At 52.2% G+C, this 57671-nt stretch carries 47 protein-coding genes and 2 tRNA genes (2 of these 49 only partly in view); 25 read left to right on the top strand and 24 right to left on the bottom strand.

The features are described from left to right. Positions 1 to 229, bottom strand: partial view of a hypothetical protein gene (locus EG028_RS04795; RefSeq protein ID WP_120515345.1) — the 5' portion only. It extends 110 nt beyond the left edge of the window; 229 of the gene's 339 nt are visible here — the first part of the coding sequence; the start codon lies at positions 227 to 229; its stop codon lies beyond the left edge, outside the window. A 260-nt stretch (positions 230 to 489) separates the two neighbouring features. On the opposite strand from EG028_RS04795, the gene EG028_RS04790 reads away from it, so the two are divergent. Further along, positions 490 to 1863, top strand: a complete 1374-nt coding sequence (locus EG028_RS04790) for a hypothetical protein (protein ID WP_120515346.1) — start codon at positions 490 to 492, stop codon at positions 1861 to 1863. A 114-nt stretch (positions 1864 to 1977) separates the two neighbouring features. On the opposite strand, the gene EG028_RS04785 is transcribed toward EG028_RS04790, so the two are convergent. Further along, positions 1978 to 3543 carry a calcineurin-like phosphoesterase C-terminal domain-containing protein gene (locus EG028_RS04785; RefSeq protein WP_120515347.1) on the bottom strand — a complete coding sequence of 522 codons (1566 nt, stop codon included), beginning with the start codon at positions 3541 to 3543 and terminating at the stop codon, positions 1978 to 1980. Between the two features lie 623 nt (positions 3544 to 4166). On the opposite strand from EG028_RS04785, the gene EG028_RS04780 reads away from it, so the two are divergent. Further along, entirely contained in the window at positions 4167 to 5822 is a 1656-nt protein-coding gene (locus EG028_RS04780; protein WP_123864557.1) for a L,D-transpeptidase family protein, read from the top strand. A gap of 153 nt (positions 5823 to 5975) precedes the next feature. Here EG028_RS04780 and EG028_RS04775 read toward each other — a convergent pair whose 3' ends face one another. The 3 genes from EG028_RS04775 to icd all read right to left on the bottom strand — a co-directional run bounded on the left by EG028_RS04775 (position 5976) and on the right by icd (position 9916). Then, positions 5976 to 7103, bottom strand: a complete 1128-nt coding sequence (locus tag EG028_RS04775) for a TlpA disulfide reductase family protein (protein WP_120515349.1) — start codon at positions 7101 to 7103, stop codon at positions 5976 to 5978. 169 nt (positions 7104 to 7272) lie between these two features. Beyond that, the gene (locus tag EG028_RS04770; RefSeq protein WP_120515350.1) at positions 7273 to 8505 is read right to left on the bottom strand and encodes an NADP-dependent isocitrate dehydrogenase; all 1233 of its coding nucleotides are present in this window, start codon (positions 8503 to 8505) and stop codon (positions 7273 to 7275) included. A gap of 145 nt (positions 8506 to 8650) precedes the next feature. Further along, positions 8651 to 9916: an NADP-dependent isocitrate dehydrogenase gene (gene icd, locus EG028_RS04765; protein ID WP_120515351.1), complete on the bottom strand. Its 1266-nt coding sequence runs from the start codon at positions 9914 to 9916 to the stop codon at positions 8651 to 8653. Positions 9917 to 10043: 127 nt separating this feature from the next. On the opposite strand from icd, the gene EG028_RS04760 reads away from it, so the two are divergent. The 5 genes from EG028_RS04760 (at position 10044) to EG028_RS04740 (ending at position 13782) form a co-directional block, all read left to right on the top strand. Continuing rightward, on the top strand, positions 10044 to 10706 hold the full coding sequence (locus EG028_RS04760) for a ferredoxin reductase domain-containing protein (RefSeq protein ID WP_120515352.1): 663 nt from the start codon (positions 10044 to 10046) through the stop codon (positions 10704 to 10706). Positions 10707 to 10828: 122 nt separating this feature from the next. Continuing rightward, a complete protein-coding gene (locus tag EG028_RS04755) occupies positions 10829 to 11545 on the top strand; it encodes a LiaF transmembrane domain-containing protein (RefSeq protein ID WP_120515353.1) in 717 nt (238 codons plus the stop codon). A gap of 88 nt (positions 11546 to 11633) precedes the next feature. Then, on the top strand, positions 11634 to 11987 hold the full coding sequence (locus EG028_RS04750; RefSeq protein ID WP_120515354.1) for a DUF4288 domain-containing protein: 354 nt from the start codon (positions 11634 to 11636) through the stop codon (positions 11985 to 11987). A 21-nt stretch (positions 11988 to 12008) separates the two neighbouring features. Then, positions 12009 to 13076 carry a sensor histidine kinase gene (locus tag EG028_RS04745; RefSeq protein ID WP_206614388.1) on the top strand — a complete coding sequence of 356 codons (1068 nt, stop codon included), beginning with the start codon at positions 12009 to 12011 and terminating at the stop codon, positions 13074 to 13076. Beyond that, on the top strand, positions 13051 to 13782 hold the full coding sequence (locus EG028_RS04740; protein ID WP_120515355.1) for a LytR/AlgR family response regulator transcription factor: 732 nt from the start codon (positions 13051 to 13053) through the stop codon (positions 13780 to 13782). The genes EG028_RS04745 and EG028_RS04740 overlap by 26 nt, the downstream gene beginning before the upstream one ends. Here EG028_RS04740 and EG028_RS04735 read toward each other — a convergent pair. The 4 genes from EG028_RS04735 to EG028_RS04720 form a co-directional block, all read right to left on the bottom strand. After that, positions 13777 to 14166, bottom strand: a complete 390-nt coding sequence (locus EG028_RS04735; protein WP_120515356.1) for a thioesterase family protein — start codon at positions 14164 to 14166, stop codon at positions 13777 to 13779. The two genes, EG028_RS04740 and EG028_RS04735, sit on opposite strands and share 6 nt — an antisense overlap. A gap of 29 nt (positions 14167 to 14195) precedes the next feature. Beyond that, complete coding sequence (locus tag EG028_RS04730) at positions 14196 to 15581, bottom strand: amidohydrolase family protein (RefSeq protein WP_120515357.1); 1386 nt, start codon at positions 15579 to 15581, stop codon at positions 14196 to 14198. A gap of 146 nt (positions 15582 to 15727) precedes the next feature. After that, a complete protein-coding gene (locus tag EG028_RS04725; protein WP_120515358.1) occupies positions 15728 to 17608 on the bottom strand; it encodes an Nramp family divalent metal transporter in 1881 nt (626 codons plus the stop codon). Between the two features lie 8 nt (positions 17609 to 17616). After that, a complete protein-coding gene (locus tag EG028_RS04720) occupies positions 17617 to 18276 on the bottom strand; it encodes a metal-dependent transcriptional regulator (RefSeq protein WP_120515359.1) in 660 nt (219 codons plus the stop codon). 108 nt (positions 18277 to 18384) lie between these two features. Here EG028_RS04720 and EG028_RS04715 point away from each other — a divergent pair, with 108 nt between their 5' ends. Together EG028_RS04715 and EG028_RS04710 are read left to right on the top strand one after the other, a co-directional pair. Next, positions 18385 to 19299 (top strand): hypothetical protein, encoded by a 915-nt coding sequence (locus tag EG028_RS04715; RefSeq protein ID WP_120515360.1) that lies wholly within the window; start codon positions 18385 to 18387, stop codon positions 19297 to 19299. 7 nt (positions 19300 to 19306) lie between these two features. Beyond that, the gene (locus EG028_RS04710) at positions 19307 to 19696 is read left to right on the top strand and encodes a VOC family protein (RefSeq protein ID WP_120515361.1); all 390 of its coding nucleotides are present in this window, start codon (positions 19307 to 19309) and stop codon (positions 19694 to 19696) included. 17 nt (positions 19697 to 19713) lie between these two features. On the opposite strand, the gene aat is transcribed toward EG028_RS04710, so the two are convergent. Together aat and EG028_RS04700 are read right to left on the bottom strand one after the other, a co-directional pair. Next, complete coding sequence (aat, locus tag EG028_RS04705) at positions 19714 to 20361, bottom strand: leucyl/phenylalanyl-tRNA--protein transferase (protein WP_120515362.1); 648 nt, start codon at positions 20359 to 20361, stop codon at positions 19714 to 19716. Further along, positions 20362 to 20667, bottom strand: a complete 306-nt coding sequence (locus EG028_RS04700; protein WP_120515363.1) for an ATP-dependent Clp protease adaptor ClpS — start codon at positions 20665 to 20667, stop codon at positions 20362 to 20364. A 122-nt stretch (positions 20668 to 20789) separates the two neighbouring features. Here EG028_RS04700 and EG028_RS04695 point away from each other — a divergent pair, with 122 nt between their 5' ends. Then, the gene (locus EG028_RS04695; RefSeq protein ID WP_120515364.1) at positions 20790 to 22955 is read left to right on the top strand and encodes a cation:proton antiporter; all 2166 of its coding nucleotides are present in this window, start codon (positions 20790 to 20792) and stop codon (positions 22953 to 22955) included. A 384-nt stretch (positions 22956 to 23339) separates the two neighbouring features. Here the strand turns inward: EG028_RS04695 and EG028_RS04690 are convergent. Beyond that, positions 23340 to 23414 (bottom strand) — tRNA-Val (locus tag EG028_RS04690). Between the two features lie 70 nt (positions 23415 to 23484). Then, positions 23485 to 25623, bottom strand: a complete 2139-nt coding sequence (locus tag EG028_RS04685) for a TonB-dependent receptor plug domain-containing protein (protein WP_120515365.1) — start codon at positions 25621 to 25623, stop codon at positions 23485 to 23487. A 305-nt stretch (positions 25624 to 25928) separates the two neighbouring features. Here EG028_RS04685 and EG028_RS04680 point away from each other — a divergent pair, with 305 nt between their 5' ends. Further along, positions 25929 to 26786, top strand: a complete 858-nt coding sequence (locus EG028_RS04680) for a helix-turn-helix transcriptional regulator (protein ID WP_120515367.1) — start codon at positions 25929 to 25931, stop codon at positions 26784 to 26786. A 57-nt stretch (positions 26787 to 26843) separates the two neighbouring features. Here the strand turns inward: EG028_RS04680 and EG028_RS04675 are convergent, their stop codons facing one another. Both EG028_RS04675 and EG028_RS04670 read right to left on the bottom strand, forming a co-directional pair. After that, on the bottom strand, positions 26844 to 26966 hold the full coding sequence (locus EG028_RS04675; RefSeq protein WP_120515368.1) for an alanyl-tRNA synthetase: 123 nt from the start codon (positions 26964 to 26966) through the stop codon (positions 26844 to 26846). Continuing rightward, positions 26966 to 27295 (bottom strand): antibiotic biosynthesis monooxygenase family protein, encoded by a 330-nt coding sequence (locus EG028_RS04670; RefSeq protein ID WP_120515369.1) that lies wholly within the window; start codon positions 27293 to 27295, stop codon positions 26966 to 26968. The genes EG028_RS04675 and EG028_RS04670 overlap by 1 nt, the downstream gene beginning before the upstream one ends. A 174-nt stretch (positions 27296 to 27469) precedes the next feature. Here EG028_RS04670 and EG028_RS04665 point away from each other — a divergent pair, with 174 nt between their 5' ends. From EG028_RS04665 to EG028_RS04645, 5 genes are all read left to right on the top strand, one after another. Further along, positions 27470 to 28288: an HmuY family protein gene (locus EG028_RS04665; protein ID WP_120515370.1), complete on the top strand. Its 819-nt coding sequence runs from the start codon at positions 27470 to 27472 to the stop codon at positions 28286 to 28288. A gap of 12 nt (positions 28289 to 28300) precedes the next feature. Then, positions 28301 to 29071 carry an HmuY family protein gene (locus EG028_RS04660; RefSeq protein WP_120515371.1) on the top strand — a complete coding sequence of 257 codons (771 nt, stop codon included), beginning with the start codon at positions 28301 to 28303 and terminating at the stop codon, positions 29069 to 29071. A gap of 14 nt (positions 29072 to 29085) precedes the next feature. Further along, positions 29086 to 29823 (top strand): hypothetical protein, encoded by a 738-nt coding sequence (locus tag EG028_RS04655; RefSeq protein WP_120515372.1) that lies wholly within the window; start codon positions 29086 to 29088, stop codon positions 29821 to 29823. A gap of 1 nt (position 29824) precedes the next feature. Further along, positions 29825 to 30850: a hypothetical protein gene (locus EG028_RS04650; RefSeq protein WP_120515373.1), complete on the top strand. Its 1026-nt coding sequence runs from the start codon at positions 29825 to 29827 to the stop codon at positions 30848 to 30850. 68 nt (positions 30851 to 30918) lie between these two features. Continuing rightward, positions 30919 to 31635: a hypothetical protein gene (locus EG028_RS04645; protein WP_120515374.1), complete on the top strand. Its 717-nt coding sequence runs from the start codon at positions 30919 to 30921 to the stop codon at positions 31633 to 31635. Between the two features lie 60 nt (positions 31636 to 31695). Here EG028_RS04645 and EG028_RS04640 read toward each other — a convergent pair whose 3' ends face one another. The 3 genes from EG028_RS04640 to mtaB all read right to left on the bottom strand — a co-directional run bounded on the left by EG028_RS04640 (position 31696) and on the right by mtaB (position 34931). Beyond that, a complete protein-coding gene (locus tag EG028_RS04640; protein ID WP_120515375.1) occupies positions 31696 to 33093 on the bottom strand; it encodes a hypothetical protein in 1398 nt (465 codons plus the stop codon). A 366-nt stretch (positions 33094 to 33459) separates the two neighbouring features. Further along, positions 33460 to 33534 (bottom strand) — tRNA-Val (locus tag EG028_RS04635). Positions 33535 to 33653: 119 nt separating this feature from the next. Next, the gene (gene mtaB, locus EG028_RS04630) at positions 33654 to 34931 is read right to left on the bottom strand and encodes a tRNA (N(6)-L-threonylcarbamoyladenosine(37)-C(2))-methylthiotransferase MtaB (protein WP_120515376.1); all 1278 of its coding nucleotides are present in this window, start codon (positions 34929 to 34931) and stop codon (positions 33654 to 33656) included. Between the two features lie 114 nt (positions 34932 to 35045). On the opposite strand from mtaB, the gene EG028_RS04625 reads away from it, so the two are divergent. Beyond that, complete coding sequence (locus EG028_RS04625; RefSeq protein ID WP_120515377.1) at positions 35046 to 35810, top strand: lysophospholipid acyltransferase family protein; 765 nt, start codon at positions 35046 to 35048, stop codon at positions 35808 to 35810. Continuing rightward, a complete protein-coding gene (gene priA / locus EG028_RS04620; RefSeq protein ID WP_120515378.1) occupies positions 35807 to 38254 on the top strand; it encodes a replication restart helicase PriA in 2448 nt (815 codons plus the stop codon). Before EG028_RS04625 ends, priA begins: the two co-directional genes overlap by 4 nt. Positions 38255 to 38257: 3 nt before the next feature. Here priA and EG028_RS04615 read toward each other — a convergent pair whose 3' ends face one another. Further along, positions 38258 to 38899, bottom strand: coding sequence for an NAD(P)H-binding protein (locus EG028_RS04615; RefSeq protein ID WP_123864556.1), 642 nt, complete (start codon positions 38897 to 38899; stop codon positions 38258 to 38260). Between the two features lie 57 nt (positions 38900 to 38956). On the opposite strand from EG028_RS04615, the gene murB reads away from it, so the two are divergent. Continuing rightward, the gene (gene murB, locus EG028_RS04610; protein ID WP_120515380.1) at positions 38957 to 39970 is read left to right on the top strand and encodes a UDP-N-acetylmuramate dehydrogenase; all 1014 of its coding nucleotides are present in this window, start codon (positions 38957 to 38959) and stop codon (positions 39968 to 39970) included. Here the strand turns inward: murB and EG028_RS04605 are convergent. Genes EG028_RS04605 through EG028_RS04585 form a run of 5 tightly spaced genes read right to left on the bottom strand, consistent with a single transcriptional unit; the run spans position 39963 to position 44171 of the window. After that, positions 39963 to 40925 carry a YpdA family putative bacillithiol disulfide reductase gene (locus EG028_RS04605; protein ID WP_120515381.1) on the bottom strand — a complete coding sequence of 321 codons (963 nt, stop codon included), beginning with the start codon at positions 40923 to 40925 and terminating at the stop codon, positions 39963 to 39965. The two genes, murB and EG028_RS04605, sit on opposite strands and share 8 nt — an antisense overlap. Before the next feature lie 9 nt (positions 40926 to 40934). After that, positions 40935 to 41606: a type 1 glutamine amidotransferase gene (locus EG028_RS04600; RefSeq protein ID WP_120515382.1), complete on the bottom strand. Its 672-nt coding sequence runs from the start codon at positions 41604 to 41606 to the stop codon at positions 40935 to 40937. A gap of 1 nt (position 41607) precedes the next feature. Continuing rightward, a complete protein-coding gene (locus EG028_RS04595; protein WP_120515383.1) occupies positions 41608 to 42315 on the bottom strand; it encodes a phytanoyl-CoA dioxygenase family protein in 708 nt (235 codons plus the stop codon). A gap of 1 nt (position 42316) precedes the next feature. After that, entirely contained in the window at positions 42317 to 42802 is a 486-nt protein-coding gene (locus EG028_RS04590; protein WP_120515384.1) for a GNAT family N-acetyltransferase, read from the bottom strand. Between the two features lie 7 nt (positions 42803 to 42809). Continuing rightward, the gene (locus tag EG028_RS04585) at positions 42810 to 44171 is read right to left on the bottom strand and encodes a DNA recombination protein RmuC (protein WP_241559064.1); all 1362 of its coding nucleotides are present in this window, start codon (positions 44169 to 44171) and stop codon (positions 42810 to 42812) included. A 345-nt stretch (positions 44172 to 44516) separates the two neighbouring features. Between EG028_RS04585 and EG028_RS04580 the strand changes: the two genes are divergently transcribed. The 6 genes in view from EG028_RS04580 to EG028_RS04555 are tightly spaced (at most 40 nt apart) and all read left to right on the top strand, a layout consistent with a single transcriptional unit that may run on beyond the window. Continuing rightward, a complete protein-coding gene (locus EG028_RS04580) occupies positions 44517 to 46208 on the top strand; it encodes a porin family protein (RefSeq protein WP_120515386.1) in 1692 nt (563 codons plus the stop codon). Positions 46209 to 46222: 14 nt separating this feature from the next. Further along, positions 46223 to 48502, top strand: a complete 2280-nt coding sequence (locus EG028_RS04575) for a fibronectin type III domain-containing protein (RefSeq protein ID WP_123864555.1) — start codon at positions 46223 to 46225, stop codon at positions 48500 to 48502. Further along, entirely contained in the window at positions 48499 to 51147 is a 2649-nt protein-coding gene (locus EG028_RS04570; protein ID WP_123864554.1) for a hypothetical protein, read from the top strand. Before EG028_RS04575 ends, EG028_RS04570 begins: the two co-directional genes overlap by 4 nt. 4 nt (positions 51148 to 51151) lie before the next feature. Continuing rightward, positions 51152 to 51574: a hypothetical protein gene (locus tag EG028_RS04565; RefSeq protein ID WP_120515389.1), complete on the top strand. Its 423-nt coding sequence runs from the start codon at positions 51152 to 51154 to the stop codon at positions 51572 to 51574. 40 nt (positions 51575 to 51614) lie between these two features. Continuing rightward, positions 51615 to 56069: a hypothetical protein gene (locus EG028_RS04560; RefSeq protein ID WP_120515390.1), complete on the top strand. Its 4455-nt coding sequence runs from the start codon at positions 51615 to 51617 to the stop codon at positions 56067 to 56069. Then, positions 56066 to 57671: the 5' portion of a fibronectin type III domain-containing protein gene (locus EG028_RS04555; RefSeq protein ID WP_120515391.1), read on the top strand. It continues 500 nt past the right edge of the window; only the first 1606 of its 2106 coding nucleotides appear in the window; it begins with the start codon at positions 56066 to 56068; the stop codon falls past the right edge of the window. The genes EG028_RS04560 and EG028_RS04555 overlap by 4 nt, the downstream gene beginning before the upstream one ends.

The raw sequence follows: 57671 nt of genomic DNA, 5'->3' as shown, positions 1-57671 counted from the left end.
CGATCTCCGTGACGATCACGGACATCATGGTATACAATGCATAATCCGGCATACCTGGGACTAAAGGAGCCGCCAGCAGCATGTTTTTCATGTACCGCTCGCGGTAAATGTCCGAAGCGCTGTAGATGGTGTAAGCCAGCATGATGATGACGATCAGAAGGCCGATGGCGATGCCCAGCAACAGCATAGCCACGGGGTGGGAAAGCTCGAGGAATTCGTTGGTATTCATGGTGCGGGAATTGTTTCCTGAATCTACTTTACTACCTGTAAAACGGTTATGAGCGGCCTCAGCCGCGCGCCTGACTTTGATCAGCCCGTGTCCTGAATCATATAACGATTCGCCAGAATTGTGTAACAATCAACGGGTAACGCGGTCTTACCTTTGTAACAGATTAACACCCGGTACCATGGTTAAGATCATCAAAAGCATACTCCGGTTCGCCCGGTCATTATTTGTAAAGAAGAACTGCTGTAAATAAACCAGTACACATGCGACATTTAACAGGACTATTACTGCTGCTTGGAACGGCCCTCGGGGCGCAGGCGCAACACGATCATCATATGCCCGCCAAAAAGGACACCGTTCCTGTTGTAAAGGATACATCAGCCCATGCGGGGCACGATATGCAGGAAGGACACGATCAGCACAAAGGGCACGATATGAGCAATATGAGCAGCGCCTATTCCCTGAACCTTCCCATGAACCGGAACGGCTCCGGCACCAGCTGGCTGCCGGACAACAGTCCCATGTACATGTATATGGCACAGAAAGGAAAAACCTCTTTTATGTTTCACGGCAACGTATTCCTGCGCTACACCTCCACGGACTTCACGGCCAAAGGCTCCCGCGGCGCCGCCAAACTGGACGCGCCCAACTGGTTCATGGGAATGATGAACCACCGCGTAGGTAAAAAAGGATTATTAAACGCCACTGTGATGCTGAGTTTCGACAAGCCCGTCATGGGCGGCGAAGGTTACCCGCTGCTGTTCCAGAGCGGAGAAACATGGAAGGGCAAAGCCCTGGTGGACCGTCAGCACCCGCACGATCTTTTTGCCGCGGTGAGCGTGGGTTATACGCACGCCATCAATAAAGACATGGATGTATACGCTTACCTCGGTTACCCCGGGGAGCCCACCATCAGCGCACCCGCGTTTATGCACCGCGTATCCGCCATGAACAATCCCGATGCGCCGCTGGGCCACCACTGGCAGGATGCCACGCATATCACCTTTGGGGTGGGTACGCTCGGCTTCCGGTACAAACAGGTAAAGGCTGAATTTTCCAGCTTCACCGGCCGCGAACCGGATGAGAACCGCTACGACTTTGACAAACCGCTGTTCGACAGCTACGCATACCGCCTCAGTTACAATCCTTCCAGACAATGGGCATTGCAATTTTCCCAGGCCTTCGTACACAGCCCTGAAGCACTGGAGCCCGAAGAGAACGTGACACGCACCACCGCTTCCGCCATCCACACCGCGCTGTTCCGCAAGCCAGGCAGCTTTGTGGCCTCCAGCGCCGTGTGGGGGCTCAACAATAAAAGCGACGGGCATAAGGAGCATTCCTTCCTGGCGGAAAGCAACCTGCAGTTACAGAAAAACGCTATCTACGGCCGGTATGAGTTTGTAGAGAAAAGCACGCATGAGCTACAGCTGGAAGACGAACTGGGCGAAGCCAAATTCAGCGTACATGCCTTTACTTTGGGATATGCACGCACACTGGCCACCGTCTGGAAAACGAACCTGGCAATAGGCGCGCAGGGCACCATCAATGTGGAGGATAAAGCGTTGTATGGTATTTATGGAAAGAATCCGCTCAGCGCGCAGGTATATCTCCGCATAAGCCCGGCCCTTCACCGTTAGGCATTTTATTTCCCCAAAACATAACTGATCCTCTTCACTGCTGATCATTTTCTATAACAAACAGGCCGCCCGTTTTATACCGGGCGGCCTGTTTGTTATAGAAACGTTGCAATATTATTCAGCGATCATATAATCGATGGACTGCGTATACGTTTTGCCGTAACGGTCCGTGGCTTTTACAGTCACGGTGTGTTTGCCGGTATTGAGCCTGAAAGGCGCTTTCACCGTCCAGAGGTGGGTGGAAGGCTGTGCGTTGGAAGGGCGTTTGCCGGGCAGCACTTTTTCCGTATGGTCAAAGAGGTGGAGGATGTCCAGGTAATTGGGATCATAATCTTCCAGGTAATCCATGGCTTTGAAAGCGCCGCCGTCCACGGAGTATTCCACTTTATCGCCTTTGGCGCCCATAAAGAAGTTCGCATAGATAGCGGAAGAACTGTTCTGGTCCTTTTTGATCACTTTAGGGGCAAAGAGGGCCATCTGGTAATTGTCCGGCTGGCCGGCCACTTTATAATCGATGGTGTATTGATTGCCGGAGATGTTCAGGAAAGCGTAGCCTTTAGGTGTGCCGTCGCGCATGGTGGAGGCGGGGATACCCTGGGCGTTCAGCGCGCCGGAATACCAGTCGCCGGAAGTGGTGCCCGCATTGTATTCGTGGTGCGGTTTTTCCTGGAGCCAGCCTTCTTCTTTACCGTAAAAATTCTGGCGTTGCAGGTGGGTGTGAGCGGAGAGGGACAATGTATTCGGATAGTCTTTCAGGATGCTGAACAGGCGGTCGCGGTCCGTGGTGCGGAATGCCTGGCCGTTTTCATTCAGCAGGGGGATGTGAAAAGATAATACGACAAGTTTATCCTTACCCACAAATTTCAGGTCGTTTTCGATGAATTGCAGCTGGTCTTCGCGGAAACCGCCCCAGTAACCTTTGCCATCACGCGGGTCCGGGTACAGGATATCGTCCAGTACAATGAAGTGGGCATTGCCCACATTAAAGGAATAGTTCACCGGGCCGAAGTTCGCTTCGAAGGTTTCGTCGCTGAGGCTGTCTGTTTTGGCGTCATAGTTCATATCGTGGTTGCCCATCACGTTGTACCAGGGCAGGCCTACTTTTTTCACCGCCTGGATGTATGGCTGGTGCAGGCTGAGGTTGTCTCCCACGAGGTCGCCGAGGCTGAGTCCGAACGCAATGTTTTGGATGCCTTCCACTTCAGCTACCACGCCTTTCCTGAAATGTTCGATCTCTTCCAGGGTGTACGGCTGCGGGTCGCCGAATACGAGTACGCGGAAGTCGTTGCCTTCGGCCTGCTGACGGAGCGCAAAGTTCACCTGGGCGGGAGTGGCGCCGGTAGGGGCTGCGCCTTTGTATTTAAAATCCTGCGGAGCGCCCAGCGGTTTGAGGATGTGGTAACTTTTCGTCATGTTGTTCGAATCCAGCAGGAACTGGTATCCGGAAGGTTTGATGGCGAAGATCACCTGGTCCTGCCGCTCGGGCAGTGTATAAAAACCTTTGGCGTCGGTCTGTACCACTTCCAGCCCGTTGCTGACGCAAACGCCGGCCACGCCGGTTTCCTTTTTATCCTTCTTTCCGTTGCTGTTGGCATCGAGATAAACATAGCCTTTCACTTGTGCGAGGCAGCTGCCGGTTGCGAATAAGGCGGCAGCCAGGGTAAGAATAGGTAGTTTCATATTGTTTCTTGTATTTGGAAGGCGCAAATGTTTTAAAAAAATATGAAAGGGTTTAGAAGATGGTTTTATGAGATTGTTAAGGAATTTTAACCACCTGCCGGTTTATCCGGCCGGGGTACTGACATCCTGCTGACATTCCCTACTGATCCGGTGTACTATTAACCTGAGCTAAATCCGCCATGGTGCTGCATTTGACTAGTCGTCCTACTGACATCCTCCTGCCATCCTTCGGTGATCCTTCGGTTGCGTTCGGTCGTGGTACGGGTTTGAGGGTGTTTCACCGAAGGATGACCGAAGGATCACCGAAGGATGACCGAAGGAAAGAGGGAAAAAGCCGGGTTTATTTAGATATATAAATGGAACAAGAAATATTATTAATGCTGATATGTCTGGTAAGCCTGGTTTCAGCTACTTGATTTAAAACGCTGACCCATTCCGGCTGCAATTCAGTTTCAACTGTAGTAAGATCACTACATCAGGGGATGCCTTATGTAGTATTGTAATTACTTCCAATATGTATACCCCGCATACACATGGAGATTTTTGTGAATAACACGTTAATTGCAGCACGGAGTTTGCTTTTTATTCTACATTAGCTCACGTAAAAAACAGTGGAAACAGGGATGAAGTATTTTAAGATCGGCTGGGTATTATTGTTAATCATGGCTGTGGCGGCCTGCGGCAGGAAAAAAGGGAAGCCGAGGCAACAGGAGATTGTGAAGAACATCCGCCAGCTGGACGAGGTGGTGCCGGCGCAGATCAGCGAGCGGCTGGAATACATCGCGGGAAATGAGGGTATGATGGAGGACAGCGTGCCTGCTTTACGCCTGACCGCTTTGCAATTCGCCTATGGCCGGCACCAGGGCGCCGCCCTGTGGTCAAAGAACGGGCGGGCCGGTTCCGGGGTGGACAGCATGATGCAATGGATCAACGCAGCGGGCAATTACGGGCTGAATCCGGCGCATTATCACGCCGGGGCGCTCAATGATGCGCGGGAACGGTTTAAGGCCGGAAAAGAGGCGCAAAAGGACGCAGCCCTCTGGGCTAAAATGGACGTATTGCTCACCGACGCCTTTTTTAAAATGGCCCATCACCTCCACTATGGTGTAGCCCCCCGCGACAGCGTGACCCTCCGTAAAGACTCCCTGCTTTCCGATACCGCGCTTTCCGGCCTCCTGCAAACTGCCCTGCAGAACGGTGGCATTTCCGCGGCCCTGCAGCAGCAGGAGCCATTCCACCCGGGTTATCTCGCCCTCAAAGAAGGCGTTCATCAGTATCAGCAGCAATATGGCGGCATACATTGGGACACCCTGCCACAGCAGTATTACGATACCCTGCAATTTAAGCAGCAGCTGGCCGCCCGCCTGATCAAAACAGGCCAGCTGGACTCCGCCGGTTTTATAGTGACGGATTCGGTAAAACTGAAAAACGCGGTGAAGAAATTCCAGAAAGAATTTAACATCTACCCGGACGGCGTAGCCGGCAAACGCACGATACAGACGCTCAACAAACAGCCGCAGGACTGGCTGCTGCAGGCGGCGCTCAACCTGGACCGCTGGCGCAAACTGCCGGATACCCTGCCCGGCCGTTACCTGCTGGTGAATATCCCCGCTTTCCGGCTGAACGTGATGGAAGACACCGCCAACGTAGTGGAAAGCCGCGTGATAGTGGGCACCCCGCGTACGCGCACACCCATCCTCAATTCCGTGATGACGAACTTTGTGCTGTACCCTTACTGGCGCGTGCCTTACAGCATCGTGTTCAAGGAAATGCTGCCGCAGATCAAAAAGGATGTGAACTATCTCTACGAAAAAAACCTGGAAGTGGTGGATCATCACGGCAACGTGGTAAGCCCCGATTCCATCGAATGGGGCAAGCTGGGGCGTAATCATTTCCCCTACGTGCTGCGCCAGATGGACGGGCTGGACAATTCCCTGGGTATCCTCAAATTTAATTTCTCCAACAAGTTCAGCGTATACCTGCATGATACAAACAACCGCAGTCTTTTCAGCAACAGCAACCGGGCACTGAGCCACGGCTGTGTGCGCGTGCAGCAGTGGGACAGCCTGGCCATGTACATGATCCGGAACGATCCCCGCCCCGAAATGCGGGACAGCGTGCGTACCTGGCTGCACAACGAAGAGCAGCGCGTCTATTCCATGACGAACCGCCTGCCCATCTATATCCGTTATTTCACGGCGGAAATGCGGGAAGGCCGTTTGCAGTTTTATGAAGACGTGTATGGTGAGGACAAGACGCTGGAAAAATATTTCAGATAAGAAGAAACACGATTATCCCTGCATAACCGGAACCTGTGAACAACTTTATCCGCCGCTCCCTGGCGGGCATTGCCCGGGCAGTGTTGTGGTATTACCGGCATAAAAAAGACCGGCCATTACCTGGCCGGCCCCGTTATTCATAAAAATATATTCTTAGTGGATCAGCTCGGACAGTTTTTTGTCCAGCTCTTCACCGCGCAGGTTTTTCGCGATGATCTTGCCTTGCGGGTCCAGCAGGAAGTTCTGCGGGATGGAGCGCACTGCATATTGTTTAGCCACTGCATTGTCCCAGAACGCGAGGTCTGATACCTGCGTCCAGGTGAGGTTGTCGTCGGAGATCGCTTTCAGCCATTTGTCTTTGGCATTCGGCTGGTCCAGGGACACGCCCAGGATGGTGAAGTTTTTGTCTTTGTAGCTGTTGTAGGCTTTTACCACATTCGGGTTTTCAGCGCGGCAGGGGCCGCACCAGCTTGCCCAGAAGTCGATCAGCACATATTTGCCGCGGAAAGACGTGAGGGACACGGGTTTGCCTTCAGGGTCATTCTGTACGAACTCAGGCGCAACCGCGCCTATGGCTACCGCCTTGATGTTGTTCAGGTAAGTGGCGTATGTTTTGCCCGCTTCGCTGTTCTGCACTTCAGGGCTCAGTTTGGTAAACAGGGGATATACCTCTGCATAATCCGGTACGGAGCCTGCGTACTGTTTCACTGCATCCAGTGCAACCACTGTTTTGGTGTGTTTGTCGATGAACTGTTTCTGCAGCACTTTGCGGTCACCTTCGATAGCTTTGGATTCCGCCATGATGCCCGACATAAATACAGAGTCTTTCTGCATTTCGGGAGTAGCCGCGTAATACTTAGCCATCAGCGCGCCGTTGCGTTCGTTCACGGATTTCAGCAGGGTATTGAGCTCTGCGTTGTCCGCATTGTTCGCGCCGCCTTTTACGGTAGCATTGCGCATGCTGTCTTTGCCCTGGATGAGGATGTCGCCTTTTTCAAGGTAGATCTTTACGTTTTCAGCCTGTGCCACGCTGCGGGGAGTGGCGGGCCCGTAATTCAATGCTACGGTAGCGCTGGTGGGGCTTTTTACAGTACCGGAAAAGGTAAATGCGCCGTTGGTGAGCGTGGCGGAGTCTATCACTCTTTTACCGTCCGCCGCATAGATCAGGTATGCTTTGACAGGTTCGTTGTGCGTGCCCACTTTGCCTTTAATGGTGTACGTGTCTTGTGCGTGTACAAGCGCCGGCAGGAGCAGCGCTGATAATAATAATTTATTTCTCATGATTGGTTGGGTTTGAGGATAAATGTAATAAAAACAAACATTATTGACCGCAAAAACCTGCATGAGCGGCGGTTATCACTGATGTGTTACAGCAGTTTCCGCTGATTTTCAGGAGAAAACAAAAGGCGGCCCCTTGTGGAGGCCGCCCGTATATACACTTGCGTGATGTTTATTTTGCGAGTTTGGCTTTCAGGGCTGTGTCCAGCTCTGCGAGGAACTCTTCGGTGTAGAGGTAATGTTTGCCATGCTCTACTTTGTTGCCATGGATACAAACGGCCAGGTCTTTGGTCATTTTACCGCTTTCCACGGTTTCAACGCATACCTGTTCCAGTGCATGGCAGAAGTTTACCAGCTCCTGGTTGCCGTCCAGCTTGCCACGGAACTCCAGGCCGCGCGTCCATGCGAAGATGGAGGCGATGGGGTTGGTGGAAGTGGGTTTGCCGGCCTGGTGGTCGCGGTAGTGACGGGTAACGGTGCCGTGCGCGGCTTCCGCTTCCATGGTCTTACCATCGGGTGTAACCAGGGTGGAGGTCATGAGGCCGAGAGAACCGAAGCCCTGGGCCACGGTATCGGACTGTACGTCTCCGTCATAGTTCTTACAGGCCCACACGAAGTTACCGTTCCATTTCAGGGCGGAAGCCACCATATCGTCTATGAGGCGGTGCTCATAAGTGAGGCCCGCTTTGTCGAATTCGGCTTTGAACTCCTGCTGGTAGATCTCTTCGAAGATATCTTTGAAACGGCCATCGTACTTTTTCAGGATGGTGTTTTTGGTGCTGAGGTACAGCGGCCACTTTTTCATCAGCGCCTGGTTGAAGCAGGAGCGTGCGAAGCCGCGGATAGATTCGTCTGTATTGTACATCGCCAGCGCAACGCCGTCGCCTTTGAAGTTGTATACTTCATGTTCGATCACTTCACCGTTCTCGCCTTCAAATTTGATGGTGAGTTTGCCTTTGCCTTTGGTCACGAAGTCCGTAGCACGGTACTGGTCGCCGAAAGCATGACGGCCGATGCAGATGGGCGCGGTCCAGTTGGGAACCAGGCGGGGAACGTTTTTGGTAACGATGGGCTCACGGAATACGGTGCCGTCCAGGATGTTGCGGATGGTGCCGTTCGGTGATTTCCACATTTGTTTCAGCTTGAACTCTTTTACACGCTCTTCGTCAGGGGTGATGGTAGCGCATTTGATACCCACGCTGTACTGTTTGATCGCATTGGCAGCGTCTACAGTCACCTGGTCGTTGGTGGCATCGCGGTGCTCCATTCCGAGGTCAAAATATTTAATATCCAGGTCCAGGTAAGGAGTGATCAGTTTGTCTTTAATGAACTTCCAGATGATCCGCGTCATTTCGTCGCCATCCAGTTCAACCACAGGGTTTGCAACTTTGATTTTTTGTGACATCAGTTTTTAATTTTTATTACAGCCAATTTCGAATAACGCAACCGGTTGATTGATTACGTTTTTTTATCAAATGATTTGATTACAATTTCGAAAGATAATATTTACCGGCCGAATTTTGCAATCCGTTGCATTAAATTCATTTTGCCTAGAGCTGCTTGATGATCTCGTCCGCAAATTCGCTGCATTTTACCAGGGTGGCATCGTCCATCAGCTTGTAGAAGTCGATGGTCACGCGTTTGCGCATGATGGCCGTGCTGAGGCCGTGTACGATGATTTCCGCCGCTTCTTTCCAGCCCATATATTCCAGCATCATGACGCCGGAAAGGATCACGGAAGAGGGGTTCATAGTGTCTGTATTGGCGAAGCGGGGCGCGGTGCCGTGTGTGGCTTCAAATACGGCATGGCCGGTGGTATAGTTGATATTCCCGCCCGGAGCGATGCCGATGCCGCCTACAGCCGCCGCCAGCGCGTCGGAAATGTAATCGCCGTTCAGGTTCAGGGTGGCTATCACGGAGTATTCCTGCGGGGCGAGGAGGATCTGCTGCAGGAAGTTGTCCGCTATCACGTCATTGATGATGATCTTGTTGTGGGCCATCGCTACTTTCAGCTCGCGGTTGGCTTCGTCTTCACCTTTTTCTTTTTTGGTCTGCTCCCACTGTTCCCAGGTGTATACGTATTCGCCGAATTCGCGTACAGCCAGCTCATAACCCCAGTTTTTGAAGCCGCCTTCGGTGAACTTCATGATATTGCCCTTGTGTACGATGGACACGGTGGGCTTTTTGTGCTCGATGGCGTAGCGGATGGCCGCGCGCACGAGCCTTTCGGTACCTTCTTTGGATACGGGTTTGATGCCGAAGGAAGAGGTTTCGGGGAAACGGATCTGTTTCACGCCCAGCTCTTCGGTGAGGAATTTGAGCAGTTTGTCCGCGCCTTCCGTGCCATACATGTATTCAATACCGGCGTAGATATCCTCCGTATTCTCACGGAAGATCACCATATCCACTTTTTCGGGGTGTTTTACGGGAGAGGGCACCTTGTTGAACCAGCGTACGGGGCGCACGCAGGCGTAAAGGTCGAGTTCCTGGCGCATGGCCACGTTCAGCGAGCGGATGCCGCCGCCTACGGGGGTGGTCAGGGGGCCTTTGATAGATACGAGGTACTCCTTCAGGGAGTCCAGGGTGGACTTGGGAAGCCATTCTCCCGTTTCCTGGTAAGCCTTTTCGCCAGCCAGTACTTCTTTCCACTCAATTTTCCGTTCGCCGCCGTATGCTTTTTCGATAGCTGCGTCAAACACTCTCACACTGGCGCGCCAGATATCCGGGCCAATGCCGTCCCCGATAATGAACGGAATAATAGGATGGGCAGGGACCTTAATCTGCCCGTTGATCATCTGAATTTTTTCTGCCGGCATATATTGCTGTGTTATTGTTTCATTAATGCTTCGCAAAGGTATGACATTTGGACTTGGCCTGTACCCCGGAATTGTGAGAATTAACTTAAATTCGGACAGAATTGTTGCACCCGAAAATCAAGGAGCTATGGCTGAACATATTGTTTCAATATTAGATATAACCCCGGTTACACACAACGTAAAGCGATTTACCCTTCAAAAGCCCGCCGGCTACGCATTTGCGCCCGGCCAGGCTACCGACGTGGCGATCAATCTGCCCGACTGGAAGGACCAGCTGCGGCCCTTTACCTTTACCGCCCTCAATGAATGGGATACCCTGGAATTCACCATCAAGATATACGACGACCATCCCGGGGTGACCCACCAGCTGGGCCTGCTGAAGCCCGGGGACAGCCTCATCCTGCACGACGTCTGGGGCGCCATACAATACCAGGGCGAAGGCGTATTTATCGCCGGGGGCGCCGGGATCACCCCTTTTATCGCCATTTTCCGCCAGCTGCACAAAGAAGGCAAAGTGGGGAACAACAAGCTGATCTTTTCCAACAAGACCCGGGCGGACATTATCCTGGAAACCGAATTCAGGGCCATGCTCGGTAAAAACTTCATCAATACCCTCACGGACGAAGCGTTTCCGGGCTACGACCATCATTATGTGGACGAGGTATATCTCCGCGACAAAGTGAAGAATTACCGCCAGCACTTCTATATCTGCGGCCCCGATGCGATGGTGGCCGGCCTTCAGCCCATTATCCGCAAATTGGGCGGTGAATCCGTCATCGTCGAGCTTTGAACATTTTCACCGGCATTTTCCCCCTTTTCACCGGCAATTGACCCCTCCCTGCCTAAGCGGTATTGTGATGCACACTGCCCTGGAGTAGATTTGTATCATAAATTTTTAAAACAGTACAATTTATGAGCAGGGCTAATCGTCAACTAAATAATAACGGCAGCGGTCTCTGGGCCGGCGTGATCGTTCTCTGTGTAGGCCTTTTTATTTTCCTGAGAAGGATGGGGCTGGAGTTGCCTGACTGGATATTTTCCTGGCCCATGATCCTGATCCTCGTAGGATTTGTGATGGGTGCCAAAAGCAAGTTCCAGGGCATTGCATGGTTCATTGTCACTTTTGTGGGCTGTGTTTTTTTAGTGGGAGAGATTGTTCCGATGGACTGGAATATCGGGCGCTTCCTGTTCCCGGGCATACTTATGGTAATGGGTGTGTATATAATCGGGCGGGCCACCAGTAAAAAGCAGCGGTATGACGAAGTGATGGCGGGAGGCACGGTGCGCAACAGCGATGATTATATCGAAAGCACCACCATCTTCAGCGGCACGAATAAGATGATCCTTTCCAAGAACTTCCAGGGAGGCAGCATCACCACCATATTCGGCGGCACGGAGCTGAACTTCATGCAGGCCGATATCAATGGTGAGGTGGTACTCGATATCACGACCATGTTCGGCGGAGTGGAGATCATTGTGCCCAGCCACTGGGATGTGAAACTGGACGTAAATACGATATTCGGCGGGATTGAAGACAAACGTTCCATGCCGCCTTCCATGCCCTCCAATAAAGTGCTCGTGCTGAAAGGCTCCTGTACTTTCGGAGGGGTAGACCTGAAAAGTTATTAATCTCTCTTTCCGCCATTCTTTTGTCCATTGTTAATTGTTATCCTCCATCCATCATCCATCCTTATTATTACCAGTAAACCGTTAAAACATGTATTGGTTTGTAGCAAAGATCGTGTACCAGATTATCTGCGGTAAAGGGGAGCACCTCCCGCAGTTCGACGAGCAGCTGCGCCTCATCAGTGCGGTGAACAAAAAAGAAGCCTGGAAAAAGGCCGTCGAAATAGGCGAACAGGAGCAGTATGCTTTCCGCAACCAGAAACAGGAGTTGGTGGAATGGCGTTTTATCAACGTACCGGAGCTGAGCGCGCTGGACGAGCTGAAAGACGGCATGGAGCTTTACTCCCGCGTGGAGGAGCCCGAAAATGCCAGCAGCTATGTGGCCCTTCTCCAGATGAAAGCAGCGCAGCTGCAGTCCCAGAAGTACTTTGAGCTGAATGTATAACCTGTAAAAAAACGACCTGTTTTGGCTACACATCTGCTGAAAGAAACACAATTCCGCTGGACGTTCATCACCGGGGTATGCGTATTTGTCCAAATGCATGCCATCATCCTGCACCTGTGGCTGAAACTACCGATGTCCCTCGCCTGGGCGGATAGCGGGTTTCACAACAGCCTGCTGGCAGTGGCGGCCGCCTGCATCGCGCAGATGCTGGCATATTACAGGCCGGTAAAAGGCAAGTATGTGTTCGTAGCCCTGCTCACCTTTACGGTAAGCGTGATCTGGCTGGCCGGTGTGTACTGGTCGCTCCGCAGCATCTTCGGTTCTCTTACTGATTATTTTCTCTGGCTGAATGATACGCTGCCGGTACGTTTTGCGCTGGGTTGGCTCATCATCACCGGCACCGGTTTTATCAGCTTCTTTTTGTATGAAATGGAAGAGCACCGCCAGGCGCTGGCACGCAAGGAAGCCGCGGAAAAGATGGCCAAAGAGGCCGAGCTGTACAAGCTCCGCCAGCAGCTGCAGCCGCATTTCCTGTTCAACAGTCTTAATTCCATCAACGCCCTGGTGACCCTCCGCCCGGAAGAAGCGCGGCAGATGATACAAAAGCTGAGCGACTTCCTGAGAGGCACGCTGAAAAAAGAAGACCAGTTGTGGATACCGCTCAAAGAAGAATTACAATACCTCCAGTTATATCTTGATATTGAAAAGGTGCGCTTCCGCCACAGGCTCAGCACAGAAGTAGCGCAAAGTGAAGAAGCCGCCATGCTGCAGATACCGCCCATGCTTCTCCAGCCCGTAGTGGAGAACGCGATCAAGTTCGGACTGTACGATACTACGGAAGCAATCACCATCGTGATCAAAGCCTGGGAGGAGCGCGGTGTGCTGATGGTATCCGTCTCCAATCCATTCGACCCTTCCCTGCAACAGCAATCCTGGCAGGGAACGGGTTTCGGGCTCAGCTCCATCAGCCGGAGGCTTTACCTGCTCTTTGCCCGGCAGGACCTCCTGGAAACACATATAGACGGGCATATATTCACCACCCTGATCAAAGTACCGCAATTGCATGATAAAGACAATACTGATAGATGACGAACCGCTGGCGCGCGAGCTGGTAAAAGAATACCTGCAGACCTACCCGCAGATAGATGTAGTGGCGGAGTGCAACGATGGGTTTGAAGGACTGAAGGCCATCCAGCAGCACCAGCCGGACCTGATCTTCCTGGATATCCAGATGCCGAAGATCAACGGCTTTGAAATGCTGGAGCTGGTGGACAAAATACCCTGTGTGATATTCACCACCGCTTTTGAAGAATATGCGCTCCGCGCCTTTGAAGTGAATGCGATAGATTATCTCCTGAAACCGTTTTCCAAAGACCGCTTCGACAAGGCATTACAAAAGATGCTGGAACGGAAAACGGAGATCACGGCGGACTTTTTGGACAACGCCGCCCGCGAAGTGCCCATGCAGCACAACCGCGTGGTGGTGAAGATCAACGGGAAGATCAAGATCATACCCGTGCAGGATATACACTACCTGGAAGCAGCGGACGACTATGTGAAGATCATCACCGCGGAAGGCAGCTTCCTGAAAAATAAAACAATGTCTTTTTTTGAAAAGATGCTGGACCCCCAGCAGTTCATCCGTGTGCACCGCTCCTACATCCTGAATGTGAGCCAGATCACACGCATTGACCCTTACGAAAAAGAAACCTACCTGGCTATATTGCGCGATGGCAGCAAGGTGCTGGTGAGCAAAACAGGTTACCCAAAACTGAAGGAGATACTGGGATTATAAAGCGCGGAACAGGGTTTCCAGCTTTTCTTTCTTCAGTATCTTCTGCCCCGTCTCTCCCGAAGCCACGAGGCGCTCCCCGCAGTACGCCACGTACGAGCAGATGATCTCATTGCCCCGGAGGGACTTTACCGTGGCGGTAAACAGCACTACCACGTCTTCCGGCGCGGGGCTCACATGGTTCACGGATATCATGGTGCCGATGCCTTCTTCGTCTTCCTCTTTCATTTCCAGCACAAACAATCTGCAACACCATTCGGCATCGCGGGCCAGCGCAAAAGTGGCATACACGGGGTGTACCGGCCCGCTGTCGAACATGGCGCAGTCCGCTTTGGTCACTACGCGTTCGAATGTTTTGGTGTCTCCCGGTTTGAATTTATCCAGCATACATCTTCCGCTTGAATGGTTTTGTTTTCCTAATTGGCGTTCATCTTCCTGATGGAGGCCAGCAGGTTGTCTATTGCAGTCTTGTCATATACTTTCCCGTGCAGGAATACCATAAAGATATCTTTAGTGTTGACGATATCCGCCAGCGGGTTTGCGTTCAGCAGCAGCAGGTCCGCGTATTTGCCGGCTTCCACGGCGCCATAGTCTTTTTCAATGGCCATGTACACGGCGGGGTTGAGCGTGGCGGTCTGCAATGACTGTAGCGGTGTGAGGCCCGCTTTTACAAACAGGCCCAGCTCATCGTGCAGGCTGAAGCCGGGGAAACAGTAAGGGTTGGGGAAATCCGTACCGGCAATGAACCGGATGCCCGCGTCGTGCATGGGTTTTATGAGGCTCATTTTCAGTTCGTAATCCCGGCGGTATTGTGCGAAGGTTTCAGGGGTGGCTGTTTTGAAACGGAAGTCCTTCGCCGGGTCCCACATGTTGCGGAACATTTTGTGCATGTAAGCCAGCCTCGGGTCTTTAGTGAAAGTACTGTCGTTCATATACGCAATGCCGCGGTTCACCACGAGGGTGGGGCATTGCCAGCTGTCATACTTTGCGAGTTCCGCCAGTCTTTTAGAAAAGGTGGTCATGGAGAAATTGCGGTTGCGGAATGCGTTGCGGTTGTTGCGGTTGTTGAGCAGGGTATCCTTTGCGGCGCCCTGCTGCCATGCCATGTAATAATCCAGGCTGTCCAGCCCCAGTTCGGTGATGCCATACATGTGTTCCATGCTTTTCTGTCCTGCGGCTGCCGCTTCCAGTGCGGTTACGCGGTTGGGCACATGGCCCGCGAAGGGGATGTTCTGTTTTTTGGCCTCTGCGGCAATGGCGAGATAGGAGGCTTTATCCAGCAGGGAATACACTTTGATAAAATCCACTTTCAGCGCAACGAGGGAATCTACCGCCCTGATGCCCTGCTCCGGTGTGGAAACGGCTACAGAGCCCGGCCATACGGGTTTAGGGCCGTCCACGATAGGGCCGCTGGCATGGATCACGGGGCCGGGGTATTTACCGTTCTCCGCTTCTTCGTTCCATTGGCGCAGTGCGGTGATGGAGCCGAACATATCGCGCACGCCGGTAATGCCATTGGCGATCAACAGCGGGTTATTGCCTTCACGGGCGAAGTTGTGAACGTGCATGTCCCAAAGGCCGGGGATAAGGTATTTGCCGGAGCCGTCAATGACGGTGGCACTGTCCGCCTTTACGCTGCGTTTGCCGATGGAGGTTATCCGTTTGTTGTTCAGCACAACGGTCTGGTTGCGGAGTATTTTGCCGTTGCGGACGTCTACGACGTTCACATCGCGGATGATAGTGGTTTGTGACCAGGCAAGGCTAGGGAGGCTGAGGGTAAGCAGCAATAGTAAGGTTCTCATGTACCAAATATATGAAAACTGCCGCACAGGATAATCCTGCTTAATTACTGCACCACCAGCACCGGTATATGCACATAGTGCCTTACATAGTTCACCGTTTCCCCGTAGATCCAGTCAAAACTGCCGCACAGGATAATCCTGCTTAATTACTGCACCACCAGCACCGGTATATGCACATAGTGCCTTACATAGTTCACCGTTTCCCCGTAGATCCAGTCTTTGATGCCCTTGTGCCCATGGCCGCCAAGGACCAGCAGGTCCGCATCGTGGGCTTTCACGATCCGTACGATCTCTTTCGCGCGGTGACGGTAGCCCAGCACGCCTTTGGCGTTGATATTCCTTCCCGCCAGCAGGGCGAGATAAGTATCCAGCTGCTCCTGGTCCTTACGCGTTTCAAAATCATCCGCTTCCTTACCGAAATAACGGGCCGAGGCGCTTTCCACGATATGTATGAGGATGTATTCAGTGTCCGGTCTGCCTTGTGCCAGTGCGTTCGCAATGATCTTTTCATCGTTCTGCGAAAAGTCCAGCGCCATGGCGATACGTTTGTAAGAAGGCGCTTCCAGGCTGCCCAGCGTAACCTTGGTGGGGTGCATACGCGCGGAGCGCTCCATGCGGTAGCGGCTCAGCCAGGGATAAATGATGGTGATCACCAGCAGCGAAATAAACGCGAGGCCCACCAGGATGATGAGCCCATCGATCCACCAGGGATTGTTCCCGCTGATAAATTCACTCGCCTCCGACCATACCATCCTGATGTTCAGATACACCAGCACGGTGGATATCAGCCATGCGCCGGCCTTCACGATGGGTTTGATGGCGAAGGCGCCCATGGTATGTTTGTCACTCACAAAATGTATCAGCGGTATCACGGCAAAGCCCAGCTGAAGGCTCAGCAGTACCTGGCTGAACACCAGCAGCTGCCCGATCTTTTCTTCGCCGGACACCCATATTACGATGAGCGCCGGGATAATAGCCACCAGCCGTGTGATCAGCCTGCGAAGCCATGGATTGATGCGCAGGCGGAGATACCCTTCCATCACGATCTGCCCGGCCAGCGTACCGGTCACGGTAGAGCTCTGCCCCGCCGCGATCAGCGCCACAGCAAAAAGGATGGGAGCAAGGCGTGTGCCCAGCAAAGGTTCCAGCATACGGTGCGCTTCGTGGAGGTCTGCTATTTCGGTGTGGCCGGCTTTGTAAAAAACAGTCGCGGCGAGAATAAGGATGGCCGCGTTCACAAAAAACGCGAGGTTCAAAGCAATAGTTGTATCCAGGAAGTTGATCTTCAAAGCATGACGGATGCCTTCATTTGTTTTTTTGATCTTGCGCGTCTGCACCAGCGCGGAATGCAGGTAAAGATTATGCGGCATCACCGTGGCGCCGATGATACCGATCGCGATATACAGGGCGGTGTCATCCGGGAGGGAAGGGATAAAACCCGTCACTACTTCGCCCATGGGCGGCCTGGCGAGCACCAGCTCCACAAAAAATGAAATACCTACGATCGCTACCAGCGTAATAATAAATGCTTCCATCTTGCGGATGCCATACCGTTGCAGCAGGAGCAGCAGGAATGTATCCAGCACGGTAAGGCCCACGCCCCACATCAGCGGCAGGCCGGTGAGCAGTTGTATACCGATGGCCATGCCCAGCACTTCCGCGAGGTCCGTGGCCGCGATGGCAATTTCAGCAAGGATGTACAGCACAAAGTTCACCGGTGCGGGATACGTTTCCCGGTTGGCCTGCGCAAGATCGCGGCCGCGCACGATGCCCAGCCTTGCGCTGAGGCTTTGCAGGAGGAGCGCCATGAGGTTACTCATCAGCAATACCCACAGCAGGGTGTAGCCGTATTTGCTGCCGCCCGCGAGGTCTGTGGCCCAGTTGCCCGGGTCCATATATCCTACGCTGACGAGGTAGGCGGGGCCGAAGAAAGCCAATATCTTTCTCCAGCCGGATTTATGTACAACCGTGGTGTCTACGCTTTGGTTTACTTCGCTGAGTGAGGCTGAGTGGTCCTGGAGTTTCATTTCTCTGCTTACAATATTTTCACCATGATGTTTTTCGAAACCTGCTCGCTGATGGTGAATGCGGACTGGTTGCGTATTTTTATCTCTACGGAGTTATCAAATTCATACCGTTCTATCACGTCTATCTGTGTGCCGAGCTTAATGCCTTTTGCGTTGAGGAATTCAAGCAAAGAAGAGCTTTGGTCGGATACGCCGGCTACTTCCAGCCGTCTTGCGGTGGCTTTGTCCAGCGATACCAGTTGTTTGTTTTTACTGAATTTGCCCTGTGCGTCGGGGATGGGGTCTCCGTGGGGGTCTGTAGTGGGGTTGCCCAGGAACTCGCTGAGGCGGTTGATCAGTTTCTCGCTGCGTACGTGCTCCAGTTCTTCGGCGATCTCGTGCACCTCGTCCCAGCTGAAAGAAAGTTTATCCACGAGGAAACACTCCCAGAGGCGGTGCCTGCGCACGATCTGTATGGCAATGCGTTTGCCTTCGGGGGTAAGGCTGATGCCCTGGTATTTTTCGTAGTCGATGAGTTTCTTTTCTTTCAGTTTTTTAGCCATGTCCGTCACGGACGCCGGCTTGGTATCCAGGTCATAGGCGATGGCGTTGGTGCTTACCACGGCCTGCCCGTCCTGGAGTTTGTAGATGCTCTTGATGTAATTCTCTTCCGCTACCGTCAAATTCATAGTCCCTAAAATATAATTTAGACAAATCTAAATAATATTTTCCGGAATGTGAAATAACTGTGAGATATATCAAATTATAATTACCTTTTCGCTCAATTACAGCAAGATATGAGCAGAATCCTATTCCTGGCACTGGCGACCGGTATTTTTATGATGGCTTGTAAATCAAAGCCCAAGCAGGGAACGACCGAAGAAGAGCAGGCATTGACTTACCCCGATTTCCGGAGGCTTTTCCCCGTTACGGAACTTACTTACCGTTGGGAGGCGGATTCCCTGAGCCGCAGGCTGCCGGACAGCACAGCCCTGAAAACCAAAGTGGTAAAACAGTTCCTGCCCGATACCCTGGCCAAAGGAGTATTTGCAGCCACTGAGAAACCGAAGTATTTCCCCCTCACCGTTATTCAGCCCGCCAATGAGAAGTTTGACATCGTGGTGGTGGAAGGCAGCGCCAAATCCGGCGATGCCGCGTGGATGGTGTTGTACAGCAAAACCGGTGAGTTCCTCGGCCGTCATCTCGTTGCCCGTAATACTCCCGGCAAACGGATGGGGTTCAGCATAGACAAAAAGCTCAATATCAAAGTAACCACCGAAATGGGCAGCAAAAGTACCCGCGAAGAGGTATATGTTCCCTCCGCGGACGGTAGCCTGGCCCTTATCCTGACCAATTCAAACGAACCGGTAGGCGGGCTGTACAACCCGATCGATACATTGCCGCGCAAACACAAGGTTTCCGGTAACTATATGTCCGGGGACAATATCGTGTCCATCCGCGATGGCGAAAACACCAAAGAATTCCTCTTCTTTATACATTTCTCAAGAGATAAAGGCGAATGCACCGGCGAGCTGGACGGCATCGGGCGGTTTACTTCCGCTACCACCGGCCAGTTCAGGGACAAACAATCGGCCTGCATCGTGGACTTCAAATTCAGCAGCAGCCGGGTGACCATCCGGGAAACGGGATGCGGGGCTTACCGCGGCATCAAGTGTATGTTCGAAGGCACATTTGTAAGAAAGAAAAAATAATTAACAGATGAAAAGAGTTACCGGCATCGGCGGGGTGTTTTTCCAATGCGAAGACCCCGGCAAGATGAATGAATGGTATGGTAAACACCTGGGCCTGCCTGTAAATCAGTGGGGCGCATCTTTTAAATGGCGTCATGAGGACAACCCGGAGAAGACCGGCCTGACGCAGTGGAGCACTATGAAAACAGGGACCGAATATTTTGCGCCCAGCGAAAAACCTTTTATGATCAACTACCGGGTGGAAAACCTGGTGGAACTGGTGGAAACCCTGAAAGCGGAAGGTGTGCAGGTAGTAGGGGAGATGCAGGAGTTTGATTACGGCAAGTTCGGCTGGATACTGGATCCCGAAGGCAATAAGATTGAGCTGTGGGAGCCGCCCGCGGAAGAAACTTTATAATTAATGCTGAGTGGCTGTTAAACAGTATGCCGCTGCACAAGATCCACAAAACTCACACGGCTGATGAACCTTGCGCCGAGCGAGGCAAGGTGATGCGTATGCACCTGGCAGTCGATGATCTCCAATTCACCCCCATGTTCTTTTACAAATGTGATAAACGCTGCTTTGGAAGCGTTGCTGGTTTTTGAGAACATACTTTCCCCAAAAAAACACCGCCCGATCTTCACGCCATATAATCCTCCCACCAGCTGGTCATTTTCCCAGCATTCCACTGAAAGTGCATACCCTGCCTTGTGCAGCCGGGTGTAAGCGTCTATCATGTCGCGGGTGATCCAGGTGCCGTCCTGCCCTTCGCGTTCGATGTTGCGGCAGTTGGCGATTACGTCAGCGAATGCCTGGTTGTATGTGATGCGGAAGCGGCTTTGTTTCAGCAGTTGTTTCATGCTGTGGGATACTTTCAGTTCAGAAGGGAACAATACAAAACGCGGGTCGGGCGCCCACCAGAGAATAGGTTTGCGGTTGTACCAGGGAAAAATACCGGAGCGATAGGCCAGCAGCAGCCTTTCCATACTGAGGTCGCCACCCGCGGCCAGCAGGCCGTCAGGCTCCGCCAGGGATAGCGGCGGAAACATCAGTTCGTCGTCAGAAAGGTAAAAGAGGGGCATTTATGATGCGACAGTTTCTTCGAGGGTGGCGCTGATACCTCTGTCCAGCAGCGCTTCGCACATAGGTTTCAGGTCTTCAAACGGGCCTTTTTTTACGGCGTATTTACCGTTGTGATGAATGATGAGGGCGCATTGTTCCGCCTGCTCCGGCGTATGGTCGCATACTTCAATAAGCGACTGGATCACCCATTCGAACGTATTAAAATCATCATTCCAGACTATTATCGAAAAAGGGAATTGTTCTGCTGTTTCCACCAGCATTTCTTCCTTTTCCTGAACGGACACGCCTGTTCCCGTATGACTCATGATTACCCTGATATTTCCGCAAAGTTACATTTTTTTACGGATGCCCCCGGTTTTGCTGGAATGGTTGTAAATTAACGGCATTGAACCAGGCGGTTCATGTGACAAAAGATAAATATAAGTAGATGAAAGGTTTGGATTTATTTACACACTTCAGTTTACCCCTGAAGGACCCGGTTCCTATTTTTTCGCTGGTATTATTTATTATTCTCCTGGCGCCGATCGTGCTGCGTAAGTTCCGTATCCCGAGTATTATCGGCCTGATATTGGCGGGTATGGCCATTGGCGATCATGGTTTCAAGATCATAGAAAAGGGCAGCATCAACCTTTTCGGGAATGCGGGGCTCTTGTATATTATGTTCCTGGCCGGCCTTGAGCTGGATATGACGGAATTCCGCAAGAACCGCCACCGCAGCCTGGTGTTTGGCGCCTTTACATTTTTTATCCCGCTTATTCTCGGGTACATACTTTGTATGTATGTGCTGCATTTTAACCTGATGGCGTCGCTGCTGATCTCCAGCATGTTCGCCACGCACACGCTGGTGGCTTACCCGCTGGCCAGCAGGCTGGGCATTACGAAGATGGAAGCGGTGACGGTGGCCGTTGGCGGCACCATTATCACGGATACAGCGGTGCTGCTCATTCTCGCGGTGATCACCGGCGCGGAAGCGGGTAATCTCAACACCGCGTTCTGGCTGAAGCTGGGCATTTCCCTCGCCATATTCGCAGTGATCGTACTGTGGCTCTTCCCGCTGATAGGCCGGTGGTTTTTCAAAAAGATCAAAGACGATAAAACGACACATTTCATATTTGTGCTGGCGCTGGTATTCCTGGCGGCTTTCCTGGCCGAACTGGCCGGGGTGGAAGGCATTATCGGCGCTTTCCTGGCGGGGCTGGCATTGAACCAGCTCATCCCGCATACCTCACCGCTCATGAGCAGGGTGGAGTTTGTGGGGAATGCCATCTTTATCCCGTTTTTCCTCATTTCCGTGGGTATGATCGTGGATCTGAAAGTGTTGCTGAAAGGCCCGGAGGCGCTCATCATTGCAGGCTCCCTTACCGCGATGGCGCTGGCGAGCAAATGGCTGGCGGCCTTTTTTACACAGCTTTCATTCGGTTACACCGCTACGCAGCGGAACGTGATATTCGGCCTCAGCAGCTCTCATGCCGCGGCAACCATTGCGGTGATACTGATAGGTTTTAAAATGGGCATCATCGATGAACACGTACTGAACGGCACGGTGGTACTGATACTGATCACCTGTATGGTAGGTTCGTTCGTGACGGAAAGCGCGGGCCGTAAACTGGCCATCCAGGAAGCAGACAAAAAACCGGAAATGTCCGGAGGGCCCGAACATTTCCTCATCCCTGTAGCGCATCCCGAGAAGATGGAGCCGCTGATAGACTTTGCGCTGATGGTAAAAGACCCCGGCAACCGCGCTCCGGTATACCCCATGGTGGTGGTGCAGGACGATGAGGAAGCCCGCGAAAAGATCTACGCCGCAAACAGGATGATGGAAAAAGTAGTGATACACGCCGCCGCATCGGAAAGTAATGTGCAGGTAGTGACCCGCGTGGACCTGAACGTAACAGACGGCATTTCCCGCGCCGTAAAAGAATTGCTCATCTCCGATGTGATCCTTGGCTGGAGCGACAAAACCAGCGCTACAGACCGCCTCATCGGTTCGTTCTTCGGCAGTACAACGGACAACGTGTTGCAGAGCGTATGGGAAACGATCTACGTCTGCCATTTCCAGCATCCGCTCAGCACCACCAAAAAACTGGTGCTCATCATGCCGCGCAACGCGGAATACGAAATGGGTTTTGCGCATTATATGCAAAAGGTGATCCTGCTGGCCAAACAGGCCGGCGCAAGAATGGTATTGTACAGCGGCAAACAGACGCAGCTGGGCGTGCAGAAATTCGTCGCCGAAACAAAATCCAGCGTGGAGCTGACATTCAAGCTGCTGGAAAACCCTGAAGACTTCCTGGTACTGGCCCGCGATATTTCGCGGGATGACCTGGTGGTGGCAGTGTCCGCCCGTAAAGGCACGCTCTCTTACCAGCCTTACCTTGACGGCGTACCGCAGCGGCTGCAACGGCATTTTAAAGACAACAACGTCATTCTCGTATATCCGGAGCAGCGCACCGCTGAGAACAGCGAACCCGGCATCCAGGAAGGCGACATCACATTGATGCCTATCCAGGAACAACTGCGGAATATCAACAAGATCACGAAAGCGGTGAAAAAGATATTCAAAGGGCAGGGGAAAGAAGAAGCGGAAGAATAATCAACAAGGTCATAAAAGCAGTTGCTTATACACACGAGCCGTGCTGTAAATGCCGTGCTGATCCTCAACATGAGTGCCTAAAGCTGGTGCAAAGCCCGTCATTGCGAGGAGCAGCAGCGCTAAAGTGGGTGGGGCGACGAAGCCATCTCCTGCATCGGATGGATGTACGCCAAGGCATGGAGATTGCTTCGTCGCGGCTCCAGCACAAATCCCCCGCTGCTCCTCGCAATGACGACCTTTTCACAACGACGCTCCTAACAAGGCCAATTCTGTGTCAGATTTTCCCGCATGACTAAAGCTCTTTCGCTAAAGTGCATAGTTTTAACTAACGGCTGGGACCAAATAAAATAAAAAAAGAGGTACCGGTGTGGTACCTCTTTTTTGTGGGAGCTGGCGGATTCGAACCGTCGACCCTCTGCTTGTAAGGCAGATGCTCTGAACCAGCTGAGCTAAGCTCCCTTTGTCGCTGTAAGAGGGTGCAAATATATAGACAAATATTTCAAAACCAATCAACCGGGCGAAAATTTTTTCAACGGGGTGTTGTTGTCCGTTTCCTCAAATGCCATTCAACGCCCGCCATCAGTACACGCCCGGGTTGTGAGGGCATGAGGTAATTGGTGAAGTTGGCGAGATTGTCCACGGAAAACCGGAGTGTAAGCCGCTTGTCGAAGAGCGATTTTTGAATGGACGCATAGAGCAGTGTGTAACCTTCCACGAACACATCATACTGATCGATATAACCGTTATTATCTACATCCAGGAAACCGTATTTGCTGCGGTAGCTTGCGCGGAAGGATGCGCCAAGGCCCCAGGGCTGATATTCGTAATAGATCTGTGCGTTGCCGGAATGGCGGCTACGGTTGGGCAGGCCGAAATAATCATTGGCACCGGCCGGACGGATGCCTTCCGGCGTACGTACGTTTGCGTAAGCGCCGGCATGGTTGCGGATGGAATCGAGCACATCGCTGCTGCGTACATCCAGCAACTGGTAACCCGCGGTGAACAGCAGGCCTTTCAGCGGGCTGTACCGGATGCTTGTTTCAAGCCCGCGGTTGAATACTTTATTGATATTGATGTAAGAGAACAATTGCTGCCCGTTGTTCATGATGCCAAACTGTTCCGTATTAATCAGGTTGCGGATGTTGTGATAAAAACCATTGACAGTTAATTCAGCTTCTTCCGTAATGTTCAGGGTGAACCCGAGATTAAAAGACGTAGACGTTTCGGGCGCCAGGTCGCGGATGTTTTGCGCGTTGCTCCATACCTGTTTTACAGTGCCCGCGTCTTTGAGCTCCTTTGCTTTTTCGTGGAAGATGTTCGCGCCGATGACGGTATAACCCTGCGTGATATTGGTGAACACCTGGTACATCTGCGCATAGGTGGGCGCTTTAAAACCATTGCCGAAGGAAGCATTCAGCTTCAGCCATTTCGCGGGGCGGTAACCGGCGCCCGCACTGAAGTTCAGTTTGCCGCCGTAGTCCGTATTGCCGTCGTAACGCAGGCCCGCCGTTAGCTGAAGGGCGGTGGCAGGCTGGTATTGTGCCTGTGCGTAAGCGAAATAGTTCATCATATCGTTGCTCAGGCCATCGCCGTTTTGCCGGTACTGCTGGAATTCCCCGCCCGCGCCGCCGATCAGCGACAACAGGTTGTAATTTTTCCCGGCCTGCAATTCAAGCCGGTGATTTTGCTGGGAGAATTTGTTTTCCTGGAGCTGGCGGCCATTTTCTTTGAGGATAACTTCCTGGTCCGTTTGATAATTGGTGAAATAATACCTGCCCAGCAAACGCCAACCATTGTTATTGCTGTGGTTCAACGTGAGGGCGGTATTGAGGTCGCGCTCATCCAGCAGGTCGTTGAATGGCTGCACCCCGTAGGAGCGGAGCATGTCACTTTTCCTGGAGGCATATCTCGCGCTGGCCTGCAGGCTGGTATTGGCGGAAAAGTTCCGGCGCGCGCGGCCCTGTAAGGTAATGCTGTGGTATGGCGGAGAAGTCTTCCCGTCCCGGAGATATTCGGTATTTACATTAAACCCGTCCGTGCGGTAATAATTGGCGGAAAGGTGTGCGAAGCCGTTCTGTTTGCGGAAAGGCGTTTCGCCGTTCAGCGAAGCGTCCAGGGTATTGTAAGTGCCGTAGCGCACAGCGGCATGGCCCTGCGCCCGGGATACCTGTTGACGGGTGATGATATTCACGACGCCGCCCAATGCGTCGCTGCCGTACAGACTGCTGGTGGCGCCTTTGATGATCTCGATCCGCTCAATGTCCGACACGCCGATGCGGGACAGGTCGAAGTTGCCGGAGAGCCTGCCTGTCATTGGCTGCCCGTCCAGCAGGATGAGGATATATTCCGAGCTGAAGCCCTGCATTTGCAGGCCGAGGCTGCGGTTGCCGGAGCCGAGGTCGCTTACCATTACCATGCCTGTCTGTTCGCGCAGCACTTCGTCCAGCCGCCTGCTGCCCATCAGCTGGATGCTTTTGCGGGAGATGACCAGCGTGGGGGCGGGGGACCGTTTGATGTCGATCAGGTCATCTTCCTTTTTTAATACGGAATGCACCACATCTACGGTAGTGAGCGTACGTTGCCGGGTGCCGGTGTCCGGCCGGGGAGATTGGGCCTTGACGGTCAGTACAGGTAAAAGGAAGAGGCAGCAGCAAATGGAAGTTCTCATGATTGCCGCAAAATTGCGCCAATACGCCGGCCAGCAGCGGAAAAATATTTACCCGGGAAGGAACAACGGCTCCCATGGCGTTGATCATGAAAGGAATTTAATTTACCATATCCGGAATTTTTACCCCCGGCGCCCGGTAATGCAGGTTGTAACCGTTAATATTGCCCTTTATTCCATACCAGTAATTGCAAACAGATACTCAACATACCGTCAGGTCCTGCAACTTTGATATCAAAGGGTCGGGAGATTTCCGGGAAAGGCGGCGCTTGCTGTCTGAAAACGGTCATTCGGGTTCCGTTTTTGAAATGCTGAGTCCTGATGGCATCAACTTCGGGTATTATAATCTCCGTTCCAGCCAGGAAGGGGAGATCGTGTTCCGTAACATGGAGCCGTTTATCCAGATGAGTTATACCATGAGCGGAAGCAAACGATATTCCGCCCAGAGCCTGCAAACCCTTGCTTCTTTTGAAAAACACCAATATAATTACCTGTTTTTCCCGAAAGAGGAAATACACCTGCACTGGCAGGGAGGGGAGCAGCTGGAGATCTTTGAGCTGGGCATCAGCCCGGAGCTGGTGATGAACTTCATGCCGCCGGAGCACCCGCTGTTTTCCATCTTCACACAAAGTATTGCGGGGAATGCGCCGATGGCGATGAGCGAAGTGAACTTTCCGCTGCAAACCACCATCAGCACCATCCTGTACGATATGCTGAACTGCCCGCTGGAAGGGCGTTATAAACAACTGTTCCTCAAGGCAAAAACGATTGAGCTGCTGGCTATACAGCTGTCGCAGTACGAAAAGATCGCCGGGATCAAAAAAGGCGCGGCGCAGCACCGCAGTTTAAAAAAAGAAGACGTAGACAGGATGCACCTCGCCCGGGACATCATTGTTCAGAATATCAACAGCCCCTGTACGCTCATTGACCTGGCGCACCAGGTGGGCACAAATGACGCATACCTGAAGAATCATTTCAAGCAGGTGTTCGGCACTACTGTTTACGGGTACCTTCAGGGGATCAAGATGGCGCATGCGAGGGAACTGCTGGCCCAGGGTAAACAGGTGAGCGAAGTGGCTTACCTGACGGGGTATAAACATACCGCGCATTTCACGCGGGCATTCAAAAAACATTTCGGGTTTTCGCCGGGGAAGATGAAGCAGTAGGGGAGATCAATAAAAACAGTAAAGCGCGTCCGCTTTACCGTTTTGGGCATAGGTTATCTATTTGGCCAGCCAGTAAATAACGGCCAGCCATACGAGCCCCTTGACGAGGAAAAAGATAAATCCCCAGAAGCCAAGCCTCTTGAGCCACTTGATAATCCTGGGTTTGAGCGTTTCTTTCATTATTCGCTGATTACCTGGTAAATTTTGAAGTCGCTGCTCATGGGAGCGGGGCGTCCTTCCGCTTTGGCTTTGGCCAGCTCTTCGAAGCCGCGCCGGTGGCCCGCGGTGAATGCTTCCGATTTCATCCAGTCCTTAAAAGCCTGTTCTGTTTCCCAATAACTTACGATCAGGTATGCTTCCCCGTCTTTTTCAGGGCGGAGAACGTGCATATTGACAAATCCGGGCATCGTATCAATGGCATGCGCACGCGTGGCGAACAGCTGTTCAAACCGCTCTCTGAAATCCGCGTTGCATTGAATGTAGTTAATGGCCACAAAGTGCTTGTTCATAGTATTGTAATTTTATTGTAAAACAAAAGTACAATTGTCATGCCTTGGTCAGGAGCCTATTCCGGAAATTCACTTACCCAAAACGGAATTATCGTTTAATTCCCGCAGGGGTTGCTCTTTTTCCGGAAGTGGTCATCGGCTGTCTGCAACTTTGCAGCATCAAACCAAGCCGATATGAAACCGAGCGTAATAGAATTTACAGCCCATGAGGAACAGCGAGGTTCCATCCAACCATTGAAAAGACAAATCGAACGGATAAAACCGGGCGTAAAAGAATACAAAGCCTTTGGGAACGAACAGCGAGGTTCCATAAAGTTTCCTGGCATATTATGGGTACTGCTTATCTTCTTCACCGCCTGCAGCAAAGACAAAGACGCTGCTCCCACTACCGACACGTTCAGCACAACGGTAAAAGACCTGGAAGGCGATACCGGCGCTTCCATGGGCGATGGTGTGGACGGACGGGAGAAACGCCCTTTCCATTCCCTTTTATATCAATTCTCCACCGGCCGTACCCGTTTCATCAAAACAAAAGACGACTCCCTGCAATACCTGAAAAACACCGACTGGGATATCGCTTTTACCCGTGAATACAATTCCTATGTGGTGATCAACAACGGGACCATTGCTGGAACGCCCGGTTTTGGCGGCCCCGGCACAGGCAGGATGATCATCATGGAGAAACCTTATGACCAGGTGAACGAAGCCCCTGCTGACGAATCCTTTACCACGAACGGCGTGCCGGGCGTGGGATGGGATAACGGGAACGGCTATGGCTGGTACTTTTATTCGCTCAACAACCACATCTGCGTACCGGTAAAAAACCGCACGTTTATCCTTAAAACAGCCACCGGGAAATTCGCCAAGCTGGCGCTGCTCAATATCTACAAAGGTAATCCCCCCGTAGTGACGGATCTTTTCTGGCCCGCGCCTTACCTGTCATTTAAGTTTTTTGTACAGGAAGACGGCAGCCGTAATCTCAAAACCAACTAACAAACAGATCTCATGTACCGAAAACTATTATGGTGCCTGTTGCTTACCGCGGCGGCCGCCTGCTCCAAAGACGATGCGCCTGCCAAACCGGAAGAGCCGGGCGGCGATGGCAACACTGTTAAAACCGGCGTTTACCGCGTGGTGAACCTTGCGGCGGATACCACCGCTACTTCCGGCGGCAATGCCGTGTCTTTGTACTACAGCCTCGAAGAAAATAAAGTGATCCCCGAATCGCAGCGCCAGACGGGCAACTGGGACATTGTATTCTACGGCATTTATAACAGCAGCGTGTACCCGAACAATGGCGCGGCGCTTGGCTCACCCGGTTACGGCGGCCCTGGCAGAGCGGTGATCAGCGTGGTGGTGAACCGGAAATTTGATGCGCAGTATTATGATACCCTGCAATACAAACCCCTGCAACTGCCCATCGACCGGAACCTTTTTGCCACTGCATTTGAATCCGTGAAGACCGTGGAGGAAGATAAGTTCCCCTTCATTACACGTGATATTGGCTTGGACCATTTCCAGAGCGGGTTCGACGGTTGGGGGCATTATGACTTTTACGGGCTGCTGTTCCCCGGCGATCCGAAGAAGAGCCATGTGGTATACACCATGCCGCGCGTGATGGTCATCAAAACACACAAAGGGCATTACGCCAAGCTGATGATGGAGAACATCTACAAGGATAACCCGGCCAACCCCACGCGGGACAACAAGCCCGGCTTTATCACCTTCCGTTATGCCATCCAGATGGACGGCAGCAAAAACCTGGACATTCAATAACACATACCAGTATCATGCAATTATATCTACGACAATTTGCAGCGGCGCTTTTTATCCTCGCTTTTGCCGCCTGTACCAAAACCGAGACGATAGATCCGGCGCCTGAAGCGCAGAACCGCATTATCACTTACAGTATCGTGAATGTGCAGGGAGATCCCATCAGCGGGGCGGTGAATGACCGCGACAGTTCCATTACCATTTACATTCCTTTCTACCGCCAGCTGGTGGTGCTGGAACCCGAGATCACCGTGCCGGAAGGCGCCACGGTTACACCTGTGTCGGGCACGCTGATAGAAGACCTGCTGGACGTGTTCCGCAACGGGCGCGATATCAAATATACCGTTACCGCGAAAGACGGATCGAAGCGCACTTACACACTGCGTATCGTAGTGCAGCAACCCGATTTGGTGCTGGATGAGCTGAGTACCGCAACGGATATCGCGGAATTTACGATAGACACACGGCTGGCCTATGATGCGATCCATATCAAGCTTACCGGATCAGGATTTATGGAGGAGAACGAGCTGATGAAGATGGTGCTGGTGGATGAAACAGGCAGGGAACTTTCCCCCATCGGTTTATCCACCACCAATGTGGGCAACATTCACCTGATCATCGGGTCGATCACTAAGTTTACAGATCCGCAGGAGCCTGTGCTGCAGGAGCTAAAAACAGGACTGTATAAAATTAAGGTGTATAGCTACGGAAAAAATGCCACCACTAAATTCCCTGTCAAGATCAACAAACTTTAACATGAACCAGCTATATAAAAAACTCATCCAGGCGGTTGCATGCCTGTTCCTTTTATGGGCCGCAGCATCCTGCAATAAAGAAACGGAATACGGGCCTTCTCCCTATAACCGCGTGGAATCCTTCAGCGTGGCGGCCGGCACGGAAACGATCCTTGCATCCATCGTGGGAGACAGCATTGTGGTCTACTGGCCTTCGCATATTCCGCAGCCGGAAAAGATCAACCCGCAGATCATCGTGACGGAAAACGCTTCGGTAACACCCACTTCAGGCACCGCCGTAAACTTCAGGACCGGTACCGCTTTCACGGTGAAAGCGCAGAGCGGCGCCGAGAAAAAATTTTACCTCAAAGTGATAATGAACCAGCCGCCGATCCAGGTGGCGGAGCAATCTTACTCCGCGGTGAAAGGCGGCTCCCTCGTGGTGGACAACGGCACCGTAATGCGTTATTTTGAAAGAGATGCCGCTAAAACGAAGTTTTTTATCATAGACGATCAGAATACGACAACCGAATTGCCATTAGAATTTTTCATCTCAGGTAACGGTGAATCCAGTATGCGCATTTCCGTGCCAGATGTGGCCGCAGTGAAGGTTGGTGCATACAAACTGCGTATCACCAGTGGTATACATACCTATACATCGGCGAATAAAATATTCGGCGTATTGTATGGAGCCAGGCCGGTGGCGGATGAAGTGTCCACGCCGGTAACGGTGAAGCAGGGCGGCACTATCACCTTCCAGGGCAGCGGTTTTATTGATATGCAGGAAGCGCGGGTATTTGGTTATAATGCCGACTGGTCCGAGAAAGAAGTGGCTTCGCTGCCGGTGGAAAGTTTTACGGCCACCACTGTCACTTACCGCATTCCCGCCACTTTCCCCGCAGGCGTTTACGAGCTGGGCGGATGGGATACAAACGGTATCTTCATCGCCTTGCGCACTTCCGATTACATGGGATTCTGGCGCTGGGACAAGGTGCAGAAAAATTATGTCAATATAGACGGGAGCACATCGTTCACCGTTACTCCATAAAGATTTTATCGCAACAGCCCCCTGATCGAGTATCTGTATTTATTTATTCTTAACAACCCTTTTTGATTATGACTACCATTAGTAAAACCCTTTCCCGTTTAACCTGGATCATGGCGGGAGCCCTGATCCTTGTTTCCTGTTCCAAGAACAATGACATTGTTACACCCGGCACAGATGAAAAAGTATCCGCAGATCTGCCAGGAGTATCGGTTATTATCCCCGATGGCAGCACAGTGGGCATTACCGGTCCCAACGTAACTTCCGGCACTATCAACCGCAGTGGCGCATTATACACTGTGGCCAATTTCAGGCAGGCTTACACCTCCGGCCCGGGCCAGCCGCCGGATGGTAATTTTTACTGGCGTTTTACGGTGAACGAAGCCGGAACACCTGCTAATTTCCAGATAAAATTTACCGGCATTGCTACGGGAGATATCACTTCCAATGATTCCATCCGCTTTATCGATAAAAGCTTTGCATCAGTGGTGGCGGCAGATTGGGCTACTGCCAACAATCCGGGTGCCAGCCCCGCAGGCTCTAATGTAATCGGAATGAACAGCGTGGTTGGTACGGGCGTACCTCCCGCCGTAATAGCCTACGCGAATGGCGCGGGCTGGTATACTTACCTCTGGAGCGCAGGCCACACCGTGATTCCGGTTGCGGGCAGAACGCTGCTTTGGAAAAGCGGCGCGAACCTGTTCAAATTCGAGATCACTTCCATTTATCAGAATGGTGTGACAGGCGGAGCTTTCCCATATTATAATTTTAAGTACCAGCAATTATAATCCCGCTATAGGGAGTTGTTGCATCTGGCAGTACCCGCATGCGGGTACTGCCTTTTCCGGTTAGAGCGATTCGGAATTGTTGCCCAGGCTTTCTTCCAGCGCCACCGCATCAGCATCGAACAGGGTAGGATGGAAGATCTCCAGCAGGAAAAACATGGACATATAAGTGAGCGCCAGCCTGAGGCCAAGCAATTCAAAACCGCCATCGCTGCCTACAGAGCAAAACAACAGGAAAATATTGATGCATAAAATGGCGAATATGGCTTTGCGGTAATTGAACATCAGCAGGAATGCCAGCAGCCTGCCCACGCCGAGCAGCACGATCAACGCCATGATCATTTCCTCTGTGTTGCTGCCTGTGCCCTTATAATATGAAAATTGCCGGTAGGTCATAAAAGAAAAATACAGCGCCGTGAGTATTCCCAGTACGACGATCCATGAGCGCAGTTGGGAGGGCTCGCGCTGGATGTAGAACATCGCATTGTCCACGGGGCTTTTATGTTCATTCTGCCGCGAAGTGTAAGCGGTGAGCGGAATGATGTTCAGCAGGGGTATAAAATGCAGGAAATATAATAAACCATTGCGTGAGCCGGTAGTCATCATGCGGGCCACGATCACGTTGCGCATAAAATAACCGCAGAGAAGCACCAGCAGCGTTTGCACTATCCATTCCATGAGATGGGGAAAAAGGGCGGCGGCGGTCAGCCGGGGATAATAGGAATATTCGGGCATATGCCAAAAGTAGGACAAGGCGATCCCGAGATGTTGCGGTGCGGAAGTGGACGCATTTAGTATCAGTATACCGGTGATCACATACAGCAGGAAATATTCTTTCGCGCCCAGGAGTTGAACTTTGGAGTGAAAGATTGCTTTGAAGTGATCGCGGTTGAAATAATTTTCGCTGAGATACAGTGCGATGAAATAGGCGAAAACATAAATAACATTATACAGAATTGAGAGGATTGTATATCCATGTGGGGAATAGGAAATAACGCCGAGGTTAGAAATGCCGCCATACAGTCCGAACAAACCTCCTGAGAAACCGTAATAGGTTACCAGGGTCACAATCGTGCCGGTGATGATAAATCTTGTATTGCCCGCAAGGTAACAGCGTACGAAGAGGGTGGCCAGCATATTGATCAGGGAAAACATGTGAATGTGAATGTACGGCCTGTATTCGCCGGTCGCGGGAATGTCGAACAGGTAATATGCACCCAGTGTGAGGAGGAATATACCGGCGGACGTTCCCGCAAGGATGCCTGCCTTTTTCCAGTCGCGGGCGTACAGGAATTCCCAGGACAGGAGGAACAGGAGCGTGAGCGTGTAAATGCCGTTGTAAACCAGTACGTTGGTGATCCCTGCATATCGCCCGATGAGGGTTTGGATTACCAGGGGGATAAGGCAGATCCAGGCGGATTTTAAAACCCGGGTTTGGGATTCGGTAAAGTAGGTGGCCATAGGGATATGATTTCGGACGAAAGATACGGTATTATTATAAAAAGTGATAACATGTAGATGGGTGTAATGAGCTGACTTATTCTAACAGAATGATTAGAGTGATGATATTTTGTCTTTTAGCCCGGGAAAGGCTTCGTAATAGCGGTGAAGTAGCTGGGAGCAGCCATGGTAGCTATAGGAGAGGTGTAGGGAAGGCGGAGTTGAGGTGGAGATGAGGCGGACTTGATCCGGAGTTGAGCCGGTTAATATGCTACCAGTAGGCCGTGTTTAGAAGCCGCAAGGTTAATCAGAAACATGCCTGGCGAAAAGTGCAGGCAAACAAAAAGGCCGTTCCGGCAATGATGCTGAAACGGCCTTTGTTATTCGTGGGAGCTGGCGGATTCGAACCGTCGACCCTCTGCTTGTAAGGCAGATGCTCTGAACCAGCTGAGCTAAGCTCCCATTATGTTTGAACGCTTTTCGTTCGATGGGATTGCAAAGGTAAAAACTATTTTTATTCTGCCAAATATTTTTTCGAAAAACTTTGAAAAACGTGTGGATCAGTCGCCTGAAACCTTTTGCTATCGCAGGTTCCAGTCCACGATGTTATTCCTCCATTCTTCCCTTACCGGTGTGGTCACTTTGATATAATTATCCGTATAACCTTCCATGATTCCGTCTTTACTATGTCTTTCAAACAACACTTTGCGTGTTTGCCCCAGGTGCTGTTCGGTGAAATATTGCAGCTTCTTATGGCTCAGGTTGCGCAGCGCCTTGTTCCTTTCATGCCGTACCTGTACCGGCACCACCGGCTTGATGCCGAGGGCATGAGTATTGTCCCTTTCGGAATAGGTGAACACGTGCAGGTAAGACACATCCAGGTCGTGAAGGAAATCATAGGTTTCCCGGAAATGCGCGTCGCTTTCCGCGGGGAAACCCACAATCACGTCCACACCAATGGAGCAATGCGGCATAAATTGTTTGATGAGCCCTACTTTTTCCGCATACAATTCCCTGCGGTAGCGGCGGCGCATCAGCGCCAGTATGTCGTTGCTGCCGCTCTGGAGCGGGATGTGGAAGTGCGGCATAAACTTCCGGCTGCCGGCCACAAATTCGATGATCTCGTTGCTGAGCAGGTTCGGCTCTATGCTTGAAATGCGGTAACGTTCAATGCCTTCCACCTGGTCCAACTGCTGGATGAGTTCAAAAAAGCTCTCTTCGCGTTTTTTGCCGCCTTCAAAACCTTTCCCGAAATCCCCCAGGTTCACCCCGGTGAGCACGATCTCCTTTACCCCGCCGGAAGCCAGTTCATGGGCGCTGGCCACCACGTTCGCCACGCTGTCGCTGCGGGAAATGCCACGGGCCATGGGGATGGTGCAGAAGGAACAGTTGTAGTCGCAACCGTCCTGTACTTTCAGGAAGGTACGGGTACGGTCGTTCACAGACCAGGAGCTGTGGAAAGTATTCACATCTTCGATATCGCAGGAGCAGATCTTTGCGCTGTCGCCTTTGGCGAGTTCGCGGATATGATCCGCGATATTGAACTTTTCGGCGGCGCCCAGCACCAGGTCCACCCCAGGTATTTCGGCAATTTCTTTCGGTTTCAGCTGGGCATAACAGCCGGTGATCACCACCAGGCTTTCGGGGGCGCGGCGCTGGATGCGGCGCACGAGCTGCCGGCACTCCTTGTCCGCATTGTCCGTCACGGAGCAGGTATTGATCACGTACACATCCGCCGTTTCGTCAAAATCCTTTTTAACGAACCCGTCCTTTTCGAGCATCCTGCTGATGGTGGATGTCTCGGAAAAGTTCAGCTTACAGCCGAGTGTATGAAATGCTACTGATTTTGCCGCTGTCATAAGGATGGCAAAGGTACGATATTCGGTCGATTTCCGCCATAGGTATGATATTTGTTCGTTATGTATTCCGGATTGTTGTGGTACAGGTCATAATTCTGTATCTTTCCGGTTTTTATGCGCGTGTTATCGAAATGTTTCCAGGCTCTGTACAGCCTATATGCCCTGATCGTGTGGCTGGGTATCATGTTCCTGATACTTCCGCCTATCGTCCTGGTGTCTTTCTTCGGGAAAGTGAAGGGAGGGAATATCGTTTTTTATTTCCTCCGTTTCTGGGCGCATGTATGGTTTCCCGCCGTCGGTATCCGGGTGACCAAAAAATGGTTGACCCCGCACGTCAAACAGCCGCTCATTTACCTCGCCAATCACGCATCTTACCTGGACGCCGCCCTGGCCGTAAAGGTCATGCCGCTGCCCTTCAGGCCGCTGGGTAAAAGCGAGCTGAGCCGTATCCCCCTGTTCGGCCTGATCTACAGCCGTTCCGTGGTACCGGTGGACCGCAGTACCGCCAAAGGCCGGGCCCAGAGCATGCGCGATATGCTGCATATGATCCGCCAGGGCGTGTCCCTGCTGATCTTCCCGGAAGGCACCACGAATGAAACGGAACAGCCCCTGCTGCCTTTTCATAGCGGCGCTTTCAGGATCGCCATCGAAACACAGACCGATATCAGGCCGGTGATCTATGTGGACAACCACGAGCGCCTTGCCAAAATAAAGTTCATGTCCCTCAACCCAGGCCCCTGCCGCGTGGTATTTCTCCCCGTAGTGCCGGTAAAAGGCCTTACCATGGAAGACGTGCCACACCTTAAAAAACAGGTACGCCACATGATGGAGGAAGAATTAAGAAAATATCATAACTATCCTGCCTTACAGGCAATATGAAATATGCTGACGTAATATTACCCCTTGCACTTCCCAGGAATTACACTTACGCCGTACCGCCGGAAATGGAAGCCACCATACAGCCTGGCAGCCGCGTGGCCGTACAGTTAGGTAAACAGAAGAAGTATGCGGGGATCGTAAAATCCATTCATGAGCAGGCGCCCTCGGCTTACAAGACCAAGCCCATCATGGACCTGCTTGATAAAGAGCCCGTGGTGTACCCCACCCAGCTGGCCTTCTGGGAATGGATCGCGCAGTATTATATGTGCAACGAAGGGGATGTGCTCAACGCCGCCCTTCCCGCTCACCTCAAACTTTCCAGCGAAACCATCCTGCTGTACAACGACGCTTTCGGCGACGATTTCAGCTCCCTCGACGATTACGAATACCTGCTCGCGGAAGCCCTGCTGCTGCGCAAAGAACTGCGTATAGGGGAAGTTCAGCTTATCCTTGACCGCTCAGACGTGTACAGCGTGATCAAACAGCTGATCGAAAAAAAGGTATGCCTCGTGTACGAGGAACTGAAAGAAGTTTACAAAGAGAAAAAAGAAAACTACATACTGCTCAACCCCGCATACGAAGGGGATGAAGCCCTGGCCCCGCTGTTTGACGAGCTGTCCCGCGCACCCAAACAAATGGAGCTGCTGCTGGCCTATCTTCACCTGCTGAAAACGCAGGGAGAGGTATTGCAGACCGAGCTGCTGAAGAAGTCCGGCGCATCCGCCGCGCAGCTGAAAGGACTGGTGGAAAAACAGATCTTACGGGTCGATAAAAGAACGGTGGACCGCATCCCGATGGGGAAAGTGGAAACCAATATGAATTTCGATCTGAGCCCGGCGCAGGAAAAAGCGCTGGCTGAAGTGAAGGCCAGTATTGCGCAAAAACAGGTCACGCTACTGCATGGCGTTACCTCCAGCGGTAAAACGCAGATATATGTGAAGCTGATGGAAGAAGCCCTGCAAAGCGGTAAACAGGTGCTGTACCTGCTTCCTGAAATAGCCCTTACGGCGCAGATCATCCGCCGCCTGCAAAAACATTTCGGCGGGCAGATCGGCATTTACCATTCCCGCTTTTCCAACAACGAAAGAGTGGAGATATGGAACAAGGTAAAAAACGGCGAGATCCGCATCGTGCTGGGCGCCCGCAGCAGCCTGCTGCTGCCTTTCCGCGATCTCGGCCTCATCATCCTCGATGAAGAACATGACGCATCCTTCAAACAACAGGAGCCCGCGCCCCGCTACCACGCCCGCGATGCCGCCATCTATTACGCCAGCCTCTTTGGCGCAAAAGTATTGATGGGCTCCGCTACGCCCGCGCTGGAAAGTTATTACAACGCGAAGCAGGGAAAATACGGGCTGGTGGAATTGCAGGAGCGCTTTGGCGGTATCGCCATGCCGGAGATAGAGATCGTGGACCTGAAAAAAGAACTGGCGCTGAAAGAAGTGATACACAATTTTACGTCTGTGCTGCGCCAGCAGATACAACGTTCCCTGGATATGAAGAAACAGGTGATCCTGTTCCAGAACCGCCGCGGTTACGCGCCTTTCCTGCTTTGTACCACCTGCGGCTGGATCCCGAATTGTAAACAATGCGACGTTTCGCTTACGTATCATAAACACCAGGACAAACTGAGCTGCCACTACTGCGGCACCCGTTATCCTTACATCTACACCTGCGCCGCCTGTGGCAGCCAGACGCTGCTGCCGAAAAATTTCGGTACGGAAAAGATCGAAGAGGACTTGCAGGAAATGTTCCCCACCGCCCGCATTGCGCGGATGGACATGGACGCCATCCGCAACAAAGACAGTCATAACAAAATGATCCAGCTGCTGGAGCAGCAGGAGATAGACATCCTGGTGGGTACGCAGATGGTGGTGAAAGGGCTGGATTTTGCGAACGTAAATCTTGTGGGCATCATTAGTGCGGACAGCCTGCTGAGCTACCCGGATTTCAGGGTGAACGAGCGGGCCTTCCAGCTGATGGAGCAGGTGAGCGGCCGTTCAGGCCGGAGGGACGGGCAGGGGAAAGTAGTGATACAGGCCAGCAATACCCGTCATCCTATCCTTCATTTCGTAACAGAGCACAACTACAAGGCGATGTACGAAAATGAGATTACGGAACGCGAACAGTTTGGGTACCCGCCGTTTTTCAGACTGGTAAAAGTGACCCTCAAACATAAAAAACAACAGACGGTAGAGCAGGCCGCCATGATCCTGGCGAACTGGCTGCGGCCGCACCTTGGCGCACAGCTGGTAGGCCCGGCGGCGCCTTTGGTGGGAAAGGTCCGGGATTTTTATTTACAGGAAATGCTCATCAAACTTCCGCGTGATTCCAAAAGGATCACACAGGTGAAGAACCTTATGAAAGAATTGTTCTCCCAGCTGCTGATCGAAAAGCAGTTCCGCTCGGTGATCATTGTACCGGATGTGGATTGTGTGCAGTAGAAGTTATACGTTGAAATAAACGGTATGCACGCCACCCTCTTTTTCTTTTGACTTATTCAGCATTGTTTCCGCTACGGTAGCCGCTTTTACCGGCCGGTACTTTTTCATGCCGCCTTGGAGCAGAAAACTAAAGACGGGCATCAGCCACTGTCCCGCCTGCTCGCCAAAACGTACTTCTTTCCTGTCCCCGAGCAGGAGCGAAGGGCGGTAAATATAGAGAGAAGGGAATCCCATTTCGGCCAGCGCCGCTTCTGTAGCGCCTTTTGTACGCAGGTAAAAGTTGCGCGCACCTTGTTTGGCGCCTATCGCGGATACGAGATGATATTGTGCGACGCCGTTCTTCCGGGCTATATGGCCGCATTGAACGGGGATGTCGTGGTCTACCGCGGTGAAGGCGGCCTGGCTGCCTGCTTTTTTGATGGTGGTGCCAATGCAGCAGAAAAGTGCATCCCCCTGCAAAGCGGCTTCCAGTTCAACGCTGTTTTCAAGGGATGTAATGGTCTGTTTCAGCTTGGGATGCTGAAGGGGCAGGGGTTTGCGGGTAATGGTCCTCACCTCGCTGTAATGGCCGTCATCCAGGAGCTGCTGTACCAGCAGCTGTCCTATCAATCCTGTTGCTCCGATAACAATTGCTGTTCCTGGCATTTTATTGTTAGTTATATTTGTTCCGTTATTAAAGATAGGATATTTGAATACTTCATTATGAGGGTACAAGAAAATGTTTCACTCCGCCAGTACAACACATTCAACCTGGATGCCACGGCCCGTTATTTTGCTGCGTTCCATTCCCGCGAAGCGCTGGAAGAGATACTGGCAGACCCGCAGTATAAACATACCCGAAAACTGATACTTGGCGGCGGCAGCAATATCCTGCTGACGAAGGATTTTGACGGATTGGTACTGAAGAACGAGATCAAGGGCATCCATACGGTGAGTGAAGACGAGGATCATGTGTATGTGAAGGCAGGGGCGGGGGAAAACTGGCACCAGTTTGTGATGCATTGTATTGAAAAAGGCTACGCGGGCCTGGAAAATCTTTCCCTTATTCCCGGCAACGTGGGCGCCAGCCCGATGCAGAATATCGGGGCGTATGGCGTGGAGATCAAAGATGTGTTTGAGGAGCTGGAAGCCTTGCACTTACAGGATCATACACTCGTTTCATTTAATAAAGAAGCCTGCGCTTTCGGATACCGCGAGAGTGTATTCAAACACCAGTACAAAGACCAGTTCGTAATCTTGCAGGTCATATACCGGCTGAATAAAAAACCGGTGTTCAATACCAGTTATGGCGCCATCGAACAAGAGCTGGAGCGCCTGGGCAAAAAACCTTCCATCCGCAGCATCAGCGAAGCGGTGATCAATATCCGTTCTTCCAAACTCCCCAACCCGGCGGAGATCGGTAATGCGGGAAGTTTTTTCAAAAACCCAGAGGTGACAAAAGAAAAGTATGAAGAGCTGAAACTGGCCTTTCCGGCCGTCGTGGCTTATCCTTTACCCGGTGACCGGTATAAGCTGGCGGCAGGCTGGCTGATTGAACAAAGCGGCTGGAAAGGTTACCGCAACGGAGATGCGGGCGTACATGCGCGGCAGGCCCTGGTACTGGTGAACTACGGTCATGCCAAAGGCGAGGATATCGTAGAGCTGTCCTGGCAGGTGGTGGAAAGCGTCAAAGAAAAATTCGGTGTGGTACTGGAGCGCGAAGTGAATATCATTTAACAATATGGCCGATGATCCGGTCTGCATGTTCCCTTGAGTTTTCAATGAACCAGATGTGTGTGTTCATGCCACCGCATACTACCCCGGCCAGGTAGACGCCGGGCAGATTGGTTTCCATGGTTTCCGGGTTGTAGGCCGGGCTTCGCACCGCATCTTCAGATAAAGTGATGCCTGTTCTTTCCAGGAAACTGAAATCCGGCTGGTAGCCCGTTGCGGCAATCACAAAATCATTCGGGATGGTTACGACGCCTTCGGGTGTGAGGATGTCCGCTTCCGTTTCATGGATGTTCGTGAGCACGGAATGAAAATATGCTTTGATGCTGCATTCTTTTACCCTGTTCTCTATATCAGGTTTTACCCAATATTTCACCCGTTTCCCGATCTCCCCTTCACGAATTACCATGGTCACATCCGCGCCTTTACGGTAAGTTTCCAGCGCGGCATCCACGGCGGAGTTGTTTGCACCGATGACGATTACTTTCTGCGTGGCGTAAAAATGCGGGTCTTTGTAGTAGTGAGTCACTTTGGGGAGGTTTTCCCCGGGGATGTTCAGCAGGTTCGGGATATCATAAAAACCAGTGGCGATGATGATGTTTTTGGCTGAATAGCTGTTTTTATTGGTCACCACCGTATACCCTTCCCCGTTAGCTTTGATGCTTTCGGCCTTTTCAAAGAGGTGTATTTTTACTTCTTTTGAAAGGGCCACCCGGCGGTAATATTCAAGCGCCTCGGGCCTGGTGGGTTTCGCGTTGTTGGAAACGAAAGGAATGCCGCCTATTTCCAGCCTTTCGCTGGTGGAAAAGAAGGTCATATTGAGCGGGTAGCGGTAGAGTGAATTTACCAGGCATCCTTTTTCGAGGATCAGGTAATCCAGTCCTTGTCTTTGCGCTGCCAGCGCGCATGCCAGCCCTATCGGGCCTCCACCGATGATGATTAACGGTACCTGCTTTGCCATGCCGCTAATTTACACGAATTTTTCTAACCGGTCCAGGAGGCTGAACAGTACCATGCGGGTAGCTTCAGCATAATGTATCCCCTGCCGTAATTCTTCTTCGTCCTGCACCCATTCAGCTTTCACCAGTTCTTTCCCGCAGGCCGCTATCATGCCTTCCAGCGCCGCGGGCGTCATTTCCAAATGGAACTGGAGGCCATACACCCGGTCACCATAGCGGTAAGCCTGGTTTTTGCAGGCGGCGGACTGCGCAAGATGCACTGCGCCCTCCGGCAGATTGAATGTATCTCCATGCCAGTGGCAGGCTACGAGGTCTTCGCCGGACAATTCCCCGTCAAACTGCACCGGGAACCAGCCGATCTCCTTGTGTTTGTTCGGGTAGACCTTTGCGCCCAGCACATCCGCGAGCAGCTGGGAGCCGAGGCAAACGCCCAGTACGGGTTTCCCCGCATCGATGGACTGGCGGATGAATGTTTTTTCGTCCCGCAGCCAGGGGTAATCGGCTTCGTCGTAAATACCCATGGGGCCGCCCATGATGATGAGCATGTCAAAGTCCTGCTGCTGCGGGAGCGTGGGTGTTTCGTACCAGCGTGTGGCCGTCAGCGTGTGGGAATGTTGCTTCGCCCAGTCCGCGATGGCGGCGAGGCCTTCGAACGGGACGTGTTGCAGATAATGTATACGCATGTCAGTTGTTTAAGGGTAAATATTCCGCCCATTGTAAAGGCTCCGGCAGGGCCATGCTGGAAAATTCCAGGTGCAGCACGCGCCGGTTGCGGTGGTTGGTCGTTCTGCCGGAAGCATGCATCAGCAAAGGTTTCATCACCATGATACTGCCGGCGGGCACTGCGCAGATCGTTTCTTCGTCCCGGTTGATGGTGTCCGCGCGGTGCACCTGCTTCAGGTGCGAGCCGGGGATCACCTTCAGCGCACCGTTGTTTTCATCCGTATCGTCCAGGTGAATGCGGAAGGTGATCATGTTTTCCAGTATCTCCACGGGCGGTTGTACGGCAAACTGCTCCTGCTTCACGGTCCATGGGCCGAAGTGGGGAACGGCATGTTTCCGGTCCACGGATATGGTCAGGTCCTGGTGCCAGGCTACGAACCAGTTGGATGCGCCGGGTTTGTCGAAATAAATAGATTTGACCAGAAAATGTTCTTTCCCGCCAAGCGTCTTCACCCAGTCCAGCAAGGCAGGTGTAAGCACAAGTTGTTGCAGGGCGGGTATCTCCGCCATCACGCGTCGGATGGCAAACAAGTCCGCCGTTTGACGGAAAGCGGCGCCCTGGCGATTTGCCAGCCGGATGATGTCGACCATCTGTTGTACGGCTTCGATGGAGAAAACTTCGAGTAGTACTGTATACCCTTTGCCGGCAAGGTCTTCGATTGCTTTCATGTTACAAAACCAGGTGATAAAATTTTTTGTCTACCAGCGAAGTGAAACGTTCATTGGGCAGGTTCTCCCTTTCCACTTCCACAAAACCGTTCTTCTCGTAAAAACGATGGGCGGTGGTCATGACCTCCGTGGTGCCAAGGTAAATGTCTTTGAAACCTTTTTCTTTCGCCCAGCTGATCAATGTGTCCAGCAAACGTTTACCTATACGATGTTCCGGGCCGCGGTAGTTTTTGTCTACAAACATTTTCCGCAAGCCGGCCTGTTCGTTGCCGATGTCCATCAGCGCAATGGTGCCTACTACTTTATCGCCGTCCAGCGCGATCCAGAAATTGCCTTTGCCGTCCGCCTGGTAAACGTCTGGTATCTTCAGCAGGTCCGGCTGGTGTTCGATGGTGACGGGCAGGCTGAACTCCAGCTGCTGGATAGGAAGGATTAAAGCAATCACATCGTCTGTGAATGCAAGGTTAAATGGTTGTATCTGTATCATGGCTCCTTTATACTTTTCCTGGAAGCGCTTGCGGGAAGCGGATTTCCATTTCTGTTTCTATTTCCTTCGGAAGATGTTTGCCGGTTTTGGCATCCAGCTCCCGGATAATTTCAAATTTTCCGATGATGGTATCGCCTTTTCTTTTCCCGTCTTTCAGCCGCTCCATGGCATCCTCGTAGGCATTGCCCGCCTGTTTGAGGTTATGCCCGATGCGCTGCATTTCTTCGAGGAAAAGAATGAATTTATCGTACAACATGCCGCATTGCCTGAATATCTCTTCCACGTTCCGCACCCTGTTTTCATTCTGCCACAGCAGCCGCACGATCTTGAAAGTGGCAACCAGCGTAGACGGTGTGATCAGCACGATCTTTTTTTTCATCGCCCGGTTGAAGATGTCCGGGTTTTCGTTCAGGGCCAGCGTGAGGGCGGATTCGAAGTGCATGAACATAAACACGAAGTCCGGTGTATTGAGTGTGCCAAGGCGCTGATAGTTGCGTGCCGACAGTTCGTCGATGTGATCGGTGATGTTGCGCACCAGTTGCCGGAGATGCGCCTTTTTTTCTTCGGGATCGCTGGCATTGAAATAGGCCACGTAGGCGTTGAGGGAGACTTTGCTGTCTATCACCAGGTGTTTGCCATCCGGCAGGCGGAGTATAAAATCCGGACGGCGGTTGCGTTCCTCTTCTGTATCGCGGTGTACTTCTTCGCTGGTGTAGTCGATGTATTTCTGTAAACCTTCCGCTTCGAGGATCAGCTTCAAACGGTCTTCTCCCCAGTTGCCCTGCACTTTCACGTCGGATTTCAATGCGCCGGCCAGCCGCTGCGCGTCTTCGCTCAGCTGGAAGTTCAGTTTCTGCAGGGATTCTATTTCTTTTTTGAGGGAAGTAAGGTCCTGTATATCTTCTTTCCGCGTGTCTTCGATCGTTTTGCGGAACTGCCCGATATCGGTTTTGAGCGGCGAAAGAATATGCTCCATGGCGGTGCGGTTCGTATCCGCAAAGTCCCTGCTTTTCTGCTGCAGGATATCACTGGCCAGGTTCATGAATTCCTGCCGGTTGGATTCATGTATCTTTTTTAATTCCAGCCCGATGCCGGAAAGTTGCTCCATTTCTTTCCTGAGACTGGCCAGCTGCACATCCCGCGTGCGGACTTCCGCTTCTTTGTCTTTGATGTCCTGTTCCCGCTGGTTGAGGGTGAACAGTGCGTTGTCGTACATCTCGCGGGCCACAAATCCTTCGTCTACCTGCTGCCTGCTGAGCCTTGCGGACAGCTCATGCCTGGGTACAAAAAATTTACGGAGGAAAAGATAACTGCCCAGGCCGCCTGCTAACAGCCCGATGATCAGTCCGGATAGGAGGGTTACGCTCATATCTTTCAAAATTAAGCAATTACATAAAACGGCCGTCATTCCGGTTTTGCACAGGTGTGCATAACCGGCGGCAGGGTTTAACTCCCTCATAACCACGCTGCTGGCCCTGTTTCAAATGATATTTTACCCAAAACCGGCCCGGCTTTAACCTTCAGATAATATGAATATTTGTTATTTGTTCTAAAATTATATTATAATTGCATTTAATATTGCTGTGAAGAAAGGCCGATAGCGCAAAGAAACCCGAGACCGAATATATCTGTATCCTATACCTATTGTTAACTAAAACCTGTGCATTTGTTCCTATATCTACGAACCCTAACTAACATCTATGCCCGGAATTGTTTGCTGACAGCAGGATTTTTCCTGTTAACCGGTACTGTGCAGGCACAGCGGCTGGATGCCATCGGCAACTCGCAGCCCGTGAAGGTGACAGGCGGTGTCGGGCTGGACCAGGTGCTGTACTTCGCTTCAGGCCAGGAAGGCCGCCGGGACCCCTACAACTTTTTTCTCAACGGTAATATCAACTTTGACATATACGGCTGGTCCGTACCGTTCTCCTTTTCTTATTCAAACCAGGGAAGAGTGTCTTTCAGCCAGCCGTTCAACCAGTACGGCCTTACGCCTACCTATAAATGGATCACGGGCCACCTTGGTTATTCCAGCATGAATTTCTCCGGTTACACGCTCGGCGGACATATGTTCAACGGCGTGGGCGTGGACCTTGCACCGCCCGGCAATTTTAAAGTGAGCGCGATGTATGGCCGCCTGCAGAGAGGCGTAGCGGCGGATACGCTGAACCGCTCCATAGAACCGGCCTACAAGCGGATGGGTTATGGTGTGAAAGTATCCTATGGAGCAAAAAAAGATAACCTGGACCTGATCATATTCCGCGCAAAGGACGAAGCCAATTCCATCCCTCCTTTATCGGAAGGGTACACGCTTACGCCGCAGGACAACCTGGCGCTGGGCCTCAATTTCAGCAAACAACTTTTCGGCCGCCTGCTGGTGACCGGCGAAATAGCTACGAGCACGCTCACCCGCGATACCCGCGCAGTGAAAGACAGCGGTACTTCTGTGAAAGTGCCCACGCTTGGCCTGCTGCAAAAGAACAGTACTACCGCTTTGTATCATGCATACAAAACGGGCATTTCCTACAGCGGCCGCGGATACGCGATAGGCCTGGGTTACGAATGGGTAGCGCCGGAATACAAAACACTCGGCGCATATTATTTCACGAACGATTTTGAGAACATCACGGCGAACGTCCAGTTCCAGGCCCTTCAGCAAAAACTCACCGCAAACGTGAACGGCGGTGTGCAACGGAACAACCTGCACAACGACAAACTGAGCACCATGCGGCGCTGGGTAGGCGCATTGAACCTGAATTATGTGGCTTCAAAGAAACTCAATCTATCATTCAGTTATTCCAACTTCCAGGCGTATGTAAATATCCGCTCAGACTTCGACTACATCAACCAGGTGACGCCTTACGAAAACCTGGACACGCTCAACTACACGCAGATATCCCAGAACGCCAGCCTGAGCGCCAATTACAATATTTCAAGAACAAAGGACAAATCGCAGGTGCTGTCTACGAACGTGAGCATGATGAAAAGCGCGGACATGCAAGGTGGTGTAAAACAGAATACGGGCGTAACGTTTTACAACCTGAATATGATGTACAGCGTGCAGTTGGTGCCCAGGAATATGTCCGTCAATTTTGGCCTGAACGCGAACCGTAACAACTCCGCAAACCTGAGCAGCACGACTTTCGGGCCGACGCTGGGCGCGAACAAATCCTTCCTGGACAAAAAACTCCGCAGCTCGGGCAGCGTGTCGTGGAACGGGAGTTTTGCCAACGGGCAGAACGTGAACAAAGTGCTTACCGCGCGCGTCACCAATGCCTATACCGTCAAAAAATCGCACAGCTTCAATCTGAGCATAGCCATGATCAACCGGCAGGCCGTTACCCGCGGCAACAGCCGGAATATGAACGAGCTCACATCCACGCTGGGATACAATTATAATTTCTAAACCGGACCCTACCTGTGAACCCACGAATCAGACATATCCTGTTGCTCCTGCTGGTACTTGCCTGTGGCTGGCCGCAAAGGTTGTTGGCGCAAACCAATTACCCGATGATGGCCAATATGCAGCTGAACCCGCCCTACAGCCTGTACCTGAGCGATTACAGCGCGCCGGACCTGCAGCGGATGCAGGTGCACCTGCTGCTGAAAGACCTGACGGAATCCAACTACAAAATACGCCTGCGGTTCAGGATAGAGGGCCTGGGCGTGACGTTGCTAAGCAAAAATAATTTTTACGTACCGCCCATCGTCGTGAACGGCGGGGAGATGATCATGATCTCCGGATCGGACCTGGCGCCTTACCTGAATCCGCAGAACCTGCAGATCCAGGGGCTGGACCTCAATAAGTTCACCCGCGACGGAGGCAAACTACCTGAAGGCATTTACCGCTTCACCGTGGAGGCGCTGGATTATACGCGGAACAACGTGGTGTCCAATGCGGGCACCGCCATTATTTCCACTTTCCTCAGTTATCCCCCGGTGATCAATATGCCGCTGGCGGATCAGAAAGTGGAGGCCATGGAGCCGCAGAACGTAGTGTTCCAGTGGATGCCGCGGCATACTTCGTCTTTTAACTCCGCGTTCAGCGTAGCCTATAAATTTAAGCTGGTGGAACTGGTGCCTGCAAACCGTGATCCGAACGATGCCCTGCGCACCACGCGCCCGCTGTTTGAAACGATCACAGACCAGACCCTGCTGGTGTATGGCGCGGGCGAGCCCATGCTTACGCCCGGCAACAACTACGTGGTACAGGTGCAGGCCGTTGAAGCGGAAGGCAAAGACATGTTCGTGAACAATGGTTTCAGCGAAGCGGTGCGTTTCACCTACGGCGAAAAATGCAGCGTGCCTTTTGATGTGGTGGCGGCCTTTGCAGGCAGGAACAGCCTGAAACTCACCTGGAGCGGCACACCTAAACAGCAGGGCTTCACGGTACGGTACCGTGAAGAAGGCGGCAGCGCCTGGTATGAAGAAACCGCATTTGTACCCCAGGCCTCCATTACAGGGCTGAAACCGGGCAAGACATATGAATACCAGGTAAAAGGCCAGTGTATCTGGGGATACGGAGATTACAGCATCATGCAGTCATTTAAGATGCCGGATGAACAGGTGCAGAAAGGGGACTTTGTATGCGGCAAACCCGTGGATCTTTCCGTGATCAACAACCGGCAGAACCTGGAGAAGTTGCAGGAAGGAGATACCATCACCGCCGGTGACTTCAAAGTAGTGATCAGCCGCGTAGCCGGTGCGGGCGGCAGCTTCAGCGGTGAAGGCGAAGTGCTGGTGCCGTTCCTGGAATTTGCTTCGCTCACCGTTACGTTCAGCAATATTTATGTCAACACGGATAAAAAGATGTACGAAGGTATTATCCAGATCAAACAGGACGACCCGGGCAAAGTGAGCGCCACGCTTAACAAAACCCTCACAGAGCTGCTGGATAATATTAACAACAGCCTACTGGACCAAGACCTTACCAGTCTCCAGAACATGGATCTGGCGGGCATCCTGGATGCGGTGAAAAAAATGCGGGACTGGCCGGACCTTTCACCCGCCGTAAAAGAACAGCTGGCCGAACTGGAAACAAAGATCACCGAAGCGAAACAGCTGCTGGACAATAAAAACCTCACACCCGAAGAGAAAGCCGCTCTTGGTGAAAAGATCGCGAAGGATGTGAAAGACATTACGCAGAAGATCAAAAACGACCTGAAAGAAATGGCGGCCATTGCAAAGGAACTGCTGGGCATTTATAAAAAATCCGTCAGCAAGCTCAGGAAAGATTTCCCGGACGACAAACTAAACGACCAGGAAAACAAAACCAACCGTGCACTGAATGAATATAACAGCGCATTGGATGCCATGCTGGCCGCGATCATCAGCGAAATGGGCGGCTCACCGGGCGGATCGGGTACAGGTACTGTTTCCAAACCGGTACTGATAACCTCCGAAACTTCAGCTCCCGCGCCGGAAACGGAAGAGATCAGGCTGGCAAGGCAATATCTCCATGAAGAATACCTGCTGAACAAAGCCCGGCTTGTGCAGCTGCTGGACAAAGAAAAAGACAACGCATCCGTACAATCCGTCGTGATAAACGCCATCAGGATACAGAACGAAACATTCCAGCAATATTACAACAGCCAGAAAGCGCAAAACAAGGGAGACGATAGTATGGTGGATGATGTGGCAGCTGCTATTGCCGCGCTGATAGAAAAGACTTTGAAAGAAAATATTTATAAAAAGCCATGAAACGAATAACCAGATACCTGCTAGTTTGCTGGCTCATGACTGTCTCCCTGGCTGCCGCGGCCGGCATGCCGGAAGACCGTATTGTGAAGGGCGCAGTGTCAAGGATTGGCGCTGTCATCCGCCAGAACCAACTGAACGATGCAACCGGCCAGTCCGGCAACAACCAATATATCATTTACCTGGACGTGGCGGAACTGATGGCCCCGCAGACGGAACTCCCGTTCGCGGTACCTTTCCTTCACCAGGGGAAAGGACGAGGGGAGGAATTGTATGTGGCTAGCGACCAGGTGCCCGTATTGGAGAAAAAACTCGCCGATATAAAAAAGACCACCGGCATTGCCCCTTACCTGGTCATTATCCACAATGTGCCGCTGATGCTTCAGAACAAACTGGGGCCGAATGAAAAACTGGAAGCGGTATTTAAGTCGCAGCGGAAAACGAACGGCTCTCCCGGCCAGCTGGCGGAAGAAAACAGTACGGTTATCGGGCAAAAGATCAGGAATGGCCTGGGAGGCGTATTAAAAGACGCCATCCTCTTTAACTGGATCCGGTACATCGGGGTATATCTCGACGAACCGCAGAGCGGGTATTACGAGGTATATAACAGCACCAGTTACGACGTCAGCAAAACCGCGCAGGATCTCGTAGGTGAAGGTATCCTGACCGTAAACGGCCGTACCCGGCCAGAAAGGGCTAACATGTTCGTGGACGCTATCAGCAACGGACTTACCACTTACGCGCTGGCAAAGCCACCTACCTCCGGACCCGGTAAGGAATTTTACGATAAGTACTACAGCGTGGCGGACGATGAAAAAATGCTGGCCATCATAGCGAACAAGATCAACGAGATGGGGCAGACGCTGTACGACCAGTATGTGAAGGATGCAAAAGATGAAAGCAATGGCTGGAGCAATGAAGATTTTAAATCTTTTTATAACAGCCTCAAAGCCTATGAAGCCTCGTATAAAAAATGGCTGGACCTGGTAGGAACGGAAGTAGATCCCGAAAGGATATTACTCAAATACAGGTATACGCCGCAACCTTCAGGCTGGTTTGCCAACCTGCCGGTGGCTACGCGCATAAAGGCGCTGAAAGTGATCAATAAAGGCAATCTCGCGGATATAGACAATCTTTTTGCCAGTGCCTTTGAGATGGAAGGTTACGGCGGCGAACAGTTTGCGCTGGAACTGATTAGCAACACGCCGGACAAGGACCAGGACAGCCTGCTGAAAGAACTGGGTCGCGAAAGCCTGTTGCAGACGCTGGTGAGCAAGATAGACGGGGATGAGTTCGGTCAGTTCGTGGAAAACATCGCGCGGTTTATCGAAAATCAATACCCACCTGAAAAATATGCATTTACAGACCTGCTTGCCAGGCGTCATTATATCCAGTTTCATGGCGGGTTCTGGGGGCCGGCGAACAGTAAGGATTTTGATGATGACGGGAAGGTGGTGCTGAAAGTGCGGAAGAACTTTCACTTTAATTACCAGTCCAATTTCAAAGTCTCTCCCTACGACTATGTGGTGGTGGATTTTAAAAAAGATTTCAGCATCGGGGGCGGAAAATTCCTTGCCGGTGACCGTTATAAACTACCGGCGATCTATTGTTATTACCTTTTTAATGAGGGGAACAATAAAAAGATCATGACCTTCACAAAAGGCGCCATCAACATTGCGCTTTTTGCGGTGGGCGTAGGAGAGCTGAAAGCCGCTATCGAGGCGGGTAAAGCAGCGAGGATCATTATCGCGGCGATCGATATCGGTGCTTTTGGGGCGGACTTGGTGATAAACGAAGCATTTGGTGAATATCTTTCGGAACATCATCCCAATTTCCTGACGGCCTGGAATGCGCTGAATATCTCGTACGGCGTTACACGTCTTGCTTTTGAGTTGCCAGGTATTGCGCGGAATGTGATAAAATGGGGAGACGCGGCACTGGCGGATGTGAAGCTCACCTTCTCACAAAAGGCAACGTTGGAAAGAATCATCGCCAAGGCCAAAGAAATAGCCAATGTTCCCAAAAAGATCAGAAAGCTGTTTGAGCCTTCCGAATGGAAACTGTTTGAACAAAGGCTGAGTACACTGAACCTGAGCCACGTACGCCAGCTGCCCAGGAATATCCAGGCGCTGATGGGTGAGTTTTCAGATGACCTGCTCCGCCTGCTGGAAGCGGACCTTCAGGCCAGCGCCTCTTTTAAAGGGCTGGTGGAAGGAAACGAACAAGTATTGCTGGCGTGGAAAGTGCTTTCAGTAACGCCTTTCAGAACCGGTCCCAAATACCTGCATTATGTAGCGAACCTTGCAGATGACGTGAAGCTGGGCGCCGCCACTATCGCGGATTACCGCGCCACATTCTTCAAGGAATTCACTGAACTGGTAAAAGAAGATTACGTGGTGCACCACGCGATTGAGCAGCAGGTTTTAAAAAACTTCCCCACCCTGTTTACTTCCGCGGAAATCAATTCACTGGAAAATCTCAGGGGCATACCCAAAACAGTGAACTCTGATCTTCACCTCAGCCGGATCAGGATACAGTGGAACCGTTTCATTGAAAATACACCGAACCCTACCAGGGCGCAGTTTATGGAGAAAGCAAAGGAAATTGATGATCTTTATGGAAACGAATTTTTCCCACCAATAAGATAACACAATGAAGTTCTATTATTTCTACGGCGAAGTACCGGGTAATGTTGCAGACAGCGAATTTATCGACCGCCAGGCCCGGCCGCAGCTGATCAGCAAGCTGAAGTTTGAGTTCGACGGATGGCTGGGTGCGGATATTGTCGAAAGTATCGGCACATTCATTGTTACCGACAGGCTTAAAAAAGCGATAGAAGAAGAGGGCCTTACCGGTGCTACCTTTGATGTGGTGGAAGTGGTACGCACGGAAATGTTCAAAGAGCTGTATGGCGACAAAGAGCTGCCGCAGTTTCACTGGTTGAAACCTGCCGGCACACCAATGAAAGACGACATTTCCGTATACGATAAATGTTGCCTGTTTATTTCCGAAAAGGCACTGAATGTATTTAAAAAATTTGAGCTGACGCTGGCGGAGTATATCGAAAAAACCTAGCGGGCCCAGATATTAATCAGTCCTATACCTATTGAATCCTATGCATAAGATCCTACACCGCTGCATTCTCCCCCTGCTGCTCATTTGCCTGGCATTTGCGCCGTTGCGCGCCCAGGTGGCTGAAACGCCGCTGGAACAGCATATCCGCGCGGTCAATAAACTCATCCAGGAACGCCGTGCGAACCGTAACCTGCAGGGGCAGGACCTCTACGACCAGCTGACCGATACCACAGGCCTGCAACTGCCCGTAGGCATCGGCGGAAAAGACAGCGGCAAACCTCCCATCATCATAGACAGTATCCGTTTTACGCCCACCCACGCCGAAATAACCGCCTACCTGGTAGTACCGCTGCCCGGCTCGGACCGCGAGCTGATGTTCGCCGGGCGGGGCATTCCCATCAGCCGCGAAGGCGGGCTCAGGGGCACGGCAAGGCTGGAACTGGTGAACAACCAGCCGCTGTACCTTTTCGGGGACAGTACGGCCATTACCATGCTGGGTGGCAAAACCTTCGTGGAGTTTGATTGTGATGGCTTCAAAAGGATGGGTCTTGGCGCGGAGATCGCTTTCAGCCCGAAGCTGGTGAAAGAAAACGCGGACGGCTCGCAGAATGCACAGGAAAGGGTAAAAGGATATTTTGAAACAGTAGCATCAGACCTCAATGATATTATCACCACCGTAAGCATCGAGCCGTTCCAGGTGAGAGGTATGAACGGTGTATCGTTCACCGTGCAGGACGCAGTGATAGACCTCAGCGATTACCAGAACAGTGCGTCTATGGTATTCCCCGCGGAATACCGGCAGATGTACGGCGGCGAAGAACTGAACCTGTGGCGGGGTTTTTACCTGCGCAACTTCACCGTGGCCCTTCCCCCGGAGATCAAAGACAGGCGGGAAAACGGTAAACGGAAAACCTTCAGCGTACGCGATGCGCTGATAGATGACAAAGGCTTCAGCGGCGAACTGATCGCGCAGAATCTCATACCCATCAACAGCGGCGACATGAGCGGCTGGTCTTTTTCCGTGGAAGAGATCAGGATCGGTTTTGTAGCGAATCAGCTGAAATCCGGAAAACTGTCCGGCGGCGTGAATGTCCCCATCACCGGCGATACCACGGCATTTAAATACTCCGCGCTTTTCCATCCCGGCAAGGAATATGTATTCACCATTCAAACCACCAAAGACGTTAAGTTCGACATCTTCAAGGCCGGGAAAGTAGTGCTGGAATCCAGCTCTTTCCTGGAAGTGGCGGTGAAGGATAAAAAATTCCAGGTGGCGGCGAACCTGACCGGTTCCCTTTCCATCGGCGCGGAAGCAACGGGAGAAGGGGACGGGAATAAAGGTGGGAAAGGCAGTAAGATCAACATGCCCGGCCTGGACTTTGAGCAACTGGTAGTATCCACTCAGGCGCCTTATATCCATAGCGGCACCTTTGCTCTCACAGGCACTGTGGGCGCGAAGATCGGCGGTTATGGCATCACCATAGACAAGATCACATTTGTAAAAGTAGATAACGAACGCGGCATCGGCTTTGATGTATCCGTAAACCTCATGGGCGGCAGCAATGCCTTTGCGGCGGAAGCCTCACTGGCCATCCTCGGCGAAGTGCAGGAGAATGAAGGCCGGCAGCGTTACCGCTTCAGTCGCGTGCATCTCAGCCGCATCGCGGTGGATATAGACCAGGGGCCGTTTGCCTTAAAAGGCAGCCTGCTTTTCTTTAATGGTCATGATATTTACGGCGATGGTTTCCGGGGAGATATAGACGTGAAGCTGAAAGTCGGCAAAAGCAGCAGCGGCTTCCGCATGGCGGCCATGGCGCTTTTTGGCAGCGTGAACGATAACCGGTACTGGTATGCGGATATCCTGGTTGAATTCCCGTACGCCATCCCCATCTTCCCGCCGGTAATGGCGAAAGGTTTTGGCGGAGGCCTGTATTATGGTGTGAAACAGCTGGCTGTAAAAGAAAGCAGCGTTGGATACGAGATCGGTACAACGCCCACCGGCGTGGTGTACAAACCTGATGCAAATGCGGGCCTCGGTATCAAAGCCTCTATCAACTTCGCGCTGGCCAATGAAAAAGTATTAAACGGCACAGTCGGGTTTGAGATGGCTTTCTACCGCGACGGCGGCGTGAGCCGGATCACCTTCCGCGGCCAGTGTAATGTGATCACCCAACCCATGCCTGGCGTGCTGGAAAAGATCAAAGACAAATACGGGAAAGTGCTGGAACACACCGGCAACGACGTGACCGAAAAGATGGACCAGGAAGGACAGATATCTGTGGGCCTGCTGGTGGACGTGGATTTTGAGAACAGCACTTTTTACTCCAACCTCAAAGCATATATCAACATAGCCGGCGGAGCGCTCAAAGGCATCGGGCCAAACGGCCTGGCTGGTGAAGGCGTGATGTACGTGGGGCCGGATGGCTGGTACCTCCACATCGGCACCCCATCGAACCCCGTGGGTGTGGAACTGCTGGGGCTTGCAAGGGCATACTCTTATTTTATGGTGGGCAAAGACCTGCCGGGCAGCCCTCCGCCGCCTCCCAAAGTAAGCGAGATACTCGGCGGTCTTGACCTCGATTATATGCGCGACCTGAACGCGCTCGGCAAAGGCAGTGGCTTCGCATTTGGCGCCGGTCTTGAGTTTGACACAGGAGACATGACCTTCCTTATTTTCTATGCGCGCCTTGCTGCGGGCCTTGGTTTCGACATTATGCTGAAAGATTATGGCAAAGGCGTGCATTGCGAAGGCAGCGAAAAGCCGCTCGGTATCAATGGCTGGTATGCCAACGGCCAGATCTACGGCTACTTCCAGGGGAAGATCGGCATCAAGGTGAAACTGTTTTTCAAGAAGATAAAAATAGACATCATCGACCTCGGCGCAGCGGTAGTGTTGCAGGCCAAACTACCAAACCCGGCATGGATGCGTGGTGTGGTAGGCGGGTACTTCAGCGTGCTGGGCGGACTGGTGAAGGGCAAATGCAAATTTGAAATGACGCTGGGCAGGGAATGTAAAATAGTAGGCAGCGATATATTCGCGGAAGCCGGTGTGAAAGTGATCTCCGAAGCAACACCGGCGGGTGGCGAGGGAGATGTGAACGTGTTCACCGCGCCGCAGATCGTATTTAATATGCCGGTCGGCAAAAACTTCACGCTCACGGACAACAGCGATAAAGTACACACCTTCCGTGCAAGACTGGAGCACTTCAATCTCCGCGACGGCGCTACCCTGGTGCCAGGCAGCCTGGAATGGAACAGCGACAATACCGTAGTGGTGCTCAATACGCCGGAAGTGCTGCCGCAGCAAAAGAAACTCCGTATCACCGCGCGCCTCTCCTTTGAAGAAATGGAGAACGGCAGCTGGAAACCTTTTGTGGTGGACGGTAAGCCGTATACCGAAGAAGTAGACCAGGAATTCTCTTCCGGTACCGCACCGGACAATATCCCGGCGAACAACGTACAGTTCAGTTATCCCGTGCTCTCACAGCTCAACTATTACAAAGCCGAAAGCAACCAGGGTTATATACAGCTGAAGAAAGGACAGGCCTATCTTTTCAACGCGGGCAATGAATTTAAACAGGTAGGCAGGCTGCTGGCGGATGGAAACACCACGGCGGAATTCAGCCTTTCCTACAGCAACGGCCGCATCACTTATACCATGCCTGAAAGCATAAAGAACAGCCAGGTGTATTCGCTGGACCTCATGAATGTACCGGCCGTTTCCAATCAATCCATCGACCGCAACGTGACCACACAACAAACCGCGGTGGCGGGCAACGAAGCAGGTGAGATCAGTTTGCAGACGCGTCATGCCGAAGGCAATATCAGTAACATGGAAGAAAAGGTCATCTACCAGCTGCCCTTCAGAAGCAGCGCTTTCAATACTTTCAACGAGAAGATAGACCGCTCGCCGGTATACTCAAACTTCACCTGGCCGTTGCGTACCGGCGTGTACGAACTGGGCCTTGCCCTGAACGCACCGGAACTGTTCGACGAGCAGGAGCTGGATGCGAACGGCAACAGCAAACTGCTGCAATTTGAAGCGGTGCTTACAGATAACAGCTGGTACCAGCAATACATTTATCCGTATGTGTACGAAGGGTACCCGGCCGCTTATTTCCTGACCATTCAATGGAGGAATACTTCCACACTGGGCGCGCCGCCCGCGAAAGGCATCTTTATCAGGCAGGTGCCCAACGGGCTGCAGTTACAACCGAACGGGAACAATACCTACAGCGGTACGACAGGTTTTGTATACAACCTGCCGCATTATATCGAAAGAGATTACCTGGATATGCAGAGCGCCGTGGTGAACGGGTATGTGAACGGCTTCCTGCCTTCATTGTCCCCGAACCAGTCGCACCTGGTGACCACGCCTTTTACGCCCATCAGCCGCGGGGCATACCGCTTCAGGGTGAAATATGTGCTGCCGGGCACTAACCAGGTAACATCAGAAAAAGAGATCACGATTCAAAATACACTCGGTTCATTATGACCTGTAAAATAAAGATACGCGCATCGTTACCGAAGAAATGGCTGCTGGCAGGCATGGGCCTGTTGTGGAGCGTGGCCGCCATGGCGCAGGCCAAACCGGGCAATGGTCAGCACATCGCCGTGCTGGCCCGCCCCGCCAAAGATTCCATTATGCTGCGCTGGGCGCCCGTTTCCGCCACTTTATGGAAACTGGCGAACCAGCATGGTTATGTCATCAAGCGGTTTACGATCCTGCGTGACGGCAAGCTGCTGCCAAAACCTGAAGACACCGTGCTCACCAAACAGCCGCTCAAGCCCTTGCCGCTGGCGGCCTGGGAGCAAGTGGTGAAGCAGCATGAAAAATACGGCTCCATTGTAGCGCAGGCATTGTACGGCGAGGAGTTTGAACTGACAACGGAAGGAGGGCAGAAGGACGTGATGGCCGTGTATCACCGCGCGCAGGAGCAGGAATCGCGGCACGGGTTCACGTTGTTTGCAACAGATCAGTCGTTTCCCGTGGCAAAAGCAGCGGCATTGGGGTATGTGGACAAATCCGCCAAAGCCAATGAAAAGTATCTCTACCAGGTATTTGTAGCGCCGAATAACGCCGTTAGATCGGACACGGGTTTTGTATTCACCGGCGCGGCGGACTACCAGCCCGTACCCGCGCCCCACGACCTGGAAGCGGCGAATATGCACAAATCGGTTCTGTTGAGCTGGAACCATACCAGTTTCAGGAGCATCTTCAACGCATACTGGATAGAACGAAGCGACGACGGCGGCCAGACCTTCGCCCGCCTGAACGACGAACCCGTGCTGAACACCGGCAACGAAGGCGATACGGCAGAACAGCAACGTTTTTTCAGGATAGATACAACGATCGCGCTGGATAAAAAATACATCTACCGCATCCGGGGCATCACGCCTTTCGGTGAAGTGAGCCCGCCCTCGGATACGGCGCAGGTGGCCGTTACGCCCATCACCAACGCAAGACCCAGCATCAAAGAGGCGGTGGTAATGAATAACAAACAGGTGGTGATCCAATGGGAGATGCCGGATCATACACGGCTGAAAGCCTTCGAGATCGAAAGGGCAGCCGCCGCTACCAAACCTTATGCAAAGATCAGTACACAGCCGCTTCGCGAAAACGATACGGTGTTCACGGACATTTCCCCGCTGCCATCCAACTATTACCGCATAAAAGCGATCATGGACGACGGGCAGACGCATTATTCCCTCGCGCGGTTCGTGCAGATGGAAGACAGTATTCCACCCGCGCCGCCTACCGGCCTTGCCGGCATGATCTCGGACAGCGGGGTGGTATCGCTCAGCTGGAAACCCAATACGGAACGCGACCTGTACGCATACCGCGTATTCCGTGCCAATGCGCCGGACGCGGAGTTTGTACAGGTTACCAAAGAGCCCATCAGTGAAGCGAAGTTTGTGGATACGGTGGAGGTAAAAACCCTTACCCGCCATGTTTATTATAAACTGGTTGCGCTGGACGGGCATTATAATCCATCCGGATTTTCTGAAATGCTGACGGTAAAACGCCCTGACGTGGTGCCGCCTGTGCCGCCGCAATTCACCGATGTGAGCGCGGCTACCGGGGGCATTACGCTGC

It is taken from the genome of Chitinophaga barathri (genome assembly GCF_003807585.1).
Classification (GTDB): domain Bacteria; phylum Bacteroidota; class Bacteroidia; order Chitinophagales; family Chitinophagaceae; genus Chitinophaga; species Chitinophaga barathri.
The sequence above is the reverse complement of the archived record's forward strand: the minus strand, read 5'-3'. Positions and strand labels throughout refer to the sequence as shown.

Excerpts from the sequence above, each read along its gene's own strand:
- EG028_RS04750 (WP_120515354.1), top strand. The coding sequence starts at position 11,634 with ATGTATTGGTTTGTAGCAAAGATCGTGTACCAGATTATCTGCGGTAAA.
- EG028_RS04710 (WP_120515361.1), top strand. The coding sequence starts at position 19,307 with ATGAAAAGAGTTACCGGCATCGGCGGGGTGTTTTTCCAATGCGAAGAC.
- EG028_RS04715 (WP_120515360.1), top strand. The coding sequence starts at position 18,385 with ATGAGCAGAATCCTATTCCTGGCACTGGCGACCGGTATTTTTATGATG.
- EG028_RS04625 (WP_120515377.1), top strand. The coding sequence starts at position 35,046 with ATGCGCGTGTTATCGAAATGTTTCCAGGCTCTGTACAGCCTATATGCC.
- EG028_RS04665 (WP_120515370.1), top strand. The coding sequence starts at position 27,470 with ATGAAACCGAGCGTAATAGAATTTACAGCCCATGAGGAACAGCGAGGT.
- murB (WP_120515380.1), top strand. The coding sequence starts at position 38,957 with ATGAGGGTACAAGAAAATGTTTCACTCCGCCAGTACAACACATTCAAC.
- EG028_RS04670 (WP_120515369.1), bottom strand. The coding sequence starts at position 27,295 with ATGAACAAGCACTTTGTGGCCATTAACTACATTCAATGCAACGCGGAT.
- EG028_RS04600 (WP_120515382.1), bottom strand. The coding sequence starts at position 41,606 with ATGCGTATACATTATCTGCAACACGTCCCGTTCGAAGGCCTCGCCGCC.
- EG028_RS04700 (WP_120515363.1), bottom strand. The coding sequence starts at position 20,667 with ATGAGTCATACGGGAACAGGCGTGTCCGTTCAGGAAAAGGAAGAAATG.
- EG028_RS04640 (WP_120515375.1), bottom strand. The coding sequence starts at position 33,093 with ATGGCCACCTACTTTACCGAATCCCAAACCCGGGTTTTAAAATCCGCC.
- EG028_RS04605 (WP_120515381.1), bottom strand. The coding sequence starts at position 40,925 with ATGGCAAAGCAGGTACCGTTAATCATCATCGGTGGAGGCCCGATAGGG.
- EG028_RS04645 (WP_120515374.1), top strand. The coding sequence starts at position 30,919 with ATGACTACCATTAGTAAAACCCTTTCCCGTTTAACCTGGATCATGGCG.
- icd (WP_120515351.1), bottom strand. The coding sequence starts at position 9,916 with ATGCCGGCAGAAAAAATTCAGATGATCAACGGGCAGATTAAGGTCCCT.
- EG028_RS04775 (WP_120515349.1), bottom strand. The coding sequence starts at position 7,103 with ATGAGAAATAAATTATTATTATCAGCGCTGCTCCTGCCGGCGCTTGTA.
- EG028_RS04590 (WP_120515384.1), bottom strand. The coding sequence starts at position 42,802 with ATGATACAGATACAACCATTTAACCTTGCATTCACAGACGATGTGATT.
- EG028_RS04650 (WP_120515373.1), top strand. The coding sequence starts at position 29,825 with ATGAACCAGCTATATAAAAAACTCATCCAGGCGGTTGCATGCCTGTTC.
- EG028_RS04720 (WP_120515359.1), bottom strand. The coding sequence starts at position 18,276 with ATGAATTTGACGGTAGCGGAAGAGAATTACATCAAGAGCATCTACAAA.
- EG028_RS04785 (WP_120515347.1), bottom strand. The coding sequence starts at position 3,543 with ATGAAACTACCTATTCTTACCCTGGCTGCCGCCTTATTCGCAACCGGC.
- EG028_RS04755 (WP_120515353.1), top strand. The coding sequence starts at position 10,829 with ATGAGCAGGGCTAATCGTCAACTAAATAATAACGGCAGCGGTCTCTGG.
- EG028_RS04585 (WP_241559064.1), bottom strand. The coding sequence starts at position 44,171 with ATGAGCGTAACCCTCCTATCCGGACTGATCATCGGGCTGTTAGCAGGC.
- EG028_RS04725 (WP_120515358.1), bottom strand. The coding sequence starts at position 17,608 with ATGAAACTCCAGGACCACTCAGCCTCACTCAGCGAAGTAAACCAAAGC.
- EG028_RS04790 (WP_120515346.1), top strand. The coding sequence starts at position 490 with ATGCGACATTTAACAGGACTATTACTGCTGCTTGGAACGGCCCTCGGG.
- EG028_RS04740 (WP_120515355.1), top strand. The coding sequence starts at position 13,051 with ATGATAAAGACAATACTGATAGATGACGAACCGCTGGCGCGCGAGCTG.
- EG028_RS04655 (WP_120515372.1), top strand. The coding sequence starts at position 29,086 with ATGCAATTATATCTACGACAATTTGCAGCGGCGCTTTTTATCCTCGCT.
- EG028_RS04780 (WP_123864557.1), top strand. The coding sequence starts at position 4,167 with ATGAAGTATTTTAAGATCGGCTGGGTATTATTGTTAATCATGGCTGTG.
- aat (WP_120515362.1), bottom strand. The coding sequence starts at position 20,361 with ATGCCCCTCTTTTACCTTTCTGACGACGAACTGATGTTTCCGCCGCTA.
- EG028_RS04735 (WP_120515356.1), bottom strand. The coding sequence starts at position 14,166 with ATGCTGGATAAATTCAAACCGGGAGACACCAAAACATTCGAACGCGTA.
- mtaB (WP_120515376.1), bottom strand. The coding sequence starts at position 34,931 with ATGACAGCGGCAAAATCAGTAGCATTTCATACACTCGGCTGTAAGCTG.
- EG028_RS04615 (WP_123864556.1), bottom strand. The coding sequence starts at position 38,899 with ATGCCAGGAACAGCAATTGTTATCGGAGCAACAGGATTGATAGGACAG.
- EG028_RS04730 (WP_120515357.1), bottom strand. The coding sequence starts at position 15,581 with ATGAGAACCTTACTATTGCTGCTTACCCTCAGCCTCCCTAGCCTTGCC.
- EG028_RS04570 (WP_123864554.1), top strand. The coding sequence starts at position 48,499 with ATGAAACGAATAACCAGATACCTGCTAGTTTGCTGGCTCATGACTGTC.
- EG028_RS04680 (WP_120515367.1), top strand. The coding sequence starts at position 25,929 with ATGCTGAGTCCTGATGGCATCAACTTCGGGTATTATAATCTCCGTTCC.
- EG028_RS04660 (WP_120515371.1), top strand. The coding sequence starts at position 28,301 with ATGTACCGAAAACTATTATGGTGCCTGTTGCTTACCGCGGCGGCCGCC.
- EG028_RS04565 (WP_120515389.1), top strand. The coding sequence starts at position 51,152 with ATGAAGTTCTATTATTTCTACGGCGAAGTACCGGGTAATGTTGCAGAC.
- EG028_RS04560 (WP_120515390.1), top strand. The coding sequence starts at position 51,615 with ATGCATAAGATCCTACACCGCTGCATTCTCCCCCTGCTGCTCATTTGC.
- EG028_RS04675 (WP_120515368.1), bottom strand. The coding sequence starts at position 26,966 with ATGAAAGAAACGCTCAAACCCAGGATTATCAAGTGGCTCAAGAGGCTT.
- priA (WP_120515378.1), top strand. The coding sequence starts at position 35,807 with ATGAAATATGCTGACGTAATATTACCCCTTGCACTTCCCAGGAATTAC.
- EG028_RS04595 (WP_120515383.1), bottom strand. The coding sequence starts at position 42,315 with ATGAAAGCAATCGAAGACCTTGCCGGCAAAGGGTATACAGTACTACTC.
- EG028_RS04695 (WP_120515364.1), top strand. The coding sequence starts at position 20,790 with ATGAAAGGTTTGGATTTATTTACACACTTCAGTTTACCCCTGAAGGAC.
- EG028_RS04760 (WP_120515352.1), top strand. The coding sequence starts at position 10,044 with ATGGCTGAACATATTGTTTCAATATTAGATATAACCCCGGTTACACAC.
- EG028_RS04685 (WP_120515365.1), bottom strand. The coding sequence starts at position 25,623 with ATGAGAACTTCCATTTGCTGCTGCCTCTTCCTTTTACCTGTACTGACC.
- EG028_RS04770 (WP_120515350.1), bottom strand. The coding sequence starts at position 8,505 with ATGTCACAAAAAATCAAAGTTGCAAACCCTGTGGTTGAACTGGATGGC.